The sequence below is a fragment of the Rhizorhapis sp. SPR117 genome, from assembly GCF_021742065.1.
The window spans coordinates 1-57,442 of sequence record NZ_JAKKIE010000013.1; the positions used below are offsets into that span (position 1 = coordinate 1).

Sequence of the window (57,442 nt, forward strand, 5' to 3'; positions counted from 1 at the left end):
CAAATTCACCGCTAGCCGAAAGGTCGGCGGCAGGATAAACTCGTTCTGCAGCGCAGATGGCAGTCATGAGAGCGTTGTTTATTGTACTCCTAACGCTACGTCCTCTTAATGGCCTACGGAAGCGCGATCGAGCAAGCAATCACCGGTATCCGCCAAGTTCACCCATGATCGCGACATGGCATTCGCGGGGGAGATTGGCCTAGCCAAGAAACGCCCCCCGGATGCGAATTGCATAGCCAGCGGCGGCTATTATCTAATCGCGCAACCTGCACGACACCCAGATGAGAACCAGAAACAATGCGCCGACTGGCGAGGTCGGTCATTGGATCTTGAAATTGCGGCGGGTGCTGTGCCGCAGGACATTCACCTTTCCAGCGGACGGGCCTGTCTCACCGTCAGATTTTCGCGCTCCTGAGCCGCAGCGCATTCGTGACGACGGAAATCGAGGAGGCGCTCATGGCGAAGGCGGCGAATATCGGACTGATGAGGATGCCGAAGAACGGGAAGAGCACGCCTGCCGCCACGGGCACGCCAGCAGCATTGTAGATCAGCGCGAAGAAGAGGTTCTGGCGAATGTTCCGCATGGTCGCGCGGGCGAGACGCCGTGCCCGCACGATGCCGTCGAGATTGCCTTTGACCAGCGTGATCCCCGCACTTTCGATGGCGACGTCTGCGCCCGTGCCCATGGCGATACCGACATCGGCCTGGGCCAGGGCGGGGGCGTCATTCACTCCGTCGCCGGCCATGGCGACCTTGCGACCTTCGCGCTGAAGTTCCTGAATGATGCGGGCTTTGTCTTCGGGCAGCACATCGGCGCGAATCTCGTCGATACCAAGACGCGCGGCGACCGCCTTCGCGGTACGCTCATTGTCGCCAGTTGCCATGATGATACGGAAGCCCAGCCGGTGCAGCGCCTTGAGAGCGGCAGGCGTGGTCTCCTTCACGGGGTCGGCCACGCTGACGAGCCCGGCAACAGCGCCGTCGAGCACAACGAACATCACCGTTTCGCCCTCGTCGCGATGGCTATTGGCCTTTTCCGTCAGGTTGGCGGCTTCAAGTCCGAGATCGGAGACCAGTTTCAAATTGCCAAGAGCGACGGGCCTTCCATCCACGACACCTTTCACGCCTTTGCCAGTTACGGCCTCGAAGTCACTGGCTTCGCCAAGCGCCACGCCGCGTTCCTCCGCACCCGTAACGATCGCTTCGGCCAGGGGATGCTCGGAACCTTTTTCAAGCGTTGCCGCGAGCCGCAGCACTTCTGCTTCATCATGACCCGGCTCGGGCAGCACCGTCACCAGCCGGGGCTTGCCCTCGGTCAGGGTTCCGGTCTTGTCGACCATCAGCGTGTCGACCTTCTCGAAGCGCTCCAGCGCCTCTGCGTTCTTGATCAGCACGCCCGCCTGTGCGCCGCGTCCAGTGGCCGTCATGATCGACATGGGTGTCGCGAGCCCCAGGGCGCAGGGGCAGGCGATAATCAGGACGGCGACCGCGGCGATCAGCGCATAGGACAGCGCCGGGGGTGGTCCCCATACCGCCCAACCGATAAATGCCAGGATCGCAATCGCGATGACGACCGGCACGAACCAGCCTGAAACCCGGTCGGCATATTTCTGGATCGGTGCGCGCGAGCGCTGGGCGTTGGCGACCATCTCGACGATCTGGGACAGCATAGTGTCAGCGCCGACACGAGTCGCTTCGATCACGAGGCTGCCGGTCCCGTTGATGGTGGCGCCGGTTACCGGGTCGCCCGCGACCTTTTCGACCGGCACGGGTTCGCCGCTGATCATGCTTTCATCGACCGACGAACGACCGTCCGTGACCACCCCGTCGACCGGAACCTTGTCGCCAGGTCGTACGCGCAAGCGATCGCCGACCTTGACGTGCTCGAGGGGGATTTCCTCCTCGCTGCCGTCCTCACGGATGACCCTGGCAGTTTTGGCGGCGAGATCGAGCAGCGCGCGGATGGCCTTGCCCGTGCCTTCGCGCGCGCGCAATTCCATCACCTGGCCGAGCAGAACCAGCGTGACGATGACCGCCGCCGCCTCGAAATAAGCCCCGACATGGCCTTCCGCATCGCGGAAACCGTCGGGAAATATGTCAGGCGCCAGGACCGCCACGACGCTGAACGCCCAGGCGGCCATCACGCCCATGCCGATCAGCGAGAACATGTTGAGATTCATGGTGCGGAACGAGTTCCATCCGCGCACCAGAAAGGGCCAGCCGCACCACAGGACGACGGGTGTGCCGAGCACCAGCTCGATCCACAGCGTCGTGCGTTCGCCGAATATGTCCCTGACGCCGCCCAGACCGAGATAAGGACCCATGGTGAAGATCAGGAGCGGGAGCGTCAGCACCGTGCCGATCCAGAATCGCCGCGTGAAATCGACGAGTTCGGGGTTCGGTCCTTCCCCGGCCATCGCTGCGGATTCGAGTTCCAGTCCCATTCCGCAGATCGGGCAGGAGCCCGGCTTGGTCTGGCGGACCCGCGGATGCATCGGACAGGTGTAGACGGCGCCGGAATAGCCCGCAGGAACAGAGTCGTAACGACCATCTGCGTCTTCGCTTTCATCCAGGGCAGAGTGCCCGTGATGGTGATGGCACGCGTGTGCACCTTCGGCCCCGTCCGAGCCCTCAGGGACCAGATGCATCCCGCATTTCGGACAGTCGCCGGGCTCACTTTGCCGGACTTCGGGATGCATCGGGCAGGTGTAAATAATGCCGTCTTCGCTTGCCTTGTGTTCCTGATGATGGGTGTGGTCTTTCATGGCTTTCACCTTGTCATTCGGGGGCGATGGCAACTACGCTGTCTGAGAGATCGTTAAATCTCAATTGCTCGAGAGCCTTTGCCAGCCCTCCGGCAAGTGAAACAGCGTTCGTTGGATGAGGGATCGAATCGGTCGTGACGATGCGCGCGGCGCCCGCCGCAAGGATGTCGGCGTGGGCGTTGCCGGCAAACACCGCATGGATCACCAGACAGACCGGCGGCCGGGTTCCTGCGTCCAGCAGCCGTTCAATTGCCTGGATCAAGGTTCGTCCCGAAGAAGCGATATCATCGAGAATCACCGGTGTTCCGGTCAGGAGCGCATCGCTGCGCGGCACGCTGACGTCGACATCGCGATCGCCGCTGCGACTCTTCTCCAGAACCTCATAAGGCCGGTCCGCCAGACGGGCAACTTCCGCGACCCATTGGCGGCTCTCACCGTCTGGCCCCAACAGCACCGCATCGGGCACGTTGGCGGCGATCCATTCGGCCAGCAAGGGTGCGGTGACGAGACGCCGCGCGGGTATCTTGAAAATATCCTCCAGAGACGGGATGCGGTGCAGATGCGGGTCCACCGTCACCAGCCAGTCGAAGCTTTCTTCAACAAAGCGGGCGAACAGCGGCGCACTGACAGCCTGTCCCTGCGCGAAGCGACGGTCCTGCCGCATATAGGCGAGATAAGGTGCAATCAGCCCCACACGGCGAGCGCCGAGTTCCCTGGCCGTTTCCGCAGCAAATCGCAGCGGCAGGGCGATCGGATCCGGGTCGCGCAAGGTGGCGATTATGGCGACATCCTGTCCGGCGAGGTTATCCGGCAGCGTGACAAGGCTCTCGCCATCGGGAAAGCGGTGAATATCCACCTCGCCAACTACGGCTCCTGCGAGCGAAGCCAGGCGCTCGCCCAGCGGGAGCATCCCCGGGAATGCCAGAATATGGGTCATGGAGTGTCCCCGATCAGGAAAGGCGATGAACCCGATCGGGCATAGTCTCGCGCCCATGCGAGCTCGCCGGGCGTTTCGGCGTGAATCTCATAGAGCGGCTGCCCCCGCTCAACCCTGTCACCCGGCCTCACAAGCAGGTCTACACCCGCGTTCTTGCGGCCGGGAGCACCGGCCAGTTTCGCGATCTTGGCGACGCGGCGATTGTCGATCGAGACTAACGCTCCGGACCGAGTGGCGATTTCGACGCTACGCTGCGGTGCTTTGTCCGGTTCACGGAATCCACCCTGCGCCTCGCAGATTGCCAAAAATTTCGCTTCGGCGGCGCCGCTGAGCAAGAGCTCTTCCGCCCTTTTCCGCCCATGTCCATCATTTGCCGCCGCAAGGTCAAGTAAGGCGCCGGCCAGATCCAGCGCCCGGTCCCGCAGGTCAAGCGGAGCATCCGGTTCACGGCGAAGGACCGCCAACAGGTCTCGGGCCTCAAGGGCTGGGCCGATGCCGCGGCCCACAGGAGCCGATCCGTCGCTAAGATGGATGAGCACTGTCATGCCGATGGCGTGGCTTACGGTCAGGAGTCGGTCGGAAAGTGCTCTTGCAGCCTCTTGTGATCGCACCTTGGCCGTGGGGCCGACCGGCATGTCGATCAGCACATGGGTCGAACCGGCGGAGGCCTTCTTCGAAAGCACGCTAGCGACGAGCTGACCATCGCTGTCGAAATCGAGCGGCCGCTCGATGCGGATCAGCAGATCGTCAGCTGGACTGAGATCAAGTCCGCCACCCCACACGACGCAGCCCCCCTCGGCTTCCACAACCCGGCGCATGGCGGCGATATCGAGCGCGACCGGCGCCAGCACTTCCATCGTGTCGGCCGTGCCGGCGGGAGATGTGATGGCCCGGCTTGACGTCTTGGGAATCCGGTAACCCGCTGCAGCGACAATCGCCACGACAATCGGCGTCGTACGGTTGCCCGGCAGGCCGCCGACGCAATGCTTGTCGAGAACCAGACCCGGGCCCCAGTCGAGCGTCTTTCCGGCACCCTGCATTGCCCGGGTCAGCGCGATGGTTTCGTCGACGTCGAGGCGGTCGCCGGCACAAGCTGTGATAAAAGCGGCGAGGTCGAGATCGGAGAGGCGATGAGCCACGGTGTCGCCAATGATGGCCCGGTAGGCCGCGATATCAAGGCGCTCCCCATAGACCTTGGCACGGATCGCCGAAGCGGAAGCGGGTGGCTCCGGATGCGAGAAAATCGCATGCTCACCGGCCTTCGCACCAAGCGCTGACCACGCGGCCTCGCTTAGCGCCGCCGTATCGGATGGTAGCCAATCCGCCTCAGTGACCACGTTGAGCGCTGCGACAATCGACCGCTTGCCAAGGGCGATCTCTACCTGGGTGAGCGCCGAGAACCCTTCGGCTCGGCATAGATGGCAATCCTCGCGCATATAGACGACCGGTTGACGATAGGTGTCGATACCGGCCCGGATCAGAGGAATAGTGTGCACATCCATGGTCATCCCGGCTTCTGGATGCTGACCCGCTCGAGATGTTCTGGCACACGCACATTCCATCCGAGTTCATGGTCGACGCGGAAACGAAGGGCATCGGCACTTTCCGGCTCGCCATGCGTGACATAGGTCATCTCCGGCGCTTGCGCCTGGCCCATCCAGGACAGCAATTCGTTGGCGTCAGCATGACCTGATATGCCCTCGAGCTGGATGACCTCGGCCCGGATTTCGACGTCGCGGCCAAAGAGCCGCAAATTCTGCTCGCCTCTCGCGAGCACGGCTCCCCTCGTACCGCCTGCCTGGAAGCCGCTTAGGACGATTGCGTTTCTTGGGTCTGGCCCGAAACTGACGACGTGGTGCAGAACGCGGCCGCCGGCAAGCATGCCGCTGGCGGAAATGATGATCATCGGACCGTTGCGGCGATTAAGTTCTTTCGATTCCTCGACCGTGCGCACCCGCTCGGCCAGATCGAACATGGCTTTGCAGTCTTCCCGGCTAACGTGGTGCTCGTCGTGGTGGCGATGATATATATCGGTCGCATTCACGCCCATCGGGCTGTTCAAATAGACGGGTACGTAAGGGATCGCGCCACGCTCACGGAGCCGGGCGATCTGCAGCATGACCCCTTGGATACGCCCCACCGCGAAGGCGGGGATCACGATCACGCCGCCGCGCCGGGCGACCCGGTTGATGATCTCCGCCAGTTCGGCTTCGGGATCGTTCTGCGGGTGAGCACGGTTCCCGTAAGTGGATTCACAGACGAGAATGTCGGCGCCCGTGAATGGCCGCGGACCGTGCATCAATGGATCGGTATCGCGGCCGACATCGCCGCTGAAATGTATTGTTCGCCCATTGAGGGACAATTGTATCTGCGCTGCGCCCAGCAGGTGCCCCACAGGAATGAATCGGGCTGAAATTCCTTCTCCGAGGTCAATATCCTGGTCGAAAGAAATATCCTTGAAATGCCCCAGCGCCGCTTTGGCGTCCTCCAACGTGTAGAGCGGCTTGGGGTTTGCATGCCTGGAATAGCCCTTGCGCTGTGCGTAGCGCGCTTCCTCCTCCTGCAGATGCCCGCTGTCAGGAAGCAGCAGGCCGCACAGTTCAGCCGTAGCAGGCGTGCAATGGACATGGCCTTGAAAGCCATTTCTTACCAGTGCGGGAAGATAGCCGGAATGATCGAGATGGGCGTGCGTGAGAAGGACACTATCTATCGAATTCGGTGGAACCGGGAACGGATTCCAGTTGCGCAGCCGCAGCTGCTTGTATCCCTGAAACAGCCCGCAATCCACGAGGATACGTCGACCGTTGGCCTCGACCAGATAGCGTGAGCCGGTGACCGTTCCTGTCGCACCGAGGAAACTGAGCGAGGGTTCTTGAGCGGCATTCATATTCATCCCCTAGGTCAATAATCATTCAGAGCGCACGGCTTGGCCCGAACTCCGGGGCAAGGCTTGGTTGCGACCGAAGAAGTCATACAGCGGTCCAGCGGGCGGCTCCCGACGGCACCAGCAACGAAGCCTGGCGAGGTCGTCCGTTCAAAGCTTGCCAGCAAGGAACCTCGGGCCGCGCGGATGTGAAATCTCGCGGGCGCAAAACGACCAAAGCCCATACAGATCAATGAGGTGATGAGCAGGAGCATTCTGAGCGCCCAGCCTCAGGACCGAAGGCCACTGCCGGCAATTGCCTTGGTCATGCCACTCTCCTCTTGTCTATATACATACGGGGGGTATAGTATTTATTAGCACCGTTTTCAAGAAGCAACTGTTGCTGGAATTTTTTACCTTCTCGCTAAAAGAGCTGGCACGAGAGCACCGATGACCAACAAGTTCACTCGCGAAATTGCCCGGATGCGCCGGATCGAGGGCCAAGCACGCGGCATAATCCGGATGATGGAGGATGATCGGTACTGCATCGACATTCTCCAGCAGCTCGCCGCGATGGAGGCGGCGCTGCGTGCGGCCCGGATGAAGGTCCTCAACATCCATGCAAGAAATTGCGTCGAAGCGGCCATCGCCACTGGAAACAGGGCGGAACAGGCCGAAAAGATGTCGGAGCTGATCGCCCTATTCGAGAAGATGGGCCGCTGACCACAATAGCCTGAAATTGAGGGGCTGCTGGCATGTCGCACTCAGTTCGGTTGGTCACCTTGATGCTGCTGCCGCTCGCCGTTCTGGTTCATCCTTGAATGATCCATTCGGGAGTGGTCCGTGTGTCCGGCACCCTGCTGCTGCTTATCCATCATTCGGCAAATCGTCTTGCCGTCCATGTCTTTTTCGCAGCACTTCATCTTGCCGTCTTTCATCGGTTCGCATTGGGCGCCGTCATGCCCTTCATGCGCCAGAGCCGCAGCCGGTGCGGCGGCCATGAACGCGGCGATTGCCATGCCGACAAGGATATTTCTCATGCCATCTCCTTTGCGGGTTGCCGTGTTTCAGGAATAGCTGGCGAAAATCCACTGTCCTGCGGAGCCAAAGGCTATCACCTGATAGGGCTGAGTTTGCCCGCCCATATCCATTCCGGGCGAACCGAGCGGCATGCCGGCCACGGCGAGACCCTTGACGCCCACGGGCCGCGCCTTCAGCAGGCGGGCGATATCGGCAGCTGGAACATGGCCTTCGATGACATAGCCATCGACGACCATCGTGTGGCAGGACCGCAGTTCGTTTGGTACACCTTTGCCGTCCTTGATCGTGGTCATGTCCTGCCGGTCCTCGATCGACACTTGGGCCTTCATGCCGGAACGGACATGCTCGGCCCATGCTTCGCAACAGCCGCACTGGGGGTCGCGGAACATCGTAAAGCTCGTGGCCTGTGCCGCGTTCGAGCAGGCGGCCAGCGCCAGCAATATCCCGCGCGTAAGAGCCGGTCTGAACTGATTCCTGAATATCGCTTGCATGATGGTCTCCAGTCTTTTTGAAATCAGAAAATTCCCAGATGATTGGGCCCGAAAGCCATCTCGCCGCCCCAATACCCCTGCACAATGAGGGCAATTACTAAGGCTGCAAGGGCAAGTCTCGGCCCGGTGCGGGTTTCCTGGACACGAGTGGCGAGCCACCAGGCCAATAAACTGACCACGGCGATCACGGTGCCATTCCAGCGATGCAGGACCAACGTTTCCGAGCGGTCGTCAAATCTCCATCCGCCGGCGAACCAGCCCAGAAACGCGGCGATCACGGCGCCGATGGCTCCGGTGCCGACAAGAAAGCGAATGGTCGTCCCAAGCCCAAGTGCCGGCCTGAAAAGCAGCAAGAACTCGGCCAAGGCCGCCATAAGTAGCAGCGCCACCGGAAAATGGACGGCCACCGGATGGATGCGCCCGAGAAAATCTCCGAAGGAGGTCACCCGGTTCCGCTCTCGAGCTACTGCAAGAGCTTCTTCCTCGGACAAGGCTGGACTTGCAGCTAATGTCTCAGCACCAGGCACTGGCATCCAATGGCCCTCATGGCCCCATTCCGACCTCGATGCCTCTTCCATGCAGGCCTCCATGCAGGCTTGTCCGCCACCTTCCAGCGAAGATGGCATGCCGGCCATTTCGGCATCGGACACATTATCCCGATGTCCCTCATGCGCCGAAGCGGTTGGAAGCGGCGCCAGCGCAAGGAGGGCGGCAACCATTGTAAATATCGCCTTCATCGGCAGTCTCCTTGCTGGTTATTACGTCCGCCAAGGGCCAAGCCCTCAAAAAATTTCGAGGGCTTGAAGACTGTGCTGCGTATTGGAAGCGAACACTTTGATTGGGGAGACCGAGCAATGGATGACGAAAAACTGGATAGTTTGCTGGGAAGACTTTCGGCCGATGCGCCGGCCATGAGTGCGGGGCCAGAGTTTCACGACGAACTCTGGCAACGTATCGGGCAAATGATCGAAGCCCGTGAGCACCGCCGCAGGACCATATTGGGCCTTGCAATTTTCGTCGTCAGCCTTGGTGCGGGCATGGGAACGACGCAATATCCGGCCCACCTGGAAAACGCCGGCTACACGCTGGCGGACGGGACGGATCTTTCGCCCTCCGCACTCCTTCATGTCGCGCCATGAAGGTTACGCCCTTTTATGCGGCCCTGCTGCTGGTCCTGGCAATCGCCGCCGGCAGCCTTGGCGCCTTCGCCACTGGCCGCTGGCTCGCAAATGAAGATGCGCCCCATGGCATGCATGACTTCGTGCACAAGGAGCTACATCTGACATCTGACCAGGAAGTCCGGCTGGATGTGCTTGAGCGGGATTTTGCCGTCGAGCGACGCAAGCTCGAACTGGCACTGCGCTCCGCCAATGCGGGACTTGCCCAGGCAATGAGCGAAGAGCATCGTTACGGTCCCAAAGTGGGTGCCGCTATCGACGACGTCCACGCGCGGATGGGAGATCTCCAGAAAGCAACCGTTCGCCATGTCTTCAACATGCGCGCATTGCTCGATCCCGGACAGCAGAAGGCATTCGACCGCGAGGTCAGCCAGGCGTTGACCAGCGAACCCAAGAACTAGCCGTTTGTGCTGGAGGCCCGGGACAGTGATGAAGCGCAACAGCTTGCCGACGCTCGGGCCGGTGATCGCGGCGCGTTTGACCGGCTTGTCGCACGCCACGCTCCGAGACTGATCGGCCTCGCCGCGCGAATGCTTGGCGAGAAATCGGACGCCGAGGATGCCGTGCAAGACGCACTGGCCTCCGCCTGGTTGGCATTGCACCGTTTCGACCTCGATAAGCCTGCTGGCCCATGGCTTGCGACGATCACGATCAACAAATGCCGCGATGCCATGCGCCGCCGGCGTCTCGCGCGCCTGCTGAGCTTTGCGGCGGATCAAAGAGCCGATGACATCATCGATTTAAGTCCTGATCAGGAACAGCAGCTCGCCGAACGGCAGCTTCTGGCGCGGGTGCGGCGGGAAATCGCACGCCTGCCTCCCAAGCTCAAGGAGCCATTCGTCCTGGTCGTGTTCGATGACCGCAGCCAGGAGGAAGCGGCACGGATACTCGGTATCAGCAGGAAGTCGGTGGAAACGCGCATATATCGCGCCCGAAATTTTCTTCGCGAAAAGTTTGAAATATTCTGAGGGATTGCGCGTCCTGATCCGTAACCATCAGGGACATCCACATAAGGTTTCGATCATGCCGATACTCAATCGACGAAAATTTCTTGTCCATGGTACCGCCGCGATGGGCGCTCTGGGCCTTGCCCAAACGATGCCTGCCTGGGCGCGTGGCGGCGCGCTGGCGCGCAAGGGCAGCGACGTGCTGTCGGGCGAGCATCTCACGATGACTGTTGCCGACGCCTCGTTCCTCACCGGTACGCGCCATGGCCCGGCGGTTACCGTAAACGGCACCATTCCCGGCCCACTCGTCCGCCTGAAGGAAGGCCAGAATCTTGTCGTCGATCTCGTAAACGCCAGCTCGGAAGGAACTTCGATCCACTGGCACGGCATGCTCGTCCCGTTTCTGATGGACGGTGTGCCAGGCGTGACCATGGCTGCGGTGAAGCCCGGCGAGACTTTTCGCTATGAATTCCCAATCCGCCAAGCTGGCACCTATTGGTGGCACGCGCACACGCTGCAGGAACCGATGGGGCACTACGGCCCGATCATCATCGATCCGATCGAACCCGATCCCTTCACCTATGAGCGTGAATATGTGCTGATGTTGTCCGACTGGTCGCCGATGCGTCCCATGACGATCATGAAGAAGCTGAGAGTCGGCGAGGGATACTTCAACTACAACAAGACAACGGCGACCGACGACTATCCATTGAGCGGCGCGGACCGGCGGATGTGGGCCAAGATGCGCATGAGCCCGACCGACATCGCCGATGTTTCGGGCGCGACCTACACTTACCTCGTGAATGGGTACGGCCCCGATGACGGGCTGGAACTCGCCTTTAATCCGGGCGAACGCATCCGCCTCAGGATCATAAACGGCTCGGCGATGACCTTCTTCAATGTCCGAATCCCAGGCTTGCCGATGTCGGTCGTGTCTGCTGACGGACAGAATGTGCGTCCCGTCGAAACCGACGAATTCCAGATCGGCGTTGCCGAGACCTACGACGTGATCATCGAGCCCAAGGGTGTCGACGCCTTTGCTTTCGTGGCTGAAGCGGCGGACCGTTCGGGCATGGGCCTTGCGATGCTGACCACCCGGCCGGGCTCCAGGGCTGCCGTTCCCGCCCTGCGTGCTCCGCCACTGTTGACGATGGCCGACATGGGAATGACCCATGGGACAGGCACTGATCACGGTGGCTCGGGAACCCCGGCCATGGACCATTCCGCGATGGGAGGGATGGACCACGGCGCAATGGCGGGCATGGATCATGGCGCCGCCGGCTCGAGCATGTCGATGTCGGGCATGAACATGCGCGATACCTCGCTCCTCCCGCCCAACGTCAAGGTGGGTCCTGGTCTCGACATGGTGGCAATGAATCCTGTCGACCGGATGGGCGATCCCGGCATCGGGCTCGACGATGTGGGTCACCGGGTCCTGACCTACCGGCAGCTGGTTGCCGCCAAGCCCAATCCCGACCCCCGCAAACCTTCACGCCTAAAGGAGATCCACCTGACCGGGAACATGGAGCGCTACATGTGGTCGTTCGACGGCAAGAAATTTTCCGCCGTCACCGACGATCCCATCCGCTTCGCCTTCAACGAGCGCGTGCGCGTGCGGCTTATCAACGATACAATGATGGCGCATCCGATCCATCTGCACGGCCATTTCTTCGAACTGGTCAACGGCCATGATGGCTATCAGCCGCTCAAACACACAGTCAATGTCCAGCCGGGAGGCAGCGCGACGTTCGACCTGACGGCAAACGAGCCAGGCGACTGGGCGTTTCACTGCCACCTCTTCTATCACATGCACCAGGGAATGTTCCAAGTCGTCACCGTCCGCCCGCTGCAGGAAGGAGCCAAGTAATGAGGTATCTCCTCTCCCTGCCGCTGCTGCTGGCTGCCAGTCCAGCCATCGCCCAGGATCATTCCGGTCACGCCGACCATGATCCGGCAGCCCAGATGCCAATGCCGTCCGACAAATCCGATGGGGACAAGAGTTCGTCAGCTGATGGTCCGGCAGCCGACACTCCAGCAGGCATGGATGGCATGGGCCACCAGATGATGGACCACGGCTCCATGGATCATGGCGCGATGGATTCCATCGACATGCAGCATGCCGGTGACGCGGCAGCCTCGACCACGGAGGACCCTCCACAATCGTCCCCGCCGGCGGAAGCCTTTTCGGGGCCGGCCTTTGCCGCGGACCGGTATGTCGGGGCCGATGTGATGGCGGAATCGCGCGGCGAGGTCGTTCGCGAGGTCAGTGGAATGCCGGTCTTCTGGTTCCAGGCGGATCGCGCCGAATACCGCGCCCGCGAGAACAAGGACGGCTATCTCTGGGACGTCCAGGGCTATTACGGCGGGCACACAGACAAGCTCTGGTTCAAGAGCGAGGGCGAGGGCAGCTTCGGCGAAAAGCCGGAATCGGCCGAAGTCCAGGCGCTGTGGAGCCACGCCATCGGCCCGTGGTTCGACCTGCAGGCGGGCGTCCGCCAGGATCTTGTGGGTCCGTCCCGAACACATGCGGTGATCGGCGTACAGGGCCTCGTGCCTTATCAGTTCCAATTGGATGCAGCGGCGTTCGTTTCGAACAAGGGCGATGTGACAGCGCGGATCGAAGGAGAACTCGACCAACGCATCACTCAGCGACTGATCCTGCAACCCCGTGCGGAAATCAATCTTGCTGCTCAGGATGTTCCCGAACTTGGTATCGGCGCAGGGCTCGACCGGGCCGAGCTCGGCATTCGTCTGCGCTACGAATTCGCACGCGAGTTCGCACCTTATATCGGGATCGATCAGGAGTGGAAGCTTGGCCAGAGTGCGGACTATGCGCGCGCTGCGGGTGAAAAGCCACGCGTGACGAATTTCGTTGCAGGTGTTCGGTTCTGGTTCTGACTGGTGAGTTCCGGAGCCAATGTCGTGCCGTCCCCATGAACCATGGCATCCCACAATAGCCGGAAGGTAGAACTTGCCGACCGTGGAAGTGCGGCGATCGCCAGCCTGACCGTTGCGATCGCCGCCTCCAGGGCCGGTGAGGCCCGGATGCGAAACCGATCAGACGAGCCGTTTCCACCCTCTCCGGCGGGCCGGACTGGGAAGGTCCATCCGGACGTGAGCGGCGGCGAGCTAAAGTGCGAGGCCAGCCCTGGTACCGGCTGGGCGATTTTGCGCGAGCGTCATTCAATCAGCTCGAGAGTGGGCTCCTACAGCGAAACACTCGTGGCAGCCGCATGGGAATTGCCGACCGGACCTTGCTGAACGTTCACCCGCGCTTGACCCAGATCAAGGAATTCGATCGCGCTTGCATTAATGCAACTTATTCTTATTAGCGTTCGCAAAGTGACCCGGGGAAAGAAAATTTCATGAAGCTGCAATTCCACAGGCGCGCCGCGCTGCCGGCCCTCCTTGCGCCGATTATTGCGTGGAGTGCCTCCGCCTCTGCCGAAGAAGGGAGCCTTGAAGGCGGCGCCCCGGTGAATGAAGCGATTCTGGTAATCGCCTCCAAGCCAGAAGCATTCGAAATTGGCGGTTCGATCCAGTTCCTCGATGCAGAAGATCTCGCCGAATTCTCCTATTCAGACCCAAATCGGGTTCTGCGCCAGGTTCCGGGCGTGAACATTCAGGAAGAGGACGGCTTCGGTCTCAGGCCGAATATCGGCATTCGCGGATCGGGCAGCGATCGCTCGGCGCGCATCGCATTGATGGAAGACGGCGTGCTGATTGCGCCCGCGCCCTATGCCGCCCCTTCGGCCTACTACTTCCCGCAAATCGCTCGCATGTCGGCCGTCGAGGTCTCCAAGGGACCGGCCGCGATCAAATACGGGCCGATGACCGTCGGCGGCGCCCTGAACCTGATTTCCACGCCGATCCCCGACGAGGGCAGCGGCTTTGCCGAACTCCTTGCCGGCACCGATGAGGCCCGTCGGGCCCATGGCTGGGCCGGTGGGTGGACCACGCCTTCCGACGGTCTCGAAGCGGGCGCGCTGATCGAGGGGCTTTATGAGCATTCGGGGGGCTTCAAGCGCATCGATATCGGCGGCGACACGGGTTTCGAAATCACGGATATCGTCGCCAAGCTCGGACTGCGCAGCACCGATCAGCGCCACGCCGTGGAATTCAAGTTCCAGACCTATGACGAGACGAGTTCGGAAACTTATCTTGGTCTTACGCTCGATGATTTCCAAGCGTCGCCATACCGGCGCTACAATGCCAGTCAGCTCGACGAGATGAATGCCGAGCACCAGACCTATCAATTGAGCTACCGTTTCCGCCCGTCCGATGCTCTGGGCTTCACTGTCGTTGCCTATCGCAACGACACCAAGCGGGCGTGGTACAAGCTCAACGATGTGCGCGATTCCGCCAATACCGGCTGGAATTCGATCAGCGGCGTCGTATCCGATCCAGTAACATTCGCGGCCCAGATGGCGGACTTTGTCGGCGCGCCGGGATATACGGGGAGAGCCAACGGGCTAAGAGCGCGGAACAACAACCGCAAATATCAGTCGACCGGCATCCAGGGTGTACTCGAAGCCGGCTTCGCCACCGGCGCGGCAACGCATGAGCTGGAAATCTCCGCGCGCTATCACGAAGACGAGGAAGACCGGTTTCAGCAGGACGACGTCTATCAGATGGCCAACGGCCGGATGCTTCTCACCTCGGCGGGCGCACCCGGCAGCAATTCCAACCGGCTGGGCGAGGCACAGGCATGGGCATTCTTCATACGTGACACGATCACGCTTGGCGACGTCACCCTGACGCCGGGCTTGCGCTACGAAACGATCGATCTGAAGCGGACGGACTGGTCCGGAACCGATCCGGAACGGACGACGCCCACATCCGTCAGAAAGTCGAATGTCGATGTCTGGATACCCGGAATCGCGGCCTCTTGGGAGTTTGCGCCCGGAATGCGCCTGGTCGCCGGCGCGAATCGCGGTTTCGCGAGCCCCGGTCCCGGCTCCACCGTCAATGCCGAGACCTCTTGGAACTACGAAACGGGGCTGAAGCTCGCTCGGAATGGCTGGCATGGAGAGGTCATTGGCTTTTTCAATGATTATTCGAACCTGGTCGGCACCTGCACGAACTCCACCGGCGGCAATTGCACGATCGGCGACCAGTTCGACGGCGGCGCGGTCCATGTGAAGGGCGTCGAACTGACGGGCGGCTACACGATCGGCGGCATAGCCGAACAGGGCTTCGCCGTGCCGGTTTCCATCGTCTACACCCTTACCGACGCCGAGTTCCGCACGTCGTTCGAAAGCGGTTACGAGCCCTGGGGAACGGTCGAGAGAGGGGACCGGCTGCCTTATCTGCCGCGTCACCAGCTGACCCTGAACGCCGGGGTGGAACTGGACAAGGCCAGGCTCTCGGCAACGCTCAATCTGATCAGCAAGGCCCGCGCGACAGCGGGATCGGGGGCAATACCCGCCTCCGGGAAAGTCGACAGTCGCGCGCTCGTCGATCTCGCGGCCGAGTGGGACGTTTTCAAGCCGCTTTCGATATTCGCCAGCGTAACCAACCTGTTAGACAAGGCCTACAACGTCGCCTTCTCGCCTGCCGGCGCGCGTCCCGGTGCGCCCCGCATGGTGATGGGGGGCATCAGAACCCGGTTCTGATAACACCCAGTACAGGTTGCGCCACGGCAGTCGACAAACTCGCTCGAGCGGCTAACTCCAGGGCAGTTGGTGTAGAACTTCATGTAAGACTTGATGATCCCGCCGAGCGGGTAACTCCGCTGATTACCCTTGATGGCGCAAGCCGCGGCGAGACCGCATGTGCGTACGCACGCGATGCTCGTCGATGATGCCCTCACGCCCCTGACGGCTGCGGCACCAGTGCAGGTCACCACCGTCAACAGGGTTGCGCGCGCCAACAACGAAATCGAGCTCACCGATGAATTCGGCGCGACGATCACCAAGGTATTGAACGAAGATGCTGCCGGATGATCTGGAAATTCGCGGTTCGATGTAACTCTGCGCCTGGCTGCGCGTCCTATCGATAGGGCAAAGCAGAAAGGAGCGCGCCATGATCTCGAAACCGGGCCGGAACCACTGGCGATTGGCCGGGCTGGCCAGTATTCTCCCGGCGCTGTTTTTTGCCGTTCCAGGCCACGCTGGAGTGGTGAATGGCGTCCAGACTGCCGATGGCCTCACGATCAATCTCGGCGTCGTTCCGGCGGCCGTCGTACAGGCGCATCCGACAGATCATCCTGAGCCCGGCATGCATGGCGGTACTCCAGGAAGAAGCATCCACAACATGCATCTTGTCGTCGCAGTCTTCGACGCCACTGGCGCCCGCGTCACCAAGGCCTCTGTGGCGGCGCATATCTTTGAGCAGGGCGGACGGCAGTGGAAAGTTCCGCTTCGACCGATGATAATCAACGGCGCTCTGACCTTTGGCGGCTACACCGCCTTCCCCAAAGATACCGATTACCGGATCGGCATCAGCGTGCAGCGCCCTCAGCCAAAAAGGCGAAACCCTATAACGGTGCATTTCACATGGGCGCACGACTGAACTCGGTCGCTCACAAGCGAATGGATGCGTCGTACAGAACGACGTCCCGATCAGTGTCGTCGCATTGGGCTATGGTTTCAATCGCCAGGAAGTTGACACAGGTGGCGCATGATGAACCAAAAACTGCATCGTTTAATGTAACATTGAGCCAAGAAAGGCGTCCTTTTGATCGGGCCATGAACTGGAGGATGCCATGAACTCGAAAGCAGGCCGCTTCTCGCACAAAATCCTTGCAATGGCTGGCCTTGCCGGAATTCTATTTGCTCCGGGCGCGAGCAATGCCGGTGTGGTGGATGGCGTCCAGACCGCCGATGGCCTCACAATATATCTAGGCGTAGTTCCCGCCGCAGTCGTGCGGGGGCATCCCACGGGCCATCCCGAAGCGCAGATGCATGGCGGCGCAGCGGGCCGCAGCTCTCACAGCATGCATATTGTCGCTGCAGTGTTCGACAAGTCTTCCGGGGCACGGATTACAAATGCAAACGTCGTTGCGCATATACTCGAACCCGGCGGAATACAGAGATCGATACGGTTGCAGCCGATGACCGTCGAAGGCGCGCTTACCTATGGTGGTTATACAACCTTTGCCCGCGGCATTGACTATCGGATCGGCATCCGCGTCGAAAGACCGCCACATATGCCTCCCCAGCCGATGCAGCATCTCCCGCATCCGATGCATCGCGTTGCGTCAGTGACAGCGCATTTCACCTACACGCATGACTGAACCCAATCACCTCAAAAAGTCGGAAGGATCGAGCATGTCGACAGCAGATCAGATCAAAGTGGGAATCGTCGGTTACGGCGTCATCGGTCGACGCGTGGCCGAGTCGGTCTTGCTCCAGCCTGACATGGCCCTGGCCGGTGTTGCCGACGTCGCGGCCGACTGGCGCGTGGCGCAGGTCACGCACCACGGGACACCATTATTCGCGGCAAGCGGTGAGGGCAGGGCGGCAATGGAGACAGCAGGTCTTGCGGTTGCTGGTTCGCTCGCCGATCTCGTCGGGATGGCCGATGTGGTTGTGGATTGCACGCCAAAGCGGCGCGGAGCTGCGAATGCCGAGCTCTATCGACGCTTGGGCAAGCCGTTCATCGTCCAGGGCGGCGAGAAGCATGAGGTTGCCGGCCACTCCTTCGTTGCCGAGGCGAGTTATGCAGGGGCGCTCGGCCGGGAAGCCACCCGCGTCGTCTCCTGCAACACCACATCGATCGTTCGCACGCTCGGGGCGCTTAAGCGGGCGGGGCTTCTGGTGAAAGCCCGCGGCACATTGCTCCGTCGAACCACCGATCCCTGGGAAAGTCACCTCGGGGGCATTGTCAACACGCTTGTCCCGGAACCGCAGCTCCCAAGTCATCAGGGGCCGGATGCGCGCGCGGTCGATCCCGATCTCGATGTCGTGACACTTGCGATTCAAGTCCCCGAGACGCTCGGTCATCTTCACGCCTGGAGTGTCGAACTGACCCGACCTGCTTCCAAAGAGGAAATACTGGCGGCGTTTTCCGCTTCCTCCCGCATTCTGCTCGTTGATGGCCGCTCAGGATTGTCAGCGCTGAACGCGATCAAGGAGTGGATGGCCGATGAGGGGAGGCCTCATGCCAATCTCTATGAGGTGGCATTGTGGAGCAACCTGCTCGCCGTCGATGGCCGTGAACTCTTCTACAGCTACATGGTCGATAATCAGGCCATCGTCATTCCCGAAACGATCGACGCGATCCGGGCGCTCGCCGGACGTCAAGCCGACCCTACAACGTCAATTGCCCTTACCAATCAAACGCTAGGGATCGGATCGTTGAGGAGCCCCGGGCAGCCTATGGAATGAAAATCGGCAAGGCTCTCTCTGCGATAGGGAGCCTGACACTTGTTGCCTCACCGAACAGCTGATCTCCTGCGGGTTTGGTGTCCGGCGACGTGCTAAACTGCAAGGAGTGACCGCAGGAATCGACATCGTTCACTGTGGCATTTCCATCGGCCCACCGCGAAGGATTCGCTCAAGCATCCGGACTTCCTTCTGCTGGTCGCGCTTCATTCCTTCAGCTTTTCGCCGAATTACCGCAGAGGAATCTTGTCCGTGCAAAAGCACGTCAGACATAGCTACGGCCCCGCGATGGTGCTCGACCATCTTGCGCATCCAGGTTTCGGATAAATCCGCACACTCTATTGCCATCATGGCATCATGCATCTTCGCCACTGAGAGCTGATAGCGGAACGCACCTTGCTCATCGGGTTTCCCATTGGCGACTAGCTGCTGGAGATCCGCAATCTCTCTGGCCTGTATATCTATGGATCTCTGTGCCATCGTGGCGAAACGCCCGGACGGATTCAGCCGGAGAATAATCTTCGACAATTCAACGCCGCCCCTCTGGTGCTCGATCATTTTCCGTACCCAATTGTCGCCGGCATCGGTGCCGACCGCCCCCAGCAATCTTTCCTTCATCTCCATTTCGGCATGAAAGTATGGGCCCATGTCGTGAGACATGGCGTCGCCCGCAGCACCTTGGTCAGCCGTATTCCTGCACTGGTTGCCCGCTCTGTCGCTTCCGCAAGCGGGCAACGCCAAAGCCGGCAGGACCAGCACTGCGCAGGCGGCCATCTTGCACATCCTTTGTTCCTCCTGGCGCTCCCCCTGATCTGGAGTATTGCGCCAAAGCCGTAGAGCGCCAACCCTGCTCGCACCGGCGGGTGGCGGCATCGGCTGCTTATGATTACGGTCTTACCGCGCGCAGCTCCTCGAACCATCCCAGTCGGCGCATGAGAAGCTTCTCGCCTTCCAATAACAGCATCAGCATCACAGCCGAGAAAAGGATCAGCGCCAATTCCGATATCGAAAGCGGCCTGCTGGCGAAGATGCGGTTCATCAACGGCAGATAGGTGAAGATCAGCTGTGCCGAGACCACCGCGCCCACTGCTAACAGCACCGCCTTCGTGCCGAGTGCTCCGCGCAAGGTGATCGAGCCAGCGCGGAGATAGCGGACGTTAAAAAGGTAGAAGATCCCAGCCCCCACCAGCATATTGACCACCATCGTGCGCGCGGTCTCAACACTGCGCCCTGTATCCAGCGCCGTGAAGAAGATGCCAAGCGAGATGGCCGCGAAAAGGAACGAAACCAGGAGTACTCGCCACAGCATGAAGGCGGACAGAAGGGCCGCATTCGCCCTTCGCGGCGGACGCTCCATCACCCCGCGCTCGGATGGCTCAAAGGCCAGCGCCAGGCCCAGCGCGCTGTCGGTGACAAGGTTGATCCACAGGATTTGCGTTGCCGTCATCGGCAGGGTGAAGCCCATGAGGATCGCAAGGAGCACTATAACGGACTCACCGCCGTTGGTCGGCAAAGTCCAGGCGATCACCTTGCGGATGTTATCATAGACCGTGCGCCCCTCGTGAACTGCAGCGACGATGGAGGCGAAATTGTCGTCGAGCAGCACCATTTTCGCCGCTTCCCTGGAGGCTTCGCTGCCCTTCTGGCCCATGGCTGTGCCAACATCGGCCTGCTTGAGCGAAGGGGCATCGTTAACCCCGTCCCCGGTCATGGCGACAATGTGGCCCCGCGCTTGCAAAGCCCTGACGATGCGCAGCTTGTGCTCGGGGCTGGCCCTGGCGAATACCGATATCTTCTCGACCGCATTGAGCAGATCCTCCTCGCCAAGCCGCTCGATTTCGGTGCCGGTCATCGCTTTGGGTTCATCGGCGAGCCGGAGCTGTCTGGCGATCGCCAGCGCCGTCGCGGCATGGTCGCCCGTGATCATCTTGATCTCAATTCCCGCCCGCCTGCACTCGGCCACCGCATCCTGGGCTTCCTCGCGAGGTGGGTCGATGAAGCCGGCAAGGCCAAGCGGTTCGACGCCGGTCTTCAGTAGATCGGGGGCGAGCGCATTCACCGAATCGTCCACCCGCTTCGTCGCGAAACCGAGCAGCCGCTCGCCGGCCGCCGCCGCGCCAGAAATACGTTCCCCCCATTCTTTGCTCACCGACGAATTGCCGATCATGCGCAGCACGGCTTCGGGAGCGCCCTTGATGAACACGACATGCCCACCCTCCGGCGACTGGTGTAGGGTCGCCATGTATCGGTGCATCGCATCGAAAGGGATCTCGTCGAGGCGCGGCCATTCACGGCGCTCGCGGGATGGATCGAGCCCCGCCTTCATTGCGAAGGCGATGAGCGCACCCTCCATCGGATCGCCTTCGACCGACCAGCCGCTCTCGCCCTGTTCGAGCCGCGCATCGCCGCACAACAGACCGCACAGGGCAAGCTCGCGAACCGCAAAGCGGGCTTCATCGGCTCCGCCCTGCGTGCCGGCGAGTTCTCCTTCGGGCGCATAGCCAGAGCCACCGACCTGCACCTGTGCGTTCCCGGCAAAGACTTCGCGGACCATCATCTCGTTGCGCGTGAGTGTCCCTGTTTTGTCGGTGCAAATGACGGACACGGCGCCAAGCGTCTCCACCGCCGGCAACTTGCGGATGAGCGCGTGACGCACTGCCATCCGGCGCACGCCGATGGCGAGCGTGATGGTGATGACCGCCGGCAAGCCCTCCGGAATCAAGCCAACGGCAAGTGCCACCACCATTATCAGTGCTTCGCTCCATTCGAACTGCCGCATCCAGACGAGGAAAGCGAAAAGCAGGATCGAGCCCACCAGCATCACGCGGGTGAAACGAGTGGCGAAGCGATTGATCTGCCGAAGCAAGGGTGTGGAAAGTTCGGTCACTTCCTGCAGCATCCCGCCGATCTTTCCGATCTCGGTCGCCCGGCCCGTGGCGGTGACAACCGCTGTCGCCTGGCCGGTCTTTACCAGAGTGCCTGAAAAGACCATGCTGCTGCGGTCCCCCAGCGCGGCCTCCGCCGCCACCGCTGCCGAACTCTTGTCCGCAGTCAGTGATTCCCCGGTCAGCAGCGCTTCGTCCACCGACATAGCGCGGGCACGCACGATCCGCGCGTCGGCCGGCACCTTCTGCCCCGCTTCCAGCAGCACGATATCGCCGGGCACAAGCTCATCCGCTGAAACGCTGGTTCGCTGTCCATTCCGTTTGACCATCGCCTGACGCGAGATGAGATGCCCGATGGCGCGCAGGGCCTGCTCGGCCTTGCCTTCCTGGACGAAGCCCACGATCGCATTGACCAGTATGACCGATCCGATCACTGCCCCATCGATGACGTGCCCCAGCATGAATGAGGCCAGGGCCGCAGCCAAAAGGAAATAAATCAGGCCGCTATTGAATTGCGCCAGGAAGCGGCGCAGCGGACCGATCCGCACAGGCTCGGGAAGACTATTGGGCCCCCAATCCTCAAGGCGTCGCTGGGCTTCAGCGCTGCTGATCCCGTCGATGCGGCTCTCGGCGCGGGCAAGACTTTGATCTGGGGAAAGCGCGTGCCAATCGGTCGTTTGGAGATCGGTTGGTGAATTACCGGCGATGTCCACTTTTGCTCCCAATCAATGCCCGTACAGGTAGATGACGTAGGAGCTCAGCAGATAGACGGCGAGGAGCGACAGGCTTATCCAGCCGAAGAGCCCGAAAAACCGGTTGCCGGGCCTGTATAGCAAACCGACGATGCTCAATCCCGCCATGATCGAGGCGGCAAAGGCGGTCACTGCATGAGTCGGCGAGACGACGGCGAAGAACGAGCCCGGCGTATAGGCGATGTCGTCGAGGGCGATGACCAGTATCGCAAAAAGATTGCTGCCCAGCAGATTGCCGATCGCCATATCGGCCGAGCCCATCCGCAACGCGCTGATGGTAACGATCAGCTCGGGTAACGATGTGGCCGCAGCCACCAGCAGGGTGCCGACAAAGCTGGTTTTCCATCCCATCACTTGTGCGATCTCGAGCCCGACGAATGGCAGCCATGCTCCAATTCCGCCGATGACTGCGGCAGACAAGATGTAACGGACGAGTGCGCGCTTCAGCGAGCTGCCCTCTTCTTCTTTGTCCAGCACGGGCGTGATCCGCTCTGGACGACGCTCATAGAAGAAGGCTGCGCGCATCGCCACGCCGTAGAGCACAAGGAGAAGCGGCGAATATACGCTGACATGGGCGATCCGGAAATTGAGGTCACTACGAGCGATCAGCACCAGCGCGCCGACAAAACTGATCAGAATGATCCCGAAGCTCGCGGTAAGGATATGGCCCTGGTCGATACGCCGCCAGACCGGCGTATCGCGTGACAGGGCGTCCAGCAGCGCCAGCATGACCAGGTTGAAGATACAGCTTCCCAAGGCATCGCCCATCGCAATGTTCGGCGCATCGGCTATGGTGACGGAGCTGATCCCGGTGAACAATTCCGGCAGGGACGTCGCTGTCGCCAGCATGATCAGCCCAACCCAGGAGGCCGACATCCCGGTAAGTCGCGCGATTGCCTGGCCGCTGCGTGTCAGCACCGGTCCGGCCAATCCGATCGCGAAGAGACAAAGGCCGAATTGAAGCCACGGGAGAATGAATTGCATCAGCAATTCACGGCCGCAAAGATAGCGGCTTGCCGCCCTTCGCCACGAGCGCGAACAATCGATCGATGTCTTCGGGAAAGGCAAGGTCTGTGCCCGGGGTCAGCACGGCCGCAGAGCCAGCGGCCATGCCGTAGCGGAAGGCGTCGACTGGCTCGTGCCCGACAGTTAGCGCGTGGACCATGCCGGCGAGGAAGCTATCGCCAGCGCCGACCGCACTTTTCGCCTCGATGGGTAAGGCGGGCAAGTGTAGCGCACCCTCCTGCCAGGCCAACAAGGCACCCCTGTAGCCCATGGTAACCGCAACAAGCTCGGATTGGCCCTTGCCGACGATGGCCTTGGCCGCCTCACCGATCTCCTCGATGGATTCAAGTTCACGGCCGACCAGCTGGCGCAATTCGCCCAGACTTGGCTTGACAAGCAGGAAGCCGCCACCCTCCAGCCCTTCCTTCAATGCCTCCCCGGAGGTATCGAGCACCGTCCGGATTCCCCGTTCGCGCATGATCTTGATCACGCGGGCATAGAAATCAGCGGGCACGCCGGGCGGCAGCGAACCGCTTGCCACAAGATAGCTGCAATCGACCTCGGCGAGCCGGTCGAGGCAGTCCTGCCATTCTTCCGCCGCCACCGGTGGGCCCGGCGGCGTGAAACGGTATTCCTTGCCGCTTTCGCGTTCCAGCACCGCGGTCGCGATTCGCGTATCATGTTCGATCGGAATGCGCGTACGCACCAGCTGGTGCAGGTCGACGAGACCATCGAGTGCCGCGCTGGTCGCCCCGCCAGACAGATAATAGCAACGTGCGGTACCGCCCAGACGGCAGAAGACCCGGGCCACGTTGATGCCGCCGCCGCCCGGAGCATAGCGTTCGTTGCGCGTGCGCATCTTGTGCGTGTGGAAGACGCCATCAACCTCGTAGGAGACATCGATGGTCGGGTTCATTGTCAGGGTGGCTATACTCTTCATGCTGATGATCCGTTTCGTCGTGCCCGTGTAAGGTTGACAGTACGCAATGATCCTTCGCTAAAATCATGCGCAAATGCGGTTCCAGAATAGCTTGATCGAGCATCGCGCCGTTACCAACTCACCGTCCGGTAACATTGTCAGGCATTCGAACTTTCCGTTGCCCGGCGCGCCAGTTTGGTGATTAGCACCCATGATGCCGGCGGCGAGGTCGCCCGGCGCTATCATGGCCTCCAATCGGAATGCCCTGCACCTTGTTCGCATAATCCTGTGGCGCAGCCTCGAAACGGTCGCGATTTTCCTTCGATGCGAAATAATAAGCCTTCCCCTCATAGATCGATGTGACCGCGCCGGCAGTGCGCACCGCGATTCCACTGACCGGATCCACCACTGCCTCCGGCGGCTGCGGCCAGGTAGCGGCTCCGCGTTCATCAGGCTCGGGGTCGTGATGGTTGTGATGGCCCGGATCGCCAGCCTTATCGAAGGAGCCGTGGCTACGTCCCCTATAGTCTGAGCCACCATGGCTTCGGTGGCCGCGCCGCAAGAAGAAGAAGGCGACGACCGCTACAGCAATCAGGATCCAACTCCAGTTCAGCGCCAAGCCTTGCATTACCCATTCTCCATGGCAGAACGAGGACGCGGCTTTCCGCGATCCACCAAGCAACTGACCCAGCGTCCGGAACGGACCTTGTCGGCCCGCCCTGGCCTGCGTTCAGTTCACAGGCTCGTCTGCACAAACCCTATGTAGGTTAGACGCTTCGGCGGGCATTTCTTACAGTCGCCAAGTTGGTTCCGAAAAAAGATCGCCGAGGCCGTTGCGCTGGCCATCAAGCTGGCAGATCACAGGGCGGCTGGCTCCAGACCCCGAATTCTTGCTGTCGCACCGAGACTCATCGCTGCCGAGAACCCAAGCAGCGCTGCGGCGAGAAGAAAGGGGATGTTTGGCACCAAGCCGCTGTTGAACAGCAGCCCGACGACGGCTGAGCCGATCCCTTGTCCGAGGCTTGCCACGGCAAGCTGTGACCCAAGATTCGCACCTTGCTGCGGTCCTGCTGCCAAGGAGATCCAATAGGTGAAGACGGGCACCAGTATCCCGCCACTCGCCGCCACCAACCCGACCGCGATCGAGAGCGAAAGAAGCCCGGTCGACCACGGCAACATGAGCACGCCCGCGCCCATGACGGCGAGGCCGGGCGCAATCGTTCGCCATGTCGCTGCCGCTTTGAACAAGGGCGAGAATACGATCGCCTGGGCGACAAACATGACCAGACTACATTCTGCAAACAGCAGCGCCAGCTTCGCCGATCCCAGGCCCAACGTGCGGTCGCCGCGAAGCGCCAGCCCGACCTCGAAAACGCCGACGGCGACACCCAGGACGAGCGAGAGAGCGAGCAAGACGTGAACAACTTTTCGCCCGGCCGCGTCCTGAGCGGTGGTCCGGAGGTTCCCGGAAGGCAGGCACTGCGGAAGTAGCGCGAGCGAACCAATCGCGGTGATGATGGCTAACGCCGCCGTCGAGGCAAAAGCCAAATTCGCTCCCGAATGCACCGCAGCGGCTGCCCCCACCGCCGGACCCAGAAACAGACCGGCAGTCGCTGCCATACCGAGCCACGCAAGCCGACGCGCCCGCCAATTCTCATTCGGAGCGCAATCACCAATCACGGCAGATGCCACAGGGCTGATGGCCGCAGCAAACAATCCCGACGTGAGGCGCTCAAGATAAAGGCCAGCAAGCCCCCCAAATGAAACGATCCCGAGAAGACTGACGCCGTAGCCGAGAAGCCCGACGATGATCACGGACCGCCGGCTATGTCGATCCGAAAACCAGCCCCACAATGGCGCAAACAGGAACAAGGCCAATGTGTAAAGCGAGGATGCCAACCCCGTGTGCCTGGCTACAGCATCCGTCGTCAGGCCGGCATCCGCCGCCTGGATGAACGACGGCAACACGGGCAGCATGACACTATAGCCGAACCAAACCACAAAGACCGCAAGCAGCAGTGCGGCGAGCGCCTGCGGGGGGAGTGCTCGCGCCGACTTCATCGCAGTATGACTAGCGCAAAGCGTCATTCCGGGGCGTTCGGCGGCGAACAGAATCCCCTCACATCGCCTCAAAGCTCGACGACCTTGTCAGGCAGTTCGTTGAGATTGTCAGCACTCTGAGGAAAATGCTCCGCAAGCAATGCCCCGACGCATTCAACGGCGTCCACCAATCCAGCTGCGATCTCGTTCCGCTTGATGCCGTTGATAACGGCGGCTGTCGCATCGCTCCAGGTCTCGGGCGGCACCTTCGCATAGATCCCCTCGTCGCTCACGACCTCCGCTTGCCGGTCGCTGAGCGATACGAAGATGAGCACGCCGGTGCGATTGGCGGTTCGGGACAAGCCCCTGGTTCGAAACTGTTCGAGCGCGGCGCGATGGACATGTTGGCGCCTGACACGCCGAGGCGTGAGCAGCCGCGAAACCGGCGGCACCAGCGTGAAGCCATATGTCAGGATAAACAACGCGATGGGCAGAACAGTGTAAGTGAGGCCAAGACGATGATAGGCGATGGTCGCAAGGTCTTCACCGTGACCGGGCTTCCAACCCGGGGACATCAACATCGCGATATCAATACCGGACAGCCAGAGGAGATAGGGCACGAGCAAGGCAATGGCGGCGGCCCAGGCGAGCGCCACCTGCGGATAGTAGCTGTCCGCCTCGTTCAAGACGCAGTAGATTTCGCCGGAGGTGCTGGTCTCCGCGCGGCGGATAGCATCGGCGACCTTTTGGTGTTCGGCATCGCTTAAGATCATTTCACCAGCCTCCGGATGCGCCGCCGCCGCCAAACGAACCACCGCCGCCGCGAAAACCTCCGCGAAAACCGCCACCGCCATGACCTCCCGGGCCCGGACCCCAAAGGATCATCGGCAAACCAGACCCGTGGCGATGCCGCCGCCCATGGCCATGGCCGCCAAACGCCATCAGCGCCCAAATGCCAAAAATCAGCAAGGGGAAAAGGCCGGCGGGGCCAATTGCGGAGCCTTCGTTCGCCTGTTTTGCGGCCTCGTCGCCGGCCTGGGCTCGTGCTTGCGCCTCGCCTTTGTCCAGCGAGAGCTGGCGGATGAGGGCGGCGGTACCAGCAACAACGCCTCCGGGGAGATCGTTCTGGCGAAATCTCGGCACAACTTCACGTTCGATGATGATTTTGGATAACCCATCGGTGAGAATTGGCTCGAGGCCGTAACCGACCTCAATGCGCACCCGGCGCTCCTTCAGGGCGACGAGGAGTATCACGCCATTGTTGAGCTGCTTCTGGCCGAGGCCCCACGCCCGTCCGAGCTGATAGCCATAGTCGGCGATGTCGTAGCCCTGGAGATCGGGGAGCGTGGCGACGACAAGCTGCCGGCCGTTCTGCGTTTCGAGACCTGCGAGCTCGTCGTTGAGCCGGGCCTCAACATCTGGCGGAAGGATGTTCGCGGCATCGACGACCCGGCCAGACAATTGCGGGAATTTTGGCTCCGCGAATGCCTGAGTTGCGAAAACGGAGCAGGCGAGCAGAACCACGGCTGGCAGCAATACTGCCCAGCGAAACTGCGAGGATCGCTCGGTGCGGGCGAACATGCCATGCTCTCCGGTCAGATCTTGCCGTCGAGGCTGGGGGCCACTTCTGCGCCCGGCGTCACGGCCTGATAGGGCACCATCGGCTTGGCCCCATAGATGATCCTGGCGGCGACGATGTCTGGGAAAGTCCGGATCGTCGTGTTGTAACTCTGCACCGCCCCATTGTAGTCGCGCAGGGCGACGCGGATGCGGTTTTCCTGGCCCTCGAGCTGGCTTTGGAGCATCTGGTAATTGGTGATGCTCTTGAGCTCGGGGTAGGCCTCAACATTGGCAAGCAGGCGTCCAAAGCCACCGAGCGAAGTCGAAAGCTGATTCTGCGCGGCCTGGAACTGAGCCATCTTGACCGGATCAGTCAGGTCGTCGGCCTTGAGTTGAACGCTGGTCGCCTTGGCGCGGGCTTCGACTACCCCGGTCAGAATGCCACGCTCCTGCTGGGCCGCACCCTTGGCGACGGCCGCGAGGTTGGGCACCAGATTGGCACGTTCCTGGAAAGCGGCCTGGACATCGGCCCACTTGGCCTTGGCGGTTTCCTCCCTAGTGGGGACGGTGTTCACTCCGCATGCAGCGAGCGTCAGCGGCATCGCCAGCAGCACGACGTTGCGGATAGAGGGCATAGCCTGAAAAGTACGCCAAACAACGCTAAGGTCGAACAATCAGTGAACGCTTAGCAGACCGTTGACGAAGTCGGCGGCGGCTGATTCTCATGTTCGAAATCAAGTCCGAAGGCGAGTTCGTTTGTTCGCCTTGGCGGCGGGATGGTATTTTGGCTGTGCAGGGTCGGACGCGGCGGCATTGAGACGACGGTTGATCAGACTCTGATGCGCGGGTTGGATACCGCAGGACCGTGGTTCGTCTCGGGCCTTCCTCCGTCTCAACTGTCGCGAGGTCGTGCTCGCAGAATCAGATCGAGGGTTGCCCTGACCGGCCGCCGCGCCCGACGCTGCACAGCATGGGCTTGCTTTCTGGTTTCCTTGTTTGAGTTTTTGCTGATCAGGCTGCCTGCATTGGGGGCGGTGTCCTGAGTGCGATCGCCCAGACGAAGGCGGCGAGTTCGCGCGCGATGGCGACGGCGACGACATTCCTGGGCCGTCCGGACCGTTGCAGGCGCCGGTAGCGCGCACAAAGTCGAACCTGCGCCTTCCAGCCTATCTCCCTGACCGGCTCGGGCAGATTGGCGCTGCGTCGCAGGAGGTCGCCAGCGACCCGCGCGGGCAATCGATAGCTCCAGGCGCTTTCCACCAGCATGCGCCGCGCCCGCGTATTGCCGGCCTTGGTGATATTGCCCTGCGCGCGGGTTGCGCCCGATGAGCGTTCGCGCGGCACCAGGCCGAGCCACGCCATGAGTTGGCGCGGATTGGCGAAGCGCCGGAAGTCGCCGATCTCGGCGACGAGCGTCACCGCCGCGATGAGCGATATCCCACGCAACGCCTGGATCGCCGCCACGGTGGAGCACAGCGACCAATCCGGCAACAAGGCTTCGATCTGGCATTCGATCCTCGCGCGTCGATCTTCCGCCTGCTCGATCGCGCGATTGTATTCCTCGAACGCGATCTGCTGCGCCGGATGATCGAAGCGCTGATCGCCGAGCCAGCGGCGATGGGCTTTGGTCCAGTGCTTGCCATTGGTCCTGTAGGCACGGCCGTGGCGCAGCAGAAAGGAAAGGAGCTGCTGCCGGGTCCGGCGGATCGCCCCCACTGCGGCGAGTCGCGCTCGGATCAGATCGCGCATCGCTTCATGTTCGGCATCAGGCACCCAGATCGGTGTGAGCTCACCCGCTCGAAACAGGCTGGCCAGAACCACGGCATCCCGGCGATCCGTCTTGACCTGACTGCCCGGACGTGCCGGTGTCATCGAGGGCGCTACCACCTGGCAAGGATATCCCAGCTGTGTCAGCTGGCGATGCAGGCCATACCCCGTCGGACCGGCCTCGTAGGCAAAGGCCATGCGTGCATGCCGGGTCGCCAGCGTTCTGACCAGCCTGGCGACTGCATCGGGCGCGCTCGAGATGCTCCCGTAAAACCGTACTTCCCCTCGATCGCCACCCGCGGCAATGCCGACCGCGATCGTCTTCTTGCTGACATCCAGGCCAACATATGTTGTAACTTGATCCATGGCTCGTCTCCCATGTCTGAGGCCATGGTCGATAGACTAACCCTCGCTACCGATATGTCGCGAGACGAGCCACCGGCCTCGCCCCGAACATGACGTCTCAGTGCGGCAGTGGGATTGGCTGGCGGGTTTGCGACGATGGCGATGGGGCGGGATAGCGAGATCCAGTCTGATTTGATCGTGACGTGGGCGGAGATACCGCGTTCGCCGGGGCACGCCTTTTACGACAAGCTCCAGAAGCTGCTGGCCGAGGCGGGCTTCGATGCCTTCGTCGAGGAGACGTGCAAGCCCTATTATGCGCCGCGGATGGGAGCCCCGTCGCTGCCGCCGGGCCGCTATTTCCGCATGCTGCTGATCGGCTATTTCGAGGGCATCGACAGCGAACGCGGGATTGTCTGGCGCTGTTCGGATTCGCTGTCGCTGCGCGAGTTCCTGCGACTGTCGAGCCGCGACAAGGTCCCGGATCATAGCTGGTTGTCGAAGACGCGGAGCCGCCTGCCGCACGAGGTGCATGACCAGATCTTCGGCTGGGTGCTGGCCCTCGTTGCCGGGCATGATCTGGTGAAAGGTGAGCGGATCGGCGTCGATGGCTCGACCATGGAGGCGAACGCCGCGCTGCGCACCATCGTGCGGCGTGACAATGGCGAGACCTACCGCGAGATGCTGATGCGCATGGCGCAAGAGAGCGGCATCGACACGCCGACGATCGACGACCTCGTCCGGCTTGATCGCCAGCGCAAGGGCAAGAAGCTGTCGAACGCGGACTGGGTGAGCAAGACCGATCCCGACGCGAAGGTCGCGCGGATGAAGAACGGCTCGACCCGCCTGGCCTACAAGCCCGAACACGCGGTCGATCTCGACACGGGTGTCATCGTGGCAGCGCCGATCCACCCGGCCGACAAGGGCGACACGACAACGCTCGACCCCACGCTGGAGGCGGCAGCACGCAACCTCACCGACATTGGCCTGGCGCCGACGTCCGGGGATCCCTGCGGTCTTGTGACCGATAAAGGCTATCATTCGCGCGAGATACTCAAGGATCTCGACGGCGACATCTGGAAGACGCGCATCGCCGAGCCGGCACCGCCGAATGGATATCTGCGCTGGCACGGCGACGAGGCTGCCCAGAAGGCCGTCTACGCCAATCGGTCTCGCCTGAAATCCGCCGTCGGACGCAAGGCGATGCGCAAGCGTGGCGAGATGGTCGAGCGTAGCTTTGCCCATGTCCTGGATCGCGGCGGCATGCGCCGCGCGTGGCTGCGCGGGCGCGAGAATGTTCACAAGCGCTATCTGATCCACGTTGCCGGGTTCAACCTTGGCATTCTCATGCGCGCCCTGTTCGGTTGCGGCACTCCGAAAGGCGCCAGGGGTGTATCCAAGGCGTTCTTGTTCGTTGTTCAGACCGATGTTGTGCTCGTCACCGCGCTCATCGCCGAGTTCGAGGGCGAAAAGGCCATGCTCCTCATCGTTTTTACCCCTGAAGGCACCTGACGCAGCATAGACACGGACCGGGCTAAAAAACCGACTTCGTCACCGAGCTGTTAGGCGACGCGGGCATTTTGCGGCAGGTTCAGGGCCTTGCGGCCAGCGGAAGCAGCAGCCCTATCCCAGAGAAAGTCTCCGGAAAAGGCGATATGTTCCCAGCCTACCGGCGATGTATGGGCAAGGAGGTGGTCGGACGCCGCGACCGATTCCGATCGTAGATGCTGGACAGCAGCGTCCATGTAGGTCGTGTTCCAATAGACGATGGCTGCGATGACGAGGTTGAGGCCCGATGCGCGATATTGCTGGGCTTCATGGCTGCGATCAATGATGCGCCCTTGCCGGAATGTGTAGATCGCCTGCGTCAATGCATGGCGTTGCTCGCTATTGTTGAGGCCGGCATTGCAACGCCGGCGCAGGTTGGGGTTTTCAAGCCAGTCGAGCATAAACAGTGTTCGCTCGACCTTGCCGATTTCCTGTAGCGCGACGTCGAACTGGTTCTGCCGCTCATAGGCGGCGAGCTTTCGCAACATGACCGATGGCGCAACATGACCAGCCTTGATCGAACCGACAAGCCGCAGCACATCGCCCCATTGTTCATGGATAATGTCGGTCCGGATGCGCTTGCCCAGCAGCGGGGCAATAAATGGATAGGCGGCCACTGGGGCGATTGACGCGAGACGCCTGTCGGGAAAGTCCCGCAGGCGCGGACAGAAGCGAAAGCCCAACATGGCGCACAGCGCGAAGACATGATCGGTCGCCCCGCCGGTGTCGGTATAGTGCTCGACGATCCTGAGATCGGTTCCATGGCTGGTGAGGCCGTCGAGCACATAGGGCGCCTCATGCGTCGCGGCCGAGATTACATTGACGTGGTAGGGTGCGCGCTGATCGGAATTATGGGTGTAAAAGCTGAAGCCATGATCGACGCCGTAGCGGGCGTTGATGTCGCCGCCGGATGCGCCTCGCTTCGCGCCTCTGAAAAATTGTCCATCGGAGCTGGACGTGGTGCCGTCGCCCCAGACCCGCGAGAATGGCAGGCGGTGATGGGCGTTGATGAGGGCGGTCAGCGCCGCGCGATAGCTGTCATCGCGGATATAGGTGTCATGGGTCCACAGAAGCTGATCGCGCGTGACGCCCTCGCTCGCGGTCGCCATGCGCGACAAGCCGAGATTGGTGGCATCGGCCAGGATTGTCGCGAGCAGCGCGTTCTCATTCGGACAGGGCTCGCCGGTGCGCAGGTTGGTGAACGCCGCGAGAAAGCCGGTTTCCTGGGCCACCTCATGAAGCAGTTCGGTAATGCGGATGCGCGGCATCATCGCATCGAGCCGGTCGGCCAGTTCTTCGGCGTCGGGTGTCGCGATCGTGCGAACCGGCGATATCTGGAGGCGGCCATCCCGGAAGCGGACGCCCTCCAGAACGTCGCGCTTCAACCGCTGGGCAAACTTCTTCAGGCGCCAGTCGAGTTCACGGCCACGCTGTTCCAGCCATGCGTCCGCCGACGACGGCAGGCCGAGCGCCGACACGACCGGCTTGGCCTTCGGTTCGCTGAGCAGGTAGCTGTCGAACCGGCGATAACCCGCCGATCGCTCGACCCAGACATCCCCGGAACGCAATTTGTTGCGCAGATGCGCGAGCGTGGCGATCTCCCAAAGCCGCCGATTGACCTTGCCATCATCGCCCACAACGATTTTCCGCCATTCCTTGCGGAACGGCATCGGGGCGTCGGCAGGCAGATCGCGCTTGCCCGAGCTGTTGAGCGCGCGCAGCATCTCAATGGCGGCGATCGTCTTCGCGCTGCCCTTGCCGGCGCGGAACTCCAGCGCTTCAAGCAGATCGGGGGCGAACTTGCGCAAGGTCGCATAGCGATCGGCCGCGACCGTCAACGGATCGAGGCTGGCCATTTCCGCGATAGTCGCTGCTTCCGGCCTGGCTCTCAAAAGGGTCGTCCATCCCACCGACGCGTCCAGGGCCTCAATGGGATCTTCGCCGGTATCGATCGCATCGGTAAGCGCGTCGATCGTCCTGCGGAAGATCAGCATCAACCGTGCCACATTCTTCGAGGTGGCGGCATAGTTGCGTGCCTGGGCGTTCCTGGCGCGGGTGAATATCCCGCCAATGAGCTTGTCCGCCATTTCCAGGGCGCTGTCGGTAAGCCGCTCTTCGAGGTCGATCAGAAAGGCGAGCAGCGTGGCATGGCGCCGCGAGGGTGTATATCGCTCGATCATATAGGCGGGAGAGGCACGGCCCTCCCTGACATATTGGCGAAAGCGATCCGCATGGATACGATCGGCCACGTCTGAAGAAATGCCGATTTTCCGCACCTGCCTCAAACGGTCGAGAATCTGCCGGATGTGATCGGGTTTGGCCGCAACGGGAATCGTCTTGAGCAAGGTGAGTTGACTCACGCCGCCAGCGTCGGCCTCACCAAAAAGCTGGTCGAGAGCACGGACCTGTACAGCGCTGAGGTTGGCGATCAGGGCATGGGCCGCTTGCTTGCGGGCACGAGCGCGTCCCGCGATGCTGGCGCGTTCGATGGTGGAGAAGGAGGGCAGTAGAATCCGGGCCCCGCGAAGAGCGGAGATGACACCGCTCACGATCGTTACCCCCTTGTCGGTCGCCCATGCCGTTTTCGTCGCGGCCTCGATCATGAAGGGAATATCGGTGCGGATCGGGCCACGCACCCCAAGGCGTTCCGCCAATTCGCGCGCATGATCCGTCATGGTCTGATCCCGCGCCGCATAGTCGGCCAGATCGGTTACGCGCAGGCCCATTTGCTCCGCGACGAAGACGGCGAGGTCATGGGGGATCGCTCCCCTGTCTCGCATCAATTGAGCGAGCGTGACGCCGGGGTGACGCAGAAGGGCGAGTTGCAGCGCAACCCCAAGCTGGTTCCGCCGCTCGCGTCGCTGGCCGATGATTTCGATGTCCGAGGGCTCGAAGGTGTAGAGCCGGGCCAGACGGTCCCGATCTGCCGGGATGGCGAGAAGTTGATCGCGCTCACTCTCGGTCAGGAGTTGATGTTTGCGCTTCACCATGCCGATTCCCGTCCACAAAAGGTCATTTGGGGCTATGGACAGGCAGGAGTAAAGAGACATAGTATGTGGACGGATATGGATGGGTGAAGCAGTCGCCTTTCACAACGTCCACGAAACGGCCGTTTGGGAGACGCACGGCATGGGCGGAATTTTGGGCTACGCTCGCGTCAGCACCGGCGATCAGGACGTGGCGGGACAGACCATGCGTCTGGAGAAGGCCGGTGCCATCAAGGTGTTCACCGACGTCATGTCGGGCAAGAGCATGGAGCGGCCCGGTCTGACCGAACTGATCGCCTATGCTCGCAAGGGCGATACGCTCGCGGTGGTCCGCCTTGATCGACTTGGACGCTCTCTCGTCGAACTACTCGCCACGGTCGAGACGCTGCGTGTCCAAGGCATCGCGCTTCTGAGCGTTGAGGAAAAGATCGACACCTCATCGGCCGCCGGCGAAGGGACTGTCAGGAATTTTGTGCGCGAGGCCATAAGATGGAATGGAAAGGACCCATCATATGGCTATCGACAAGGAAGTGCTGGACCAGTTGCTGGCAGGGCGTGATCCGCAGGAGTTGTTTGCGAAGGACGGTCTGCTCGACGAGTTGAAGAAGGCGCTGTCGGAGCGGATGCTGACGGCCGAGCTCGACGATCACCTGGAAAGCGAAAGCGCCGAAGGCGCAGCAGGAAATCGGCGCAATGGTAGCTCGCGCAAGACGATGCTGACCGGCACATCGAAAGTGATACTGGATATTCCGCGCGACCGGGCCGGCACGTTCGATCCCAAGCTGATCGCCAAGTACCAGCGGCGCTTTCCCGATTTCGACGACAAGATTGTGTCGATGTACGCGCGCGGGATGACGGTGCGCGAGATCCGGGGGCATCTCGAGGACCTGTACGGCGTTGATGTATCGCCTGATCTGATCTCGACGATCACCGATGCCGTGCTGGAAGCAGTCGGCGAGTGGCAGGGTCGACCACTCGATGCCTGCTATCCGCTCGTCTTCTTCGACGCGATCCGGGTGAAAATCCGCGACGAGGGCTTCGTGCGCAACAAGGCTGTCTACATCGCGCTCGGCATCCTGCCCGACGGGACGAAGGAAATCCTCGGCATCTGGATCGAGCAGACCGAGGGCGCGAAGTTCTGGTTGCGCGTGATGAACGAACTCAAGAACCGCGGCGTCGCCGATATCCTGATGGCAGTCGTCGATGGCCTGAAAGGCTTTCCGGAAGCGATCAACGCCGTCTTCCCCGAAACCATCGTTCAGACTTGTTGGAGTGGACGGCCCCCAATACGGCATCGATGTGCCAGAATGAGGTCGTTGCAGATTCTCAAGCGAAGGAGACCGTCCGTGGAACAGATTACCCGCATCGGAATGGACACGTCAAAGCACGTCTTTCAATTGCATGGCGTCGACGCGACTGAGGAGCCCGTGCTGCGCAAAAAGCTGCGGCGCAAGGAGATGATCGCCTTTTTCGAGAAACTACCACCAACTGTTGTAGCGATCGAAGCATGCGGTGGATCCCATCATTGGGCCAGGTTGCTGCAATCGTTCGGACATGAGGTGAAACTCATTCCGCCACAGTATGTTAAACCGTACGTAAAGCGCGGCAAGAATGACGCTGCCGATGCTGAAGCGCTTTGCGAGGCGATGAGCCGACCGACGATGCGATTTGTCCCAATAAAGAGCGTCGACAGTCAGGCCGCATTGATGTTGGTAGGCGTGCGCGATCAGTTGATTCGCAATCGCACGCAACTCGCCAATGCCATAAGGGGTTATGCAGCTGAGTTCGGGCTGAGCGCGGCCCAAGGAATATCTAAAGTGGAGCCGCTCCTCGAGCGTATCGCAGCCGATGAGACGTTACCGGAACTCGCTCGAGAACTGTTCGCCCTCCATGCGCGAGAATACGGACACTTACAGGTTGAGATCGACCGTGTTGAAGAGAGGTTGATGGCTTGGCACCGGGCCGACGAATGCAGCCGGCGACTGGCGAAAATTCCTGGCGTCGGTCCGATCGGCGCATCGCTGCTCGTCATGAAGATGCCAGCACCCAAAGGCTTCCAGTCGGGTCGGCACTTTGCTGCATGGCTCGGCTTAACACCGAAGGATCATTCAACCGCCGGTAAGGTCCGGCTCGGCGTAATTACCCGTGCCGGCGATGAAGTTTTACGAAGCGTGCTCGTGGCCGGAGCGACAGCTCTCCTCCGGCACGTTCGAGACGGACGCGGCAAGAACGCTTCGCCCTGGCTCGTGAACCTACTCAAGCGCAAGCCGCCAAAGCTGGTGGCTGTGGCGCTGGCCAACAAAATCGCCCGTGTCGCATGGAAGCTGATGGTGACGGGCGAAGAATACAGAGCCCGTGGCATGCAACCGGCTCATGTCCGAACGGCATAAAGATCTGCCAGTCGCGGCGAGCAATTATAGAAGGCTGCCGTGCTGAGCTGATGCCCGAACTTGCAAGAAACGAGCAGATGGTGACCGATCGATCCGAAACGCGAGGTAATCCGTACGATGCACAGGCCGGCAAAGGTCGCAGACTTGTTTGGAACTCGCGTAGCGGAAACCATCTTGGCCCGCGGTCATGTGCGACCGCATACGCAGAGGCCGGACATATGATCGCAAGCGATCGGTTCAAAGTTATGCCCGTCAATCTTGTAGGGAGGGGGCCGTCCACATATGCATCGTCCACCTGATCAGAAACTCGATGGGCTTCGCGTCCTGGAAGGACCGCAAGCCGATCGCCCAGGCGCTACGCAGCGTCTATCGCGCCGACAATGCCGAGGCTGGCCTGGCGGCGCTGGAGACCTTCGAGGAAGGGCCATGGGGTCAGAAATATCCGGCGATTGCCATGAGCTGGCGCCGGCACTGGGAGCAGGTAATCCCGTTCTTCGCGTTCAGTGCGCCAATCCGCAGGATCATCTACACCACAAACGCGATAGAAGCGCTGAACTCGAAGCTCAGGCGGGCCGTCCGAACTCGCGGTCACTTCCCGAGTGACGACGCAGCGATGAAGCTGTTATACCTCGTGCTTAATCAGGCGGCTCAGGAATGGAAACGGCCGCCGCGCGAATGGACCGAAGCAAAAACCCAGTTTGCCGTAATCTTCGGTGAAAGGTTCGTCATCTGATGACGAAAACCGGCCTCGCGCACAAAATTCCTGACAGTCCCCCGGCGAACTCATCTTCCATGTGTTCGGGGCCATCGCTCACTTTGAACGACGGCTGATCTCCGAGCGAACCAGGGATGGAATCGCGGCCGCCCGCGCCAAAGGCAAGCAACCTGGGCGTCAGCCCCTCGACCTGTCCAAGGTGGATGCCGCTATCAAACTGGTCGAAGCGAGTATCTCGCCGACAGAAGCAGCACGACAACTCGGCATCGGCCGATCAACCATCTATCGCGAAATGCGCCGCCTCGGCGTGGAAAGGCCTATCTGAATGTCCAGGTTGAAATCCGCTCACGATCTCTCCGGACTGATGAAGTATATGAGGCGTGCTCCCTGGGACGAGATGATGGACGAGATGCTGGTCGCGCATCTTGGCCCGGCATGCGAGGCGACTGATCTTGAGCCTGATGATATATTCGACATCATCGGCAACCATTGGGAAGGCCAGCTGTGGGGCTGTGCTTTTGAGGATTTGCTCACACAGGAACTTGAGCCTGGCGGCCTTAACCTCGTCGATGAGTATCTCAAGCGTCGGGGCTGGAACGAGAAGGCGCCGAACAAGACCTATATGCGCGCACTGCGCGATACGGTGATGTCGCTCTATGAAGTCAGCGAAGTCGTGCCTGGCCAGTCGATGACCTTGCGGGATCTTCTGCGTGATATTGAGCCGGTCACGGTGCGCGAGCATAGCGCTACGCAGACCCTTGTTAACTGGGACAAGATCGCCGCACGGATAGTCGATGTGAACGGGCGCTATGGCATCTCCGGCGCATTGCTGCCGTTCAGCGCGGATGGCGCCGAACGGGTGATCGAGGCATTTTCCCAACTTGAAACCGATGGGCCAGGTATTGGCAGACTGTCCCCTCCCGAAAGGGAAGCCCTCCTGAAAGCGTCAGGTCCGATTTTCACCAATATCTGGTTGCTTGATTGTCTGGGCATGGCCATGCCCGACAACGTGCCTAAAATGGTCAATGCCGATGGCGATGAACTTGTCTTCCATCGTATCGTCTTTCCCTTGGCAAAGGGTGTCGTCGGCAAGAGCGTGGCTCGCAGGCTGAACGCGGCACAATGGCTCGAACCTGCCAGCGACAGTTTCTGGAACTGGCTGGCTCCGGTAACCGAGAAACCGCAAGCAGCCAAAAGCGGGCAGGCTTTTGTGACAACCATGGAGGACGGCACACCCGTTTTTGCCAATGTCGAGTTGGCGGGACGCAAACTGATCGTTGAGGTCAACAGCGCCGCCCGCGCTGAACAGGTGATTGCGCAGATGAGCGAATGGCTTGGTGATTGCGTGAGCACACCTATGACCGAAATCCGGACTCTGGCCCAGTTCATGGCCGATGACGCCCGCGCTCCGCAGGAAGAGCCGCTCGATATCCCGCCGGACGAAATGGAGCGCATCGTTCATGAGATGCTGACACGCGAATATACCAAGACGCTTGATGAAGCGGTGCCAGCCCTCGGGCACAAGACGCCACGCGCTCTGGCCCGCACGAAGGCAGGCCGACCGAAAGTGGCCGACTGGCTCAAATATATAGAGAATGGAGCTGCAAAATCCGGGGCTGGCGAAGCGATGGCCACCTATGATTTTACGTGGATGTGGCAAGAGCTGGGCATCATCGACCTGCGCCGTTGACCGCCATTATACCGACGTTCTCGCACTGTTCTCCCTTAGCGTTGTCTGGCGTACCATCCACGCTATGCCCTCGATATACTGTCGCCAATCGACCATAAAATATCCCTCTATTCGGAACGCAGCATTGGGGCAGGATCATTGCTCGAACTCAGAGACGCGATCGCGCGACGCCTTCGTCAAGCCGACACCCAATTATTGGACGCGCGGAGCGGCGCGCCATTACACTCAGTCTATGAACGGTCTTGGCAGATCGGCGTCGGAGCGGTTTGCGATGCGGGAGTGCCAGCGAATCTGGCACGCATCCGCGCCGCCAGTCGCCCCATTCACCATTGCCGCTTGAACAGGAACCAGCCTCCGGCAAACATCGCCGTGCTGATTGCGATCAGCACCACGGCATGTGACCAAAGTTCGCCGATACCCGCTCCCTTCAGGAACAGCCCCGACAAGATGTCCACATAATGGCGCAGCGGGCTGGCTAGGGTAGCAGCCTGCAGCCACCCGGGCATCGTCTCGACCGGCGCGATCGTTCCCGAAAGGAACAGCAACGGGAACAAGCCGAAAAAGCTTACGAGCATGGCCTGCTGCAGGGTGTTGGTGATTGTCGCCACGAACACGCCAATCGAGACTGCACTCATCAGGAAGACGACTGTCAGTACAAGCAAGGTTCCAATGCTTCCTCGCATCGGCACGCCCAGCAGCGTCAGGATCAAAAGAGCCGGAAAAACCGCGCCGGTGCAAATCACGATGGTCGGCATGATCTTGGCCAGGAACAATTCGTAGGCGCGAATGGGGGTTACCCGCAGCTGTTCTATCGTGCCTCCCTGTTTTTCGCGTACAATCGCGGCTGCCGGCAGCACCACTCCGAGCATCAGCCCTGCCTCGGCCAACATTGCCAAGGCTATGAAGCGGGTGTTCGTCAGATCGGGATTGTACCAGACCCGCAAAGCCGGCTGGACGCCGTGCGCGTGCTTGAGCGTGGCGGTTCGCTCTTGCGCGAAGCGCGCGAGGATCTCGATCACATAGGCCCGGCCGCGAGCGGCAACGTTTCCATTCGATCCGTCGACGACGACACCGAGATCGACTCTGCGACCGGCAGCGATCCGTCGGGCGAAACCGGGAGGAATCTCCACGACCGCGTCGAGGGCACCACGCTGCAGATGATCCTCGACCTGGCGCGTGTCGGCAAAGTGGGCGGCCAGCACGAAATTGTCGCCTCCTGTCAGTTCCTGAATCACCGTGCGGCTGGCTTCGGTCCGGTCATGATCGATCACGCCGAGCTTCAGGTTCTGGACATCGAATCCGAGCGCCAGCGTGCAGATCACCAGTTCGGCGCTGTAAAGAAACACAATGAGAAGGAGGATCACTGGATCGCGTAGGACCTGCGTGAATTCCTTGACGGTCAATCCCGCGATGCGCCCCCACATCAGGCAATCCTCTTGCGAAACCGCCAGGTGGCGAGCGCGAACACAACCACGGTGTAGGCCGCGATGATTGCGACAGAGACCCAGATTTCTCTTGGGCCGGCCCCACGCAACACGATGCCTCGGGAAGCCTCGAGGAAGTAGCGTGTCGGAAACGCCGAGGCGTAGAACTGGAACGCCACAGGCATGGTGAAGATGGGATAGATGAAGCCAGAGAACAGGAACGCCGGCATCAGAGTAACGATCAGCGCGACCAACATGGCAGCCAACTGCGTGCGGACCAGCGTGGACACCAGCAAGCCGATCGAGACGGTGCAAACGACATAAAGAAGGCCTACGGCGATCAACAGCAGAAGGCTACCGCGAATTGGCACGGAAAACCACAGGAGACCGCCGCCGACCACGATCAGGAGTTCCAGAAATGCAATGACCGCATAGGGCAGGAGCTTGCCCGCGATGAACTCGCCCTTGGTCATGGGTGACGCGTAGATCTGCGCGATCGTACCCAGTTCCTTCTCCCGCGCTACGGCGAGCGCGGTGAGCAGCGGCGGGAATGCCATCAAGATGACCGCGAACAGGCCCGGCACGATGAAATCCCGGCTCCTGAGCTGGGGGTTATACCAGACCCGGACTTCCGGCCGGATCGGCGGACGGAGTTCTTCTGGAAAGGCGTACAGGATTGCCTGCCCATAGGCCGACAGGATGGAAGCCGTGGTCGCATAGGTGCCATCAATGACGAGTTGGACCGGCGCGGGCTCGCCGCGGCTCAGGCGCCGTGCAAAACCTTTGGGGATGAATAGCGCGGCGCGCGTCTCGCCCCGCATCAGGGCATGCTCGGCCACGCGTGCATCATCGGGCGCGGCCTTCAGCATAAAATAGCCCGAATTCAGGAACCGCGCCTGCAAATCCCGGCTTGCCGCGCTCTTGTCCTGATCGACCACGACCAGGGGCGCGTTCTCGACATCGAGCGAGATCGCGTAAGCGAACAGGAACAACATGACGAGGGGCATGAAGATTGCGATCGCGACGGTGAAGCGATCACGCGAAATCTCCAGAATCTCCTTGCGGGAGAACGCCAGCATGCGCCGCAGCTTCATGTCGATTTATCCCTCAGACGCTCGCGGGCGATGAAACCGAGGAATACGTCCTCGACGCTTGCCGTGCTGAGGCCGAGGTCGGCCATCAGGGCTCCGAGCGCGCCTATGGCGATCAGCCGTCCATCCATCATGAGGCCAAGGCGATCGCAGAAGGTCGCTTCTTCCAGATAATGGGTCGTGACCACAATGCTCACGCCTTCGGACGCAAGCAAGGCGATCAGCCGCCAGAACCGGAACCGCGCGAGCGGGTCCACACCGGAGGTCGGCTCGTCGAGAAAGAGCACCTGAGGTCGGTGCACAATGGCGCATGCGAGCGCCAAGCGCTGGCGTACCGCGCCCGAGAGACCCGCGACCGGCCTTTCCTCGATCTGTTCGAGACCCGCGCGGGCTACAACCCAGCCGATCCGGCCTTCTAGCTCCGCGCGGGGCACGCCGTAGGCTCTACCGAAGAAGCCGAGATTTTCGCGCGCGGTCAGATCCGGATAAAGCGAAAATTTCTGTGACATATAGCCGATGCGCGCTCGTACGGCTTCACTCTGACGCGCCACGTCGAATCCGGCGATTTCGGCTCGACCCTCAGTGGGCGCGAGGAGCCCGCAAAGGATGCGGATCAGGGTGGTCTTGCCGGCGCCATTTGGACCCAGAAGGCCCAGCACCTCCCCGGCGCGGATGGACAGGCTCACCTGATCGACGGCGGTAAAGGCACCGAAACGCCGCGTGACCCCGTCGGCCAGCACTACCGATCCTTCCATCTTTTGCTGGGACGCTGCGGCTTGCGGCTCGTCGACCGGCGTCGCTCCGTCCGCCGAACCGACGGTGAAGACATCCTCCATTGTCGGCTCGGCTGCTTCGATTGAAGCAACGGCACCTGCGCTGATCGCGGGCGGCCGCTCCGCGCGCATCTGCGCCCGGATCTCGTTGCCCGAACGGCGCTGGAAGCTGATCACTGCCGGATCGGCCGCGAGCTCGCGTTCGATCACCGCCGGTTCGGCGGTCGCGATCCGGAAAACCCGGCCCTGCGCGCTGGCCCGCAGTTCGGCAGGCGTTCCCATCGCCAAGGGACGTCCGTCGCGGAGCAGCAGCACCTGGTCGCTGGCGTCCGCCTCGTCCATATAGGAGGTCGCGAAGACAATGGAGCGGCCTGCCGCCCTGGCCGCCTCGAGAATCTTCCAGAGTTCGCGGCGCGAGAGCGGGTCGACACCGAGGCTCGGTTCGTCGAGGATGAGCAACGGCGGCTCGTGGATCAGATTGGCGCACAGCGCCAGCTTCTTGCGCATCCCACCCGACAGCGCACCCTCGCGCCGGTTCTGGAACCGCTCAAGTCCGGCCATCGCCAATAGCTGCGTTCGGCGCTCATCCAGAGCCGCCATGGGGACGTCGCGAATATCCGCGGCGAAAGAAATGTTCTCCGCGACCGTCAGCCGGTCGTAAAGCGAGAAGCCTTGCGACATATAGCCTACGCGCGCCTGAACAAGCCGGGCCCCGCGGCGGACATCTTCACCCAGCACGCGACAACTGCCCTCGCTAGGCGTCAGAATGGCAGCCAGCATCTGCAGCAATGTCGTCTTTCCCGCGCCGTCCGGGCCGACGACGCCGAATACCTCGCCGCGTCCGACACGAAAGCTCACGTCCTGTATGACCGCCCGTCCGCTGTATCGGCGGCCGAGCCCCTCGGCTTCGACGATGGGATCCGAAAGCATGGCCTATTCCGGCACTGTCAGGCGCGCGGGCCATCCAGCGCGGGCATTCCACAGAATCCAGGCGTCAGCGGGCATCCCGGGCTTGAGAAAGCCATCAGGGTTGGCTGCCTCCAGCGTGATGCCATAGACGGTGCGGCTGCGCTCATCCGCCATGTGAATATCGCGGGGAGTGAATTGCGCTTGTGCATCAATTCGCGCTACCCGGGCGTCGAAGTACCGTTCCGGAAAAGCGTCGACACGCAAACGTGCCACCGCCCCCAGGCGCACCTTGCCGAGATCCCGCTCGCTCACGAACAGCTTGAGCTTCACGCGGGACAGGTTCGCCACGACCGCCACCGCCTGGCCGGGGGCCAGCACCTCGCCCGGCTCGACGAGCCGCTCCAGCACAGCCCCCGAGATCGGGGCGAAAATTCGGGTCTTGCCGATCTGCGACTGGGCAAGGGCCAGGCTCTTCGATGCCACCTCGGCCTCGGCGCCCGCTCTGGCTTGCTGCTCCTGCAAGATTCGCACTTCGTCGATAGCGGCCCGATTGGCGTTTCGCTGGAAATCGACCTCCCGCGCCGAGACGGCGCCTTCGGCGGACAGACTCTCGAACCGCTGAAGGTCGATTCTTGCAGTCTCCGCGTGATGTCGGGCAAGATTGATCTGCGGGACGAGCTGCGCGGCGGCGCGCTGCGCGGCCGCCCGCTGGGCAGCGGCACGATCGGCCTGTAGCACATAATCATTCGGATCCAGCCGTGCGACAAGCTGACCAGCGCTAAGATTCTGGCCTTCAACGGCTGCATTCTCGAGCAACCGTCCTGGGACCTCGACCGAAATCCGCACCTCATCGGCCTCGACGCGCCCGCTGCCGTAGATCACCTGAGCGGGTTGGGGCTGGGGTTTCAGCATCCAGTAAAGGCCTGCCGAAACCACAGCTATCGCGAACAACCCCAAGGCCACCAGGCGGGTCAGGTTTTTGGCTTGTAATGCCAAGGCAAACTCCAGTCTGTCATTCAGGTCGCGGCCGATCCATCGCCGAACATTGGGCAGCGATCCTTTAGACGCCGCGCTCAGGCCGATATTACGGGGCCCGTGCGGATTCAATCGCTCGCTGTAATATTCGTGGGCGCAAACGCGTCATGAGCCTGGGAAGACGATTTCAGCGCTCGGCGGAACGTTGCCTTCCAAACCGTGCTGGATCGAGCAGAGCCAAAGCGGCCGCAGTCTGTTACACAAGGAAGCATATGCGGATTCAGGACCCAAGAGAGGGCAGGCTGGCAAGCGTGCGGACGCGTCGAAGCAAGACCGGCTGGCGCATCACTCACATGGCCCCGATCTCGGCGGCGGTTCTTGCGGCTCTTGCCCTCGGCGGTTGCGTTGTCGGACCCGACTTCCAGCCCCCGAAACCCGATGTCCCCGCAGCATGGTCCGCGTCAGGAGCCGGACCGGAGAGTAGTGCGATCACCCAAACCTTGCAGCAGCCCGAATGGTGGGCGGCCTTCAAAGATCCGACTCTTACCTCTCTTATAGACAGGGCCGCAACGGCCAATCCCGACTTGCGACTCGCCGCCTTGCGCATTCAGGAGGCCCGGGCCCAGCGTGCCGTCGTCGGCGCGGTAAGGTTGCCTTCGCTCAACGCCGCTGGCTCCTGGCAGGAACAGCGCCTCAGCGAGAACACGCCCACCGGCCGGCTTTTCGGGCTGGCGGGCGATATCCCCGGACTGGCAAACTCGCCGAGCGCTTCGGTGTCGAACCCCTATGGACAATTTCAACTCGGTTTCGATGCGGTCTGGGAATTGGATCTCTTCGGGGGAATCCGCCGCAGCATCGAAGCGGCTGATGCGGATGCGGCAGCGGCCATCGAGGATTGGCGCGGCGTGGAGGTAGCGCTTTTCGGCGAAGTGGCGCGCGCTTATATCGATCTGCGTGGCACCCAGCTCAAGCGTGCGGTTGCTAGGGAGAACCTAGCGACCGCACGCGATCTTCTCCGCATCGCAAAGCGAAGGCGCATTCTGGGGCTATCGAGCGAGATCGATGTCTCCCGCGCGGCGGCGCAGGCGAGCCTGATCGAAGCGCAATTGCCTCTCCTCGAGCAGCAGGTCGTTGCCGATATCAATGAGCTGAGCCGGCTGATTAACCGGGAGCCGGGCGCGCTCAGGACCGAGCTTGAATCCCCGCAACCGGTCCCGCCGGTCCCGCCTGAGATCGCAGTCGGCCTCCCCGCCGAACTCGTCTGTCGGCGTCCCGATATCAGGAGCGCCGAAAAACGCCTCCATGCCGCGACTGCTCGCCAGGGCGTGGCTATTGCCGACCGCTTTCCGCGACTGACCTTGACAGCCGCTGGAGGATATCAGGCGCAGGATCTGACCAACCTGCTTGATTGGGCGAGTCGATTCGGCGTGATCGGACCGCAGCTTGCGCTGCCGCTTTTCGATGCCGGCCGCCGCCGCGCAAAGGTCCAAGTGGCGACCTATCGTACGCAAGCCGCGACAGTGGACTATGGCCGCACGGTGCTTAATGCGCTGCACGAGGTGGATGGTGCTCTTACCGCCTATGCCGACGAACAGCAGCGACGCGCCTCGATTGTCGAGGCCGTGAGCCAGAACCGGGCCGCCGTTCGCCTGGCCCGCTTGCGCTATGAGAATGGCCTGGACAGCATTCTCGGCGTGCTCGACGCGGAAAGGACATTGCACGAAGGCGAGGCGTTGCTGGCAGACAGCACGACGGCGATCTCGATAAGCCTTGTTGCGCTCTATAAGGCTCTCGGCGGCGGATGGGATGGTTCGGAGAATGCAGTCAATTCCTGCGCGAATTGAACGCTCCAATTGCATTGGCGATCGACTATACCGCCTTGGGACTGGAAAACATCCCATCACGATCAAATCGGTTCTGACCGGACTTTCGAGTCGAACCGCTGCTCCTCAAATCAGCCGCAGAAGCGAAGGCGGTCTTCAAGGCAACGTTGAGACGCGGCGTCCACAGCAGGCGACTGAGTTCTGCTGACCCGCAGTGCCTATTGTTGGTCGCTATGCGCTGGCCAGCGCGAATGCCGGTGAGCAAGCCGTACGTCCCGAAGTGGGGGTAGAGGCGCCGAACGAGGCCGGCACTGTATCAATCGCATCGCGAAGTGCACGGCGCGCCCTATGGGCCCGAACCGTCAGATTGTTCACGCTTATGCCCAACTCTCGCGCAGCGTCTTCCTTGGGCTGGTTTTGCAGATCAAGCCGGTAGATGACATCCGCATATTCCTGCCTGATGTTCGACATCAGACCCATGATCGTGCCCACCGGATCTGGCAAGCTGTCCGTCAAGGACTCGTGCGGACGATCGTGATACTCCATCTCGAATGCCACCTCGCGCTGACAGCGGGTTCCCCGGCGACGGCAGAAATCGATCAGCGTGGTTTCGAACAAGCGCCGAAGCCAGCCATGGACCGCCTGGATATCACGCAATTGCTCGATGCGCTCCAAGGCCTTGAGCGCGAACGCCTGCACCACGTCATCGGCCGCGACCTCGTCGCGCAGCCGCCGCGCCGCCATGGCCCGGTAGCGCTGGCAGCAGCACGCCAGTTCCTTGCGCACAAGGCGCCGCTTCGTCTCACTTGCCTCTTCCCTACTGGAAGAGACGCTATCCTCGGCGTGATTTTCGTTGCCGGAACATGTATCGAACATGGCTATGCTCCCATCATGATTTGAACGGCCGTCCCGTTACGGCGCGGCCTGAGGGGCGTCGGACCGCAATAGGCAGCGCGTCAGTCTTCACCGCATGTCTCCCGCGACGAGTGCATCGACGGCGGAACGCCGGGGGAGGGGCCCCGCGGGAACTTCCAGAATGGTGACGGTTCCGCGGTCGACAGGGTTTGATCCATGCCGGCGAGCAGCATTTCTTGACGTTCCCGACCTACGCGCGCTCCAAGCATCCGCACGCCGGCATTCAGCGTCGTCAATATATTCCGAAGGTCATGAACAACATTTGGCATGATGCTGTTCAAGGCGTTCGGAGAATGTTCCATCGCATTGGAAGCAGACATGCGATACTCACGAGGTATCGCGCTATATTCTATTCCACGTCCGATAGAACTCGACTGCGCCAGCATGATGCCCTCCACTGATCTGATGGGAATGGGCTATCATGCGTTTCGGCCAGAAGGACTACGGGCGGTTACCTAATGCTGCCCATCATCTTATCGGCGGCGTCGTGATCGAAGCGCCATAGATTCCGGAAAGTCGCACGAACGGGAGTCCGGATAACCGCGATCGCAGATCTCGACCGGCAGTATATAACCGACGATGAAAGCCCTGCCTCAAGGTTTCCGACGAGGCAATTCGACAGGTGCTCCGGCTCCGGTCAGGACGCGCGTGTTGACCCGTCCTGCAGTGGCGGCTTGTCCAGGCACTGCGCGATCAGGTCGACCAGTTTCTCGTCGGTCAGGGGCTTTTCAACCAAAGCTGAAAATCCGGCTTCCAGCGCGCGCTTCTCCAGATCGTGCTGATAGCGTCCGGTAATGAGAATGGCGGTCCCCGGCCATCCGCTGGCGCGAAGCCGTGCAAGCAGCGTCAGCCCGTCCATCGAGGGCATCGAATAATCCGTGATCAGGCAATGGCTTTGCGCGCACGCCCGATCGGCCAGCAATTCGGCGGCCGAGCCGAAATCGTGGACGCTGAACCCGTGTGCGCGAAGGAGCAGCCCGACCGAGCGGCGCACCGCCTGGTCGTCGTCGACGAGCAGCACGCAGTGGCCTGCATCATCCTTCTCGTCCGTCCTGATCACCCGGCACGTCCCATCCAGTTTGTGTCGGCAACTCAAAAGCTGCCCTCTTTGATCTACGCCCGCCCCATGCCGGGCAGTATAGGTGCGATTCCTTAATGGGCGGGTGGCTTAAAGACTGGTGCCGAGACCGGCGGTCAGCGCGATGCGCAGGGCCTCGGGCAAAGTGTGCACGCCGAGCTTTTCCATCATATTGGCCCGGTGAATCTCCACGGTGCGCGGGCTGATCCCGTGAGCGAGCGCGATCATCTTGTTGGTCTGCCCGGCGGCCAGGCCCTCCAGGACGTCCCGTTCACGGGGCGTCAGCGTTTCAATGCGCGATATTGCCGCAGCCGCGGTCAGTCGCTGCACATCCGCCTGCTCGGCAAGGGCGAAGGCCTCCTCCAGAGCTTGCATGATCGTGACCTGCTCGAAGGGCTTCTCGATAAAATTGTGGGCGCCCTTGCGCATGGCTGTGACGGCGGTGCTGATGTCGCCATGCGCCGTCATCACGACAACCGGGAAATCCATCCCGGCGGCACGCATCCGTTCCAGCACGGCGATGCCGTCTATCTCGGGCATCCGCACATCCAGCAGAACACAGCCGGGCCGCAAGGATTCGGCAGCTTCGAGAAACGCGACGCCGGAGCTGTGACTTTCGACCGCATAGCCCTGCGTCCTGAGAAAGACGCTGGTGGAACGGCGAACCGAGCCGTCATCGTCGACGATATGCACTAGCCTCTCAACGGTCATCACTCTGCTCCAAGTTGTCCATCCGCGTCAACGTAAAGCGGAAGACCGTGCCTCCTTGCGGACCCGGCTCGGCCCAGAGACGACCTCCGTGCGCCTCGACGATCGTGCGGCATATGGAGAGGCCCACGCCCAGGCCATGCTCCTTGGTGCTGTTGAACGCCTCGAACAACCGATCGGCTATCTCGTCTGAAAGTCCGGTGCCGCTATCGGCGACCGCCAGCTCCACCTCCTCGTCGCTGCGCGCGCTGGTCGAAAGCACGAGCTCCCGGCGCTCGCATCCCTCCATCGCCTCGACCGCGTTGCGGATCAGGTTGAGCAGCACCTGCTGTATCTGCACACGATCGACGAGCACCAGCGACACGGCCGGATCGAGGTTCGTCTCGACCCGGATGCCGCGCAGGCTTGCGCCGGAAAGCGCAAGCGCCGCAGCTTCCTCGATCAATTTCGTGAGGCTGACTTTCTCCCGCTCGGTATCGCCTCGCGAAACGAAATCCCGGAGGCGGCGCACGATCTGACCGGCGCGCACCGCCTCCGCGACACCGTCGGCAAGCGCCTGTCGCGCTTCCGCCTGGGCATCTGGCCGGTCGGCTTCCAGAAGCGCCTGGGCGGCCATCGCGTAGCTGGCAACTGCCGTCAGGGGCTGGTTCAGTTCATGCGCCAGCGTTGATGCCATGGTTCCCACAGCGGACACGCGCGCGATATGGATCAGCTCCTCCTGGATATCCTGCAAGCGCCGCTCGATATCCTGCCTGGCCGTCAAATCCCGGATGAACCCCGTGAACAGCCGGGAACCATCGTCCCTCACGACTTCGCCGACCACGAGCTCCATCGGAAAGACGCCGCCATCACGCTTGCGGCCGGACACCACGCGGCCAAGGCCGATAATGCGACGCTCACCCGTTGTCAGATATCGGGCGAGGTAACCGTCATGGGCTTCGCGATGGGGCGAGGCGGCCAGCAGGCTGACATTGCAGCCCAGAACCTCGTTTTCGGCATATCCGAAAAGACGCTCCGCAGCCGTGCTGAATGACTGGATGATGCCGCGTTGATCGATAACCACCATTGCATCCGGCACGGTGTCCAGGATGGAGCGCAAATGCGCTTCCTGCGTCTGCAAGGCGGATAGCGCGCTCCGCCATTCGGTGATGTCGCGGACGACCTTGCCATAGCCGGCGATGCGACCGTTCGAGTCCCGCAAGGCATAAACCGTTACCTGCGCAAGGAACTCGGTCCCGTCCTTGCGGATACGCATTTCCTCTCCGGAATAGCGCCCTTGTGCGCGGGCGATCTCCAGGATCTGATCCGGCCTGCCTTCGGCAATCGCTTCTGCCGGATAGAGGAGCGACCAGTGGCGGCCGAGCATCTCATCCGCACCCCATCCCTTGATCTGCCCGGCGCCTTTGCTCCACAGCGTGATACGCCCCGCCTGGTCGAGCATGACAATGGCTTCGTCCCTGAGCTCGTCGATGAAATGCAGGACCTCGTCCGCTGTCGGGCCTGCCGACTTGCCTCCGCGCTCGGCAAACTGGCTGGGATCGTCTTTTTCCATCAGCCGCTTCATTCCCCCGATCTGTTAGCCTGACGACGCTGGTATCCTGGACGCAAGGACTCGCTCCTCATCGACGATGAGAACCCTCTCATGAGCTATACGCAGCCCAGGCGCGTACCCCTCACGGGGAGACGAAAAATATTCAGGATGCTGTAATCGCCGGCAGCCGGGAGCGTCTAACGGACGGCGTCGAACCTGTTGCCGCCATCGAACTAGGGGAACTTCGCGTGAAGAACATCCTACTGCACGTCCAGGACGACCCTGGAATGGAAGCCCGCTTCCAGACGGCCTTGTCGCTGGCGCGCCATCAAGGAGGACATCTGACCTGCCTGCAGGTGACGCCGACTCCCTATTTTCCGGCCGATGGTCCGATTTCACCGGAAACGTTCAATCTCTTCGTCGACAGCGTCGAGGTGCCCGCACGCGAGCAGCGCGCTGCTTTGGAAGCACGGCTGGGCAGCGATATGGTTTCCTGGGACTGGCGCGCCCGGAACGGGAACAGCGCAATCGAGATCCTCCGTGAAGCGCTGCTGGCCGATGTGATCGTCGCCGGTACAGGAGATGAGGCGCCGGACATTTCCACGGTCGGAGCGCTGGTCGTCCACGGCCATGTGCCGATTCTAGCCGTTTCAGGCGATGTATCGCAGTTCGACCCCGGCGGTCCGATCATGATTGCCTGGAACGGGAAGGCCGAAGCCGCCAATTCGGTTCGCCACAGCCTCCCGCTTATGAAGTCGGCCGCAAATGTCCATATCGCAACGATCACGGAACAACTGCTTGATTTTCCTGCTACCGATGTCGCGGCCTACCTCTCACGGCACGGCATTCATGCGGAAATACACGAGCGGCGAGCCGACCCATCGGTAGCAGAGGCGCTCACAGCCGCTGCCCGCGAGCTGGGGGCCTCATGCATCGTCATGGGCGGCTACGGCCATTCGCGGTACCGCGAGCGGATGTTCGGAGGCGTCACGCGCGCGTTGCTTCAGGACTGTCCGATCCCGTTGCTTCTGTCGCATTGACAGTCAAAGAGCTTCAAACGCTTGCTACACGGGCCTTCGCTGTGTCCGTCGCCACAAGGTTGACCGGATGGCCGGCGGCGAAGGCGCGTATGTTCTCGATCGTCATATCGATAAGCCGGCGAAGAGCGTCCTCAGTGTTATAGGCGACATGCGGCGTTATGAGGACATTGGGGGCGCTCGCCAGCACATGATGGGCAAGCAGCTCCTTGAGCGCATCGGTCCCCACATCCCGTCGACGAAAGACTTCGGCTTCGTCGCGGATGAGCGGCTCCTGCGGAAGAACGTCAAGGCCCGCTGCCCGTATCCTGCCGCTGGTGATCGCCCGCACCAGCGCATCGACCTCAACGATATTACCGCGCGCCGTGTTGATCAGGACGGCGCCCTTCTTCATCAGTGCGAATTCGGCATCGCCGATCATCCCCTCCGTGCGGGATGTCGCGGGCAGGTGGAGCGAGACGATATCGGCTTCGCCGAGAAGGGCGGCGAGGTCGACATAGCGAAAATCCAGGGCCTCTGCGACCTCCTTGCGAGGCGCGACATCATAGGCGACCACATTCATTCCAAAACCGCGGGCGATCCGGATAACGCATTGGCCGATCCGGCCCGTTCCGATCACGCCTATCGTCTTGCCGAACAGATCGAACCCGCGCAGATCGGTCTGATCGAAGTCGCCGTGCCGAGCTCTTTCGCTATAGGCAGGCAGATGGCGCGCCAGGCCCAACAACAATGCAAACACATGTTCGGCGACGGTCACATCGCCATAGCCCGGCACATTCGCGACAGCGATCCCCGCCTTGGCGCAAAAGTTCAGATCGATGTGATCATAGCCGGTCGATCGCGTCGCGATCAGCCTGAGATGAGGCATCTGGGCCAGAACCGGTATCGTCAATCTCGAATGCACGAAGACCGTTATGATTTCGGCGTCGTGATAGGCGGCGACATTGGTTTCGTCGAGCGCGCCCTCGGTGCAGGTGAACTCGATCTCTGATGGAAGAGCACGGCACGCTTCGGCTTCCCATGCCTCGGTTTCAAATACGACAAGCTTCATTGCCTACCTCTTGCCCGTTCGGGGAACAAAACGCAGCCCCGAATGTGGATCCGTACCGTCTCCACCACAGTGAGACGCCCGGTCAGGCCCATAGTTACAGGCCGATCCGAATTCGAAGGAGCTTCGTTCATCGAAAGCGTGCGCCGAACCGCCACCTTTTCCGACGCCGATGCAACTTTCTGCCGACGCCGACTGAGGGGTCGGGCCTTCCTGCGCGTATTGTCTTGAGGGGACCCTTGGCGGCGCCCCACGCACAAACGTGTTTCTTGCGGCGGAGGATGGCCAATGACGAGCTTGCGAAAAATCGATTTCCATCGGCATATGCCGAGCACGACATTCGTTGCCCTTGCCCTCCTGATCCTTTCCGGGCTGGGTGGTATCGCGATCTATCTCGGTTTGTACAACATCGCTGCCGACGCGCCGCATTACCGCTTTACCTATTGGCTCATTGAGAATCTCCGCGACCAGTCGATCGCGGCTCGGGCGCGTTCAATTAACCTCCCCAAGGATCTGGCGGACCCTCGGCGCATCACTGCGGGCGCCGGCCTCTACACCGAGATGTGCAGCAGCTGCCACCTGGCGCCGGGCATGGAAAAGACCGAAATCAGTCAAGGCCTCTACCCCCAGGCACCGGAACTCGCCCAGGTGTCGGACCATTCGCCGGCGCAGCAATTCTGGATCATCAAGCATGGTGTCAAGATGACAGCCATGCCGGCCTGGGGAAAGACACATGATGACAAGCTGATCTGGGACATGGTGGCCTTCGTCCAGCAACTCCCCAGGCTTTCACCCGCCCAATATCAGGCGATGATAGAAAGCGCGCCGCAGGATCATGATGCGATGATGCAGAACATGAACGAGCCTCAGAATGCGCCGCATGACGAAAACGGGCCGCATACCCACCATGACGCGGGACACTGACAACCGATGGATCAATAAAAGCCGTAAAATAATGGATTGAACTATGTCTTGGTTGCCACATCTGGACGCGGTCAGCTTGCACTGAAATATCATGTCCAAGCCATGACGAGTCGATCGGGGGATTATTGCTATGAACACGGGGCGCGATCTGGTCCGGGAACTGGTCGCGCGCTGGCGTGAGGATCCGGGCGCGACTTACCGAAGCTGGTTCCTCTGGCATGAGCGACTGAAGAATTTTCGTTCGATCCGGCGCGGAATCGCGCAAGTCGTCGCCGAGATCGAAGCCGGCCGGTTCGGCGTCGCCTATCGCGGTTCCTCGCTCGAGACGGTCGTGCATTCGGTGGCCGAGCAACGACAGATCTTCAAGGGTGCCGACCACGCGTTCCTCTGGAAACCGAAGCTTCGCATCCCGGACATATACGAAGATCGCGACAATCAACGTGCATTCGGTCGGCTGCTCCATCATTGCTCCTGCTGCGACAGCGCGGAGGAGATCATCGCCGGCATCCACGCAATCGACCGGTTGAAGATCAAGGGGCTGGGTCCGGCAGTCGCCAATCTTCTCTATTTCCTGCACCCAACGCTGGTTCCGCCGTTCAACACGGCTATCGTCAAAGGCTATAACGCGCTCACCGGCGCCAATGTGAAACTTGGAAGCTGGGAACATTTCCTGGCGATGCGAGCCGGCATCCTCGATCTCAATGACCGCTATCGCGATCTGCTTTCGAACGATCTGGGCGCGATCGGCGGGCTCCTGTTCGATGTGGGCTCTGGGCGCTATCCGCCGCCGCCTCTCGACGGCGCTCAGATGGGGGCAGGGGATTGGCTGGCACGGCTTGATCAAACACGGGAGCAAGCGCAAAAGCTCGATAAAGCAATGATCGCGCAAAATGAAAGCGATCGCAGTCACGCCGAGATCCAGGCATGGCTGCGCGATCTCGGCCTCGCGCTCGGTTATGACGTCTGGATCGCCGCGAACGACCGGGGAAGGGTTCATGACGGAATGCCGCTCGGAACCCATTGTCTCGATCATCTCCCCAATCCCATTGCGACGGCCGCGGGTGGGGATTCGATCCGGCTGATCGACGTGCTCTGGCTGGAGCGATCGCAAGCAAACGTAGCCGCCGCTTTCGAAGTCGAGCACTCGACCTCGATCTACTCGGGGATCGTTCGTATGCTCGATCTGGCGCTGAGCGGCGGGGACTTGCACGCGTCTGCCGGCTTGTTTCTTGTCGCCCCGGACGCGCGAGAAGCCGAGGTGCGCGCGCAGCTCCGCCGGCCGGCATTCAGCCGGGTCGGAGATCTCGACATTTCCTATCTGCCCTATGGCGAGCTCGAGCGCCACCGAGAGGCAATCGCGCGCTTCGGCACCGGTCTCAAGGCAATCAAGGCGATCGCCCATCGGCTACCCTGAGAGCCAAGGGCTATAGGCCAGATATTGGGGGCTCGAGCGTCCCGAGCCACGCGACCAGCCCAAGGATCACGAGCACGCAGGTGGTTTCGGTAAACAGGCTCTTGCGCAGCCCGTTCACGGCGGAAACGTGATCGCCGCAGGCGATAGCCTGCTCCAGGGCAGGGGTCATGTAGAAGCGATTGGCCGCCGCCAGTCCCAGCATGGCCGCGAACAACAACAACTTGACCAGCAGCAGCAGTCCATAGCGGGATTCCAATAGCGAACCGAAACGGTCTGGTCCGACGAGAAGCCAACTGTTCACCGCTCCCGTCAGAACCAGTAGCACGACAACGACGGTTCCAACCACCGCGAAGCTCGCCAGCGCGCGATGCGAGAATTCGACATGGGCGCGCGTCATGCGGCTATGAGGCCGGAACAGAAGAGTGGTGAGCGCGAGCAGCGCCGCCACCCAGATACCCGCAGCGAGCAAATGAACGATATCGGCGCCGAGATGCACCAGCCCGATCGATCCCTCGTCCATTGCGCCATGCCCCGCCCAGACCAAACTCGATAGCGCTACCGCTCCCAGTGCCGAGAGCGCCCACATCCAACTTGTGCCGGAACTGCGCCGACCAAAGGCCACCACGAGAAACAACAGCAGCGCTCCGATGCGGACGAACCAAGCCGTGCCGACAGCCGTTCCGGCGGCCACCAAGCGCAAGGCAGCAAGGTCGACTTCGGCAAGCGTCACGCCGCTCATCGAAGCGGCAAGGGCCGCGAGCGAGACGCCCGACAGGAGGAAGCCAATGAAAGCCGCTCCGCCCAGAAGCCCGCGCAACGTGGCGGCCGCCTCGGAAGACCGTTCCACGCCGCGCAGGCCGTATAATGCGAATAGCGGCAAACCGAAGACGAGCATCAAGTCGAGGTAAAGCGCAAACCTGATAAGGATAGCCGCCGCATCGGACACGAGCTCACTGTACCTTGAAGCTGAGGCTGCCGTTGACGCGATGGGTGTCCGTGGTGACGGCGTGCCAGTCCAGCTTGTAAGTGCCCGTGTGAAGCGCGGCTTTCGGGACAGCGACGAGCGTCTTGCCGTCGGCGCCGACGCTGGCATCGACTGCGACCTTCATTGGGGCCATCTTCATGCCCGGCATTTCCGTCATGGCGAGCTCCACCCCCGAGAATTGGCCCACCAGCGCTTCATTGAAATGCAACTCGATCCTGGCTGGCCTCTCCACGGTCGCATTGGCGGCGGGGCTGGATGAGACCAGCCTGGGATGGGCCTGGGCCGCAGTTCCTGCAAGAAGCGCAACTGCAAAACCGGCGGTGATCAGCGATGTACGGAATTTGGCCATGACTTACTCCATTGGGGTCAACGAAACCTGATACGCACGCCGCTCGATAATCCCTCACTTTCCGTGGCAGAAAATATTATGTGAGGGCTTGAGACCTGCCGCGCGTATCAGTCAGTGAAAAGGTGGAGAAAGACGATGCCCGAGGATCTTGACGCCCTGCTGATGCGGCTTGCGGCTGCTCCCGCCCATCCAGATCTCGCGAGGATGGAGGAACGGGTGATGGCGAAGATCGCGAGCATGGCCGCGCGCCCCGAAATGGCGCATCCTTTCTGCTTTGGCGCGGTCGCAGCGGCACTTGCGCTGGTGATGGGGATCGGCGGTGCCGACCTGGCAAAGGAACCGGCGCCGACGCTTGCGGCCTTTACTGCATCACACCCACTTGCTCCATCGACCTTGCTGGCAAGTGCGCAATGACCATTTTCTCGAAGCGGACCTTCCTTCTCGCCCTCATTATCGCCCTTTTTGCATTCCTGGCGGCACTGGCAGGCGTCTTCGTGGGCCGCGAATTGTTCGGCGATCGCCAACATGCGGACGGTCTCCACGAACTTCTCCATGAACGCCTCGATCTCGATGCCCGCCAGCACGCGCGGCTCGAAGAGATCGAAGCGCGCTTCGCGGTCCGCCGCCGCGCGATCGAACTCGAATTGCGCGCTGACAATGCCCGTCTCGCGGATGCCATCCAGGCCGAGCATGGCAACGGCCCGCAGGTGCGGGCAGCTGTCGACAAATCGCATGCGGCAATGGGCGAGCTGCAGAAGGAAACGCTCGCCCATATCTTCGAGATGCGCGAGTTGCTGCGCCCCGATCAGGCCGCCAAGTTCGACCATGCGGTGACACGCGCGCTCACCAATGACGAACGGTGAGCCTTGACCTCAAAGCCTGCACGGACGGTGAGCTCGCCGCCTTGACGCTGGCGGGCCGGCAAGCGGCCTTTGCAGAACTCATGCGGCGTCATCAGGCCGCCATCTACCGTATAACCCGGGCGCATGTCGGCGATGCTGACGAGGCGCTCGACCTCGTGCAGGACTGCTTCACAGCTGCCTTCACGGCACTAGGCCGCTATCAGGCTGACAGGCCGTTTCGGCCCTGGGTTGCGCGGATCGCCATCAACAAGTGCCGCGACTGGACTCGCCGCCAGACGATACGCAACTTCTTCGGCCGCGCGCAGCCGCTTTCCGAACACATGACCGACACAATCGCGGATCCCGCGCCCGGGCTCGACGCCATCCTTGCCGGTCGCGAAGATCTGGAGCGGCTCTGGCAAGCAATCGCTCTGCTTCCTTCGGCGCTGAAGGAACCGCTCATCTTG

53 protein-coding genes and 2 pseudogenes (1 of these 55 cut by a window edge) are annotated in these 57,442 nt (G+C 61.5%); 25 read left to right on the top strand and 30 right to left on the bottom strand.

Annotated elements, in window-relative coordinates; genetic code table 11:
* Window positions 1–395: 395 nt before the first annotated feature.
* The 4 genes from L3X40_RS07025 to L3X40_RS07040 are packed head-to-tail and all read right to left on the bottom strand — an operon-like array spanning window position 396 to window position 6,589.
* Window positions 396–2,765: a copper-transporting P-type ATPase gene (locus L3X40_RS07025; protein ID WP_237364992.1), complete on the bottom strand. Its 2,370-nt coding sequence runs from the start codon at window positions 2,763–2,765 to the stop codon at window positions 396–398.
* Window positions 2,766–2,778: 13 nt separating this feature from the next.
* Entirely contained in the window at window positions 2,779–3,702 is a 924-nt protein-coding gene (locus L3X40_RS07030) for a ribose-phosphate diphosphokinase (protein ID WP_237364993.1), read from the bottom strand.
* Window positions 3,699–5,204 carry a thymidine phosphorylase family protein gene (locus L3X40_RS07035; RefSeq protein WP_445177163.1) on the bottom strand — a complete coding sequence of 502 codons (1,506 nt, stop codon included), beginning with the start codon at window positions 5,202–5,204 and terminating at the stop codon, window positions 3,699–3,701. Before L3X40_RS07035 ends, L3X40_RS07030 begins: the two co-directional genes overlap by 4 nt.
* A 2-nt stretch (window positions 5,205–5,206) precedes the next feature.
* A complete protein-coding gene (locus tag L3X40_RS07040) occupies window positions 5,207–6,589 on the bottom strand; it encodes an MBL fold metallo-hydrolase RNA specificity domain-containing protein (protein WP_237364995.1) in 1,383 nt (460 codons plus the stop codon).
* A gap of 426 nt (window positions 6,590–7,015) precedes the next feature.
* Between L3X40_RS07040 and L3X40_RS07045 the strand changes: the two genes are divergently transcribed.
* Window positions 7,016–7,288, top strand: coding sequence for a metal-sensitive transcriptional regulator (locus tag L3X40_RS07045; RefSeq protein WP_237364996.1), 273 nt, complete (start codon window positions 7,016–7,018; stop codon window positions 7,286–7,288).
* A gap of 41 nt (window positions 7,289–7,329) precedes the next feature.
* Here L3X40_RS07045 and L3X40_RS07050 read toward each other — a convergent pair whose 3' ends face one another.
* The 3 genes from L3X40_RS07050 to L3X40_RS07060 are packed head-to-tail and all read right to left on the bottom strand — an operon-like array spanning window position 7,330 to window position 8,834.
* Window positions 7,330–7,584: a hypothetical protein gene (locus L3X40_RS07050; RefSeq protein ID WP_237364997.1), complete on the bottom strand. Its 255-nt coding sequence runs from the start codon at window positions 7,582–7,584 to the stop codon at window positions 7,330–7,332.
* 48 nt (window positions 7,585–7,632) lie between these two features.
* Window positions 7,633–8,097, bottom strand: a complete 465-nt coding sequence (locus tag L3X40_RS07055) for a DUF411 domain-containing protein (protein ID WP_237364998.1) — start codon at window positions 8,095–8,097, stop codon at window positions 7,633–7,635.
* Between the two features lie 23 nt (window positions 8,098–8,120).
* A complete protein-coding gene (locus L3X40_RS07060; RefSeq protein WP_237364999.1) occupies window positions 8,121–8,834 on the bottom strand; it encodes a DUF2231 domain-containing protein in 714 nt (237 codons plus the stop codon).
* A 117-nt stretch (window positions 8,835–8,951) separates the two neighbouring features.
* On the opposite strand from L3X40_RS07060, the gene L3X40_RS07065 reads away from it, so the two are divergent.
* From L3X40_RS07065 to L3X40_RS07110, 10 genes are all read left to right on the top strand, one after another.
* The gene (locus L3X40_RS07065) at window positions 8,952–9,236 is read left to right on the top strand and encodes a hypothetical protein (protein ID WP_237365000.1); all 285 of its coding nucleotides are present in this window, start codon (window positions 8,952–8,954) and stop codon (window positions 9,234–9,236) included.
* The gene (locus tag L3X40_RS07070) at window positions 9,233–9,676 is read left to right on the top strand and encodes a periplasmic heavy metal sensor (RefSeq protein ID WP_237365001.1); all 444 of its coding nucleotides are present in this window, start codon (window positions 9,233–9,235) and stop codon (window positions 9,674–9,676) included. Before L3X40_RS07065 ends, L3X40_RS07070 begins: the two co-directional genes overlap by 4 nt.
* Window positions 9,677–9,682: 6 nt before the next feature.
* Entirely contained in the window at window positions 9,683–10,243 is a 561-nt protein-coding gene (locus tag L3X40_RS07075; protein ID WP_237365002.1) for an RNA polymerase sigma factor, read from the top strand.
* Between the two features lie 55 nt (window positions 10,244–10,298).
* On the top strand, window positions 10,299–12,089 hold the full coding sequence (locus L3X40_RS07080) for a copper resistance system multicopper oxidase (RefSeq protein WP_237365003.1): 1,791 nt from the start codon (window positions 10,299–10,301) through the stop codon (window positions 12,087–12,089).
* Complete coding sequence (locus tag L3X40_RS07085) at window positions 12,089–13,120, top strand: copper resistance protein B (RefSeq protein ID WP_237365004.1); 1,032 nt, start codon at window positions 12,089–12,091, stop codon at window positions 13,118–13,120. Before L3X40_RS07080 ends, L3X40_RS07085 begins: the two co-directional genes overlap by 1 nt.
* A gap of 467 nt (window positions 13,121–13,587) precedes the next feature.
* On the top strand, window positions 13,588–15,837 hold the full coding sequence (locus tag L3X40_RS07090) for a TonB-dependent receptor family protein (RefSeq protein WP_237365005.1): 2,250 nt from the start codon (window positions 13,588–13,590) through the stop codon (window positions 15,835–15,837).
* A 159-nt stretch (window positions 15,838–15,996) separates the two neighbouring features.
* A complete protein-coding gene (locus L3X40_RS07095) occupies window positions 15,997–16,167 on the top strand; it encodes a hypothetical protein (RefSeq protein WP_237365006.1) in 171 nt (56 codons plus the stop codon).
* A gap of 79 nt (window positions 16,168–16,246) precedes the next feature.
* Window positions 16,247–16,735 carry a hypothetical protein gene (locus tag L3X40_RS07100; RefSeq protein ID WP_237365007.1) on the top strand — a complete coding sequence of 163 codons (489 nt, stop codon included), beginning with the start codon at window positions 16,247–16,249 and terminating at the stop codon, window positions 16,733–16,735.
* Between the two features lie 193 nt (window positions 16,736–16,928).
* Window positions 16,929–17,459, top strand: coding sequence for a hypothetical protein (locus tag L3X40_RS07105; RefSeq protein ID WP_237365008.1), 531 nt, complete (start codon window positions 16,929–16,931; stop codon window positions 17,457–17,459).
* Window positions 17,460–17,493: 34 nt separating this feature from the next.
* Window positions 17,494–18,552 carry a type II glyceraldehyde-3-phosphate dehydrogenase gene (locus tag L3X40_RS07110; RefSeq protein WP_237365009.1) on the top strand — a complete coding sequence of 353 codons (1,059 nt, stop codon included), beginning with the start codon at window positions 17,494–17,496 and terminating at the stop codon, window positions 18,550–18,552.
* Between the two features lie 129 nt (window positions 18,553–18,681).
* On the opposite strand, the gene L3X40_RS07115 is transcribed toward L3X40_RS07110, so the two are convergent.
* The 10 genes from L3X40_RS07115 to L3X40_RS07160 form a co-directional block, all read right to left on the bottom strand.
* Window positions 18,682–19,332: a DUF305 domain-containing protein gene (locus tag L3X40_RS07115; protein WP_237365010.1), complete on the bottom strand. Its 651-nt coding sequence runs from the start codon at window positions 19,330–19,332 to the stop codon at window positions 18,682–18,684.
* 103 nt (window positions 19,333–19,435) lie between these two features.
* Window positions 19,436–22,147 carry a cation-translocating P-type ATPase gene (locus tag L3X40_RS07120; RefSeq protein WP_237365011.1) on the bottom strand — a complete coding sequence of 904 codons (2,712 nt, stop codon included), beginning with the start codon at window positions 22,145–22,147 and terminating at the stop codon, window positions 19,436–19,438.
* A gap of 12 nt (window positions 22,148–22,159) precedes the next feature.
* Window positions 22,160–23,170 (bottom strand): sodium:calcium antiporter, encoded by a 1,011-nt coding sequence (locus L3X40_RS07125; RefSeq protein ID WP_237365012.1) that lies wholly within the window; start codon window positions 23,168–23,170, stop codon window positions 22,160–22,162.
* Between the two features lie 7 nt (window positions 23,171–23,177).
* A complete protein-coding gene (locus L3X40_RS07130) occupies window positions 23,178–24,131 on the bottom strand; it encodes a 1-phosphofructokinase family hexose kinase (protein ID WP_237365013.1) in 954 nt (317 codons plus the stop codon).
* Between the two features lie 181 nt (window positions 24,132–24,312).
* Window positions 24,313–24,738 carry a YHS domain-containing protein gene (locus L3X40_RS07135; protein WP_237365014.1) on the bottom strand — a complete coding sequence of 142 codons (426 nt, stop codon included), beginning with the start codon at window positions 24,736–24,738 and terminating at the stop codon, window positions 24,313–24,315.
* Between the two features lie 230 nt (window positions 24,739–24,968).
* Window positions 24,969–26,171: an MFS transporter gene (locus L3X40_RS07140; protein ID WP_237365015.1), complete on the bottom strand. Its 1,203-nt coding sequence runs from the start codon at window positions 26,169–26,171 to the stop codon at window positions 24,969–24,971.
* A gap of 68 nt (window positions 26,172–26,239) precedes the next feature.
* A complete protein-coding gene (locus tag L3X40_RS07145; protein WP_237365060.1) occupies window positions 26,240–27,004 on the bottom strand; it encodes a TPM domain-containing protein in 765 nt (254 codons plus the stop codon).
* Entirely contained in the window at window positions 26,925–27,731 is an 807-nt protein-coding gene (locus tag L3X40_RS07150) for a TPM domain-containing protein (RefSeq protein WP_237365016.1), read from the bottom strand. The genes L3X40_RS07145 and L3X40_RS07150 overlap by 80 nt, the downstream gene beginning before the upstream one ends.
* Before the next feature lie 14 nt (window positions 27,732–27,745).
* Window positions 27,746–28,345, bottom strand: coding sequence for a LemA family protein (locus L3X40_RS07155; protein ID WP_237365017.1), 600 nt, complete (start codon window positions 28,343–28,345; stop codon window positions 27,746–27,748).
* Between the two features lie 376 nt (window positions 28,346–28,721).
* The gene (locus L3X40_RS07160; RefSeq protein WP_237365018.1) at window positions 28,722–29,843 is read right to left on the bottom strand and encodes an IS110 family transposase; all 1,122 of its coding nucleotides are present in this window, start codon (window positions 29,841–29,843) and stop codon (window positions 28,722–28,724) included.
* A gap of 135 nt (window positions 29,844–29,978) precedes the next feature.
* On the opposite strand from L3X40_RS07160, the gene L3X40_RS07165 reads away from it, so the two are divergent.
* On the top strand, window positions 29,979–31,331 hold the full coding sequence (locus L3X40_RS07165; protein ID WP_237365019.1) for a transposase: 1,353 nt from the start codon (window positions 29,979–29,981) through the stop codon (window positions 31,329–31,331).
* 50 nt (window positions 31,332–31,381) lie between these two features.
* Here L3X40_RS07165 and L3X40_RS07170 read toward each other — a convergent pair whose 3' ends face one another.
* Entirely contained in the window at window positions 31,382–34,357 is a 2,976-nt protein-coding gene (locus L3X40_RS07170) for a Tn3 family transposase (RefSeq protein WP_237365020.1), read from the bottom strand.
* Between the two features lie 79 nt (window positions 34,358–34,436).
* On the opposite strand from L3X40_RS07170, the gene L3X40_RS07175 reads away from it, so the two are divergent.
* The 6 genes and pseudogenes from L3X40_RS07175 (at window position 34,437) to L3X40_RS07200 (ending at window position 39,149) form a co-directional block, all read left to right on the top strand.
* On the top strand, window positions 34,437–34,913 hold the full coding sequence (locus L3X40_RS07175; protein WP_445177164.1) for a recombinase family protein: 477 nt from the start codon (window positions 34,437–34,439) through the stop codon (window positions 34,911–34,913).
* Window positions 34,867–35,622: pseudogene (locus tag L3X40_RS07180) on the top strand (IS256 family transposase); the annotation flags it as partial. The gene L3X40_RS07175 and the pseudogene L3X40_RS07180, both read left to right, overlap by 47 nt.
* 78 nt (window positions 35,623–35,700) lie before the next feature.
* Window positions 35,701–36,744 (top strand): IS110 family transposase, encoded by a 1,044-nt coding sequence (locus L3X40_RS07185; protein WP_184071039.1) that lies wholly within the window; start codon window positions 35,701–35,703, stop codon window positions 36,742–36,744.
* Window positions 36,745–36,931: 187 nt separating this feature from the next.
* Window positions 36,932–37,477 (top strand): transposase, encoded by a 546-nt coding sequence (locus L3X40_RS07190; protein ID WP_272907929.1) that lies wholly within the window; start codon window positions 36,932–36,934, stop codon window positions 37,475–37,477.
* Window positions 37,478–37,520: 43 nt separating this feature from the next.
* Window positions 37,521–37,784, top strand: a pseudogene (locus L3X40_RS07195) (recombinase family protein); the annotation flags it as partial.
* Window positions 37,785–39,149, top strand: a complete 1,365-nt coding sequence (locus L3X40_RS07200) for a hypothetical protein (RefSeq protein ID WP_237365021.1) — start codon at window positions 37,785–37,787, stop codon at window positions 39,147–39,149.
* Between the two features lie 323 nt (window positions 39,150–39,472).
* On the opposite strand, the gene L3X40_RS07205 is transcribed toward L3X40_RS07200, so the two are convergent.
* Genes L3X40_RS07205 through L3X40_RS07220 form a run of 4 tightly spaced genes read right to left on the bottom strand, consistent with a single transcriptional unit; the run spans window position 39,473 to window position 44,342 of the window.
* Window positions 39,473–40,573 (bottom strand): ABC transporter permease, encoded by a 1,101-nt coding sequence (locus L3X40_RS07205; RefSeq protein WP_237365022.1) that lies wholly within the window; start codon window positions 40,571–40,573, stop codon window positions 39,473–39,475.
* Window positions 40,573–41,667: an ABC transporter permease gene (locus tag L3X40_RS07210; RefSeq protein ID WP_237365023.1), complete on the bottom strand. Its 1,095-nt coding sequence runs from the start codon at window positions 41,665–41,667 to the stop codon at window positions 40,573–40,575. The genes L3X40_RS07205 and L3X40_RS07210 overlap by 1 nt, the downstream gene beginning before the upstream one ends.
* Window positions 41,664–43,367, bottom strand: a complete 1,704-nt coding sequence (locus L3X40_RS07215) for an ATP-binding cassette domain-containing protein (protein ID WP_237365024.1) — start codon at window positions 43,365–43,367, stop codon at window positions 41,664–41,666. Before L3X40_RS07215 ends, L3X40_RS07210 begins: the two co-directional genes overlap by 4 nt.
* A 3-nt stretch (window positions 43,368–43,370) precedes the next feature.
* Window positions 43,371–44,342 carry an HlyD family secretion protein gene (locus L3X40_RS07220; RefSeq protein WP_237365025.1) on the bottom strand — a complete coding sequence of 324 codons (972 nt, stop codon included), beginning with the start codon at window positions 44,340–44,342 and terminating at the stop codon, window positions 43,371–43,373.
* Window positions 44,343–44,593: 251 nt separating this feature from the next.
* Between L3X40_RS07220 and L3X40_RS07225 the strand changes: the two genes are divergently transcribed.
* Complete coding sequence (locus L3X40_RS07225; protein ID WP_237365026.1) at window positions 44,594–46,165, top strand: efflux transporter outer membrane subunit; 1,572 nt, start codon at window positions 44,594–44,596, stop codon at window positions 46,163–46,165.
* A 210-nt stretch (window positions 46,166–46,375) separates the two neighbouring features.
* On the opposite strand, the gene L3X40_RS07230 is transcribed toward L3X40_RS07225, so the two are convergent.
* From L3X40_RS07230 to L3X40_RS07250, 5 genes are all read right to left on the bottom strand, one after another.
* Window positions 46,376–47,020 carry an RNA polymerase sigma factor gene (locus L3X40_RS07230; protein ID WP_237365027.1) on the bottom strand — a complete coding sequence of 215 codons (645 nt, stop codon included), beginning with the start codon at window positions 47,018–47,020 and terminating at the stop codon, window positions 46,376–46,378.
* Window positions 47,021–47,100: 80 nt separating this feature from the next.
* A complete protein-coding gene (locus tag L3X40_RS07235; protein WP_237365028.1) occupies window positions 47,101–47,445 on the bottom strand; it encodes a hypothetical protein in 345 nt (114 codons plus the stop codon).
* Window positions 47,446–47,696: 251 nt separating this feature from the next.
* Window positions 47,697–48,119: a response regulator transcription factor gene (locus L3X40_RS07240; RefSeq protein WP_237365029.1), complete on the bottom strand. Its 423-nt coding sequence runs from the start codon at window positions 48,117–48,119 to the stop codon at window positions 47,697–47,699.
* 108 nt (window positions 48,120–48,227) lie between these two features.
* Window positions 48,228–48,848, bottom strand: coding sequence for a response regulator transcription factor (locus tag L3X40_RS07245; protein ID WP_237365030.1), 621 nt, complete (start codon window positions 48,846–48,848; stop codon window positions 48,228–48,230).
* Entirely contained in the window at window positions 48,838–50,397 is a 1,560-nt protein-coding gene (locus L3X40_RS07250; RefSeq protein ID WP_237365031.1) for a PAS domain-containing sensor histidine kinase, read from the bottom strand. The genes L3X40_RS07245 and L3X40_RS07250 overlap by 11 nt, the downstream gene beginning before the upstream one ends.
* A 227-nt stretch (window positions 50,398–50,624) precedes the next feature.
* Here L3X40_RS07250 and L3X40_RS07255 point away from each other — a divergent pair, with 227 nt between their 5' ends.
* Window positions 50,625–51,416 (top strand): universal stress protein, encoded by a 792-nt coding sequence (locus L3X40_RS07255; protein ID WP_237365032.1) that lies wholly within the window; start codon window positions 50,625–50,627, stop codon window positions 51,414–51,416.
* A 13-nt stretch (window positions 51,417–51,429) separates the two neighbouring features.
* Here the strand turns inward: L3X40_RS07255 and L3X40_RS07260 are convergent, their stop codons facing one another.
* The gene (locus L3X40_RS07260) at window positions 51,430–52,464 is read right to left on the bottom strand and encodes a hydroxyacid dehydrogenase (RefSeq protein ID WP_237365033.1); all 1,035 of its coding nucleotides are present in this window, start codon (window positions 52,462–52,464) and stop codon (window positions 51,430–51,432) included.
* A 285-nt stretch (window positions 52,465–52,749) separates the two neighbouring features.
* On the opposite strand from L3X40_RS07260, the gene L3X40_RS07265 reads away from it, so the two are divergent.
* Both L3X40_RS07265 and L3X40_RS07270 read left to right on the top strand, forming a co-directional pair.
* The gene (locus L3X40_RS07265) at window positions 52,750–53,385 is read left to right on the top strand and encodes a c-type cytochrome (RefSeq protein WP_237365034.1); all 636 of its coding nucleotides are present in this window, start codon (window positions 52,750–52,752) and stop codon (window positions 53,383–53,385) included.
* A 130-nt stretch (window positions 53,386–53,515) separates the two neighbouring features.
* Window positions 53,516–54,799: a type II restriction endonuclease gene (locus L3X40_RS07270; protein ID WP_237365035.1), complete on the top strand. Its 1,284-nt coding sequence runs from the start codon at window positions 53,516–53,518 to the stop codon at window positions 54,797–54,799.
* A 10-nt stretch (window positions 54,800–54,809) separates the two neighbouring features.
* Here L3X40_RS07270 and copD read toward each other — a convergent pair whose 3' ends face one another.
* A complete protein-coding gene (gene copD / locus L3X40_RS07275; protein ID WP_237365036.1) occupies window positions 54,810–55,745 on the bottom strand; it encodes a copper homeostasis membrane protein CopD in 936 nt (311 codons plus the stop codon).
* 4 nt (window positions 55,746–55,749) lie between these two features.
* The gene (gene copC, locus L3X40_RS07280) at window positions 55,750–56,133 is read right to left on the bottom strand and encodes a copper homeostasis periplasmic binding protein CopC (RefSeq protein WP_237365037.1); all 384 of its coding nucleotides are present in this window, start codon (window positions 56,131–56,133) and stop codon (window positions 55,750–55,752) included.
* Window positions 56,134–56,268: 135 nt separating this feature from the next.
* On the opposite strand from copC, the gene L3X40_RS07285 reads away from it, so the two are divergent.
* The 3 genes in view from L3X40_RS07285 to L3X40_RS07295 are tightly spaced (each overlapping or abutting the next) and all read left to right on the top strand, a layout consistent with a single transcriptional unit that may run on beyond the window.
* Window positions 56,269–56,547 (top strand): hypothetical protein, encoded by a 279-nt coding sequence (locus L3X40_RS07285; RefSeq protein ID WP_237365038.1) that lies wholly within the window; start codon window positions 56,269–56,271, stop codon window positions 56,545–56,547.
* A complete protein-coding gene (locus L3X40_RS07290) occupies window positions 56,544–56,996 on the top strand; it encodes a periplasmic heavy metal sensor (protein WP_237365039.1) in 453 nt (150 codons plus the stop codon). The genes L3X40_RS07285 and L3X40_RS07290 overlap by 4 nt, the downstream gene beginning before the upstream one ends.
* Window positions 56,993–57,442, top strand: partial view of an RNA polymerase sigma factor gene (locus L3X40_RS07295; protein WP_237365040.1) — the 5' portion only. Its footprint extends 132 nt past the window's final position; 450 of the gene's 582 nt are visible here — the first part of the coding sequence; it begins with the start codon at window positions 56,993–56,995; its stop codon lies off the right edge, out of view. The genes L3X40_RS07290 and L3X40_RS07295 overlap by 4 nt, the downstream gene beginning before the upstream one ends.

Bases quoted from the DNA above. Each gene is read 5' to 3' on its own strand.
- copC (WP_237365037.1), bottom strand. From the start codon at position 56,133: ATGGCCAAATTCCGTACATCGCTGATCACCGCCGGTTTTGCAGTTGCG.
- L3X40_RS07170 (WP_237365020.1), bottom strand. From the start codon at position 34,357: ATGGTGAAGCGCAAACATCAACTCCTGACCGAGAGTGAGCGCGATCAA.
- L3X40_RS07235 (WP_237365028.1), bottom strand. From the start codon at position 47,445: ATGCTGGCGCAGTCGAGTTCTATCGGACGTGGAATAGAATATAGCGCG.
- L3X40_RS07035 (WP_445177163.1), bottom strand. From the start codon at position 5,204: ATGGATGTGCACACTATTCCTCTGATCCGGGCCGGTATCGACACCTAT.
- L3X40_RS07115 (WP_237365010.1), bottom strand. From the start codon at position 19,332: ATGTGCAAGATGGCCGCCTGCGCAGTGCTGGTCCTGCCGGCTTTGGCG.
- L3X40_RS07215 (WP_237365024.1), bottom strand. From the start codon at position 43,367: ATGCTTTCGGATCCCATCGTCGAAGCCGAGGGGCTCGGCCGCCGATAC.
- L3X40_RS07260 (WP_237365033.1), bottom strand. From the start codon at position 52,464: ATGAAGCTTGTCGTATTTGAAACCGAGGCATGGGAAGCCGAAGCGTGC.
- L3X40_RS07025 (WP_237364992.1), bottom strand. From the start codon at position 2,765: ATGAAAGACCACACCCATCATCAGGAACACAAGGCAAGCGAAGACGGC.
- L3X40_RS07190 (WP_272907929.1), top strand. From the start codon at position 36,932: ATGTGCGACCGCATACGCAGAGGCCGGACATATGATCGCAAGCGATCG.
- L3X40_RS07090 (WP_237365005.1), top strand. From the start codon at position 13,588: ATGAAGCTGCAATTCCACAGGCGCGCCGCGCTGCCGGCCCTCCTTGCG.
- L3X40_RS07200 (WP_237365021.1), top strand. From the start codon at position 37,785: ATGTCCAGGTTGAAATCCGCTCACGATCTCTCCGGACTGATGAAGTAT.
- L3X40_RS07160 (WP_237365018.1), bottom strand. From the start codon at position 29,843: ATGGATCAAGTTACAACATATGTTGGCCTGGATGTCAGCAAGAAGACG.
- L3X40_RS07080 (WP_237365003.1), top strand. From the start codon at position 10,299: ATGCCGATACTCAATCGACGAAAATTTCTTGTCCATGGTACCGCCGCG.
- L3X40_RS07065 (WP_237365000.1), top strand. From the start codon at position 8,952: ATGGATGACGAAAAACTGGATAGTTTGCTGGGAAGACTTTCGGCCGAT.
- L3X40_RS07110 (WP_237365009.1), top strand. From the start codon at position 17,494: ATGTCGACAGCAGATCAGATCAAAGTGGGAATCGTCGGTTACGGCGTC.
- L3X40_RS07165 (WP_237365019.1), top strand. From the start codon at position 29,979: ATGGCGATGGGGCGGGATAGCGAGATCCAGTCTGATTTGATCGTGACG.
- L3X40_RS07045 (WP_237364996.1), top strand. From the start codon at position 7,016: ATGACCAACAAGTTCACTCGCGAAATTGCCCGGATGCGCCGGATCGAG.
- L3X40_RS07230 (WP_237365027.1), bottom strand. From the start codon at position 47,020: ATGTTCGATACATGTTCCGGCAACGAAAATCACGCCGAGGATAGCGTC.
- L3X40_RS07250 (WP_237365031.1), bottom strand. From the start codon at position 50,397: ATGGAAAAAGACGATCCCAGCCAGTTTGCCGAGCGCGGAGGCAAGTCG.
- L3X40_RS07130 (WP_237365013.1), bottom strand. From the start codon at position 24,131: ATGAAGAGTATAGCCACCCTGACAATGAACCCGACCATCGATGTCTCC.
- L3X40_RS07155 (WP_237365017.1), bottom strand. From the start codon at position 28,345: ATGCCCTCTATCCGCAACGTCGTGCTGCTGGCGATGCCGCTGACGCTC.
- L3X40_RS07210 (WP_237365023.1), bottom strand. From the start codon at position 41,667: ATGAAGCTGCGGCGCATGCTGGCGTTCTCCCGCAAGGAGATTCTGGAG.
- L3X40_RS07040 (WP_237364995.1), bottom strand. From the start codon at position 6,589: ATGAATGCCGCTCAAGAACCCTCGCTCAGTTTCCTCGGTGCGACAGGA.
- L3X40_RS07140 (WP_237365015.1), bottom strand. From the start codon at position 26,171: ATGAAGTCGGCGCGAGCACTCCCCCCGCAGGCGCTCGCCGCACTGCTG.
- L3X40_RS07135 (WP_237365014.1), bottom strand. From the start codon at position 24,738: ATGCAAGGCTTGGCGCTGAACTGGAGTTGGATCCTGATTGCTGTAGCG.
- L3X40_RS07175 (WP_445177164.1), top strand. From the start codon at position 34,437: ATGGGTGAAGCAGTCGCCTTTCACAACGTCCACGAAACGGCCGTTTGG.
- L3X40_RS07125 (WP_237365012.1), bottom strand. From the start codon at position 23,170: ATGCAATTCATTCTCCCGTGGCTTCAATTCGGCCTTTGTCTCTTCGCG.
- L3X40_RS07085 (WP_237365004.1), top strand. From the start codon at position 12,089: ATGAGGTATCTCCTCTCCCTGCCGCTGCTGCTGGCTGCCAGTCCAGCC.
- L3X40_RS07225 (WP_237365026.1), top strand. From the start codon at position 44,594: ATGCGGATTCAGGACCCAAGAGAGGGCAGGCTGGCAAGCGTGCGGACG.
- L3X40_RS07070 (WP_237365001.1), top strand. From the start codon at position 9,233: ATGAAGGTTACGCCCTTTTATGCGGCCCTGCTGCTGGTCCTGGCAATC.
- L3X40_RS07100 (WP_237365007.1), top strand. From the start codon at position 16,247: ATGATCTCGAAACCGGGCCGGAACCACTGGCGATTGGCCGGGCTGGCC.
- L3X40_RS07145 (WP_237365060.1), bottom strand. From the start codon at position 27,004: ATGGCGGTGGCGGTTTTCGCGGAGGTTTTCGCGGCGGCGGTGGTTCGT.
- L3X40_RS07205 (WP_237365022.1), bottom strand. From the start codon at position 40,573: ATGTGGGGGCGCATCGCGGGATTGACCGTCAAGGAATTCACGCAGGTC.
- L3X40_RS07285 (WP_237365038.1), top strand. From the start codon at position 56,269: ATGCCCGAGGATCTTGACGCCCTGCTGATGCGGCTTGCGGCTGCTCCC.
- L3X40_RS07245 (WP_237365030.1), bottom strand. From the start codon at position 48,848: ATGACCGTTGAGAGGCTAGTGCATATCGTCGACGATGACGGCTCGGTT.
- L3X40_RS07105 (WP_237365008.1), top strand. From the start codon at position 16,929: ATGAACTCGAAAGCAGGCCGCTTCTCGCACAAAATCCTTGCAATGGCT.
- L3X40_RS07150 (WP_237365016.1), bottom strand. From the start codon at position 27,731: ATGTTCGCCCGCACCGAGCGATCCTCGCAGTTTCGCTGGGCAGTATTG.
- L3X40_RS07055 (WP_237364998.1), bottom strand. From the start codon at position 8,097: ATGCAAGCGATATTCAGGAATCAGTTCAGACCGGCTCTTACGCGCGGG.
- L3X40_RS07050 (WP_237364997.1), bottom strand. From the start codon at position 7,584: ATGGCAATCGCCGCGTTCATGGCCGCCGCACCGGCTGCGGCTCTGGCG.
- L3X40_RS07060 (WP_237364999.1), bottom strand. From the start codon at position 8,834: ATGAAGGCGATATTTACAATGGTTGCCGCCCTCCTTGCGCTGGCGCCG.
- L3X40_RS07290 (WP_237365039.1), top strand. From the start codon at position 56,544: ATGACCATTTTCTCGAAGCGGACCTTCCTTCTCGCCCTCATTATCGCC.
- L3X40_RS07030 (WP_237364993.1), bottom strand. From the start codon at position 3,702: ATGACCCATATTCTGGCATTCCCGGGGATGCTCCCGCTGGGCGAGCGC.
- L3X40_RS07265 (WP_237365034.1), top strand. From the start codon at position 52,750: ATGACGAGCTTGCGAAAAATCGATTTCCATCGGCATATGCCGAGCACG.
- L3X40_RS07270 (WP_237365035.1), top strand. From the start codon at position 53,516: ATGAACACGGGGCGCGATCTGGTCCGGGAACTGGTCGCGCGCTGGCGT.